The organism is Anabaena sp. CA = ATCC 33047 (assembly GCF_963870205.1).
In the GTDB taxonomy this organism is placed as follows: Bacteria; Cyanobacteriota; Cyanobacteriia; order Cyanobacteriales; family Nostocaceae; genus Trichormus.
This window is the reverse complement of record NZ_CAWMSA010000005.1, coordinates 85,744-143,414: the sequence shown is the minus strand read 5'-3', so window position 1 is coordinate 143,414 and position 57,671 is coordinate 85,744. Positions and strand designations below refer to the sequence as shown.

Here is a 57,671-nt window from a genome sequence, read left to right as displayed (position 1 = left end):
GTCCTCCCAATGTTAACCACATAGGCATCCCGGAAGGCATTTGTGCCGCATCGATATAACCGCCAGAGATACCATCAACGATACCGCGCCAGCTTGTTTCCCGGACTAGGTTAACTTCATCTAAACCGTGTTTGGTGAAGAAGCCTTTTTCTTTAGCGACGGCGAGGGGGGCGCAAGCGGTGAGGGGTAGGAAGCCAATGTCTAGGTTAACTTTTTCTAAGCCATGCCGAGACACAGCCGCCGTTTTTCTGGCGCGAATTTTCTTCACCCGTTTTTGTTGGTTGAGGAAGTAAATCATTTCACTCCGTAGGCTGTAATAGCTGGGGTGTTCGACTACTTCCATGCGTTTACGGGGTCGGGGGATATCAACTTCTAAGATGTCACCAATTTTAGATTCTGGGCCATTGGTGAGCATGACGATTCTATCAGATAACAGCACGGCTTCATCTACGTCATGAGTTACCATGACGGCGGTAACTTGATTTTCTTCGCAGATTTGCATTAACTGTTCTTGTAAGTTACCTCTGGTGAGGGCATCTAGTGCGCCGAAGGGTTCATCTAATAGTAGTAGTTTAGGACGAATTGCTAAGGCGCGGGCGATCGCTACCCGTTGTTTTTGTCCACCAGATAACATTCCCGGTTGTTTGTCAGCATGGGGACGCAACCCCACCATATCGATATGTTTTTCTACAACCGCCTTACGTTCACCTGCTGGCATTCCCTTCATCACGGAATCAACCGCCAGAGCAATATTTTCTCTAACTGTCCGCCAAGGTAACAAAGAATAATTTTGGAATACTACCATCCGGTCTGGGCCTGGTCTGGTAATTCTTTGTCCTTCCAGTGTCACCACACCTTCTGTTGGTAAATCCAAACCCGCAATCATATTTAATAATGTGGATTTACCACAACCAGAGTGACCAATTAAAGAAACAAATTCACCTTTTTTAATTTGCAGGTCAATTCCTTTTAAGGCAATATATTGACCGCCGCCAGTCAGATTAAATACTTTGTCAATTTGGTCAACCGCAACAAATACAGACATAGTTTTCAGGAAGTAGGGTGTAGGGTGTAGGGTGTAGGGGGGATGAGGGGGATGAGGAAGAATTTTTTCTTAATATCTAATCCTCATTCCTCAATACCCAGTCCCCAACAATTATTTCTTTTCAGTTGGTAAAATCAGGTTTTGAATCCAAGCCATGAGTTTGTCTAGTAACAAACCAACTGCACCGATGTAGACGAGTGCCAAGATAATTTCACTGATGTAGTTGTTTTGATAGGCATCCCAGATGAAAAAGCCGATACCTACGATACCTGACATAACAATTTCTGCGGCGATAATTGCCAACCAAGCTAAACCAATTGCAATTCTCAAACCTGTAAAAATGTAGGGCAAGGCAGCAGGAATGAGGATGTTCAAGAAATAGTCTTTTTTAGAAAGTTGTAGAACTTTGGCAACGTTGTTATAGTCTTGGGGAATTTCTTTCACACCGACCGCAGTGTTAATTAAAATCGGCCAAATTGCGGTGATAAAAATCACGAATAGGGCGGCGGGTTCGTTTTGGCGTAAAGCTGCCAAGGAAATAGGCACCCAAGCCAAAGGCGGTACAGTTCGCAATAACTGAAACAGAGGATCTAACGCTGTAGACATTGTTTTATTAACACCGATGACAATGCCTAAAGCAATACCAATCACAGCAGCAAAAGAGTAACCAATAGCTACCCGTTGGAGACTGGCAAAAATCTGCCAGAATAATCCTTTATCAATCCCTCCTTTATCATAAAAGGGATAAATAATCAACTCCCAAGTTTCTTGTACAACCTGAATTGGCCCTGGTAATGTTGCGCCGGGAGTCCAAGAGAATAATTGCCACAAAACTAAAAATGTAACAATAGCAATGGTGGGTGGTACAACGTTAGGTAATTGCTTTTGTAGTTGAGATACAAAGCTATTATCAAGCTTTTGGCTACCGGGTCTTTTTTGTGCTAGGGTCATGATTTGTTCCTCAGATGACTACTTTGAAAAAGGAATTGGGAGTAGATAAATAAAATCAAAATTCAAAATTACATCACTTTGATTCTGCATGATTTATTTTTGAGTTTTGATTTATTGAATATCCAATGCCCAATTCCTAATAACTAATGACCAATGACTAATGACTAATGACTAATGACCAATGACTAATGACTAATGACTAATAACTAAACACTCACTTTCTTGATTTGCAAACTCTTGAGGTATGCTTCTGGGTTTTCGGGGTCGAACTTAGCACCATCAAAAAATTCTTCTACACCACGAGATGTGCTAGTGGGAATATCAGCCGCCGCAATACCCGCTTCTTTTGCTGCTTCTTTCCAAATATCTTCGCGGTTGACTTTATCAATTAGTTGTTTAGCTTTGGCTGCATTATTTGCTATGTAATCTTTGGGTAAGAATCCCCAACGCACACTTTCGGTGATGAACCATAAATCATGACTCTTGTAAGGATAAGAAACGCTACCTTTTTCATCTTTCCAGTACAAAGCTGCCATTGATCTATCATCAATTTTGCGACCTTCACCCATGTCGTATTTACCCATAAATGGCTCGATTAAAACATCAACTGGCACGTTAAAATAAGCTCTTTGTGCCAAAATGTTAGCCATTTCTTGGCGATTATCAAAGTTATCGCACCATTGTTGAGCTTCCATGATGCCTTTTAATAAGGCTTTGGTAGCTTTGGGATTTTGGTCAACCCAATCAGCCCTCATGGCTAGATATTCTTCGGGGTGATTTTTCCAAATTTCTGCGGTTAATGCCGCCATGTAGCCTACTTTGTCTTTAACGATGCGGAAAGGCCAGGGATCGCCGGTGCTGAAAGCGTCCATTGTCCCTGTTTTCATGTTGGCGACGGTTTGCGCTGATGGGACTGTGAGCAATTTCACGTCTGCATCAGGGTCAATACCACCGGCTGCTAACCAATAGCGAATCCAGAAATCTTGGTTAACGGCGGGGAATGTTTGGGCGGCGGTGAAGGGGGTGGGTGAGGATTTGAGTTTGGAGAATACAGACTTAGCACCTGCTAGTTTTAAGCCGATGCCGCTACCTTGGTGTTTGTTGGCGATCGCAATCCCATTTCCATGTGTAATTAACTGACACAATACATACATGGGAATCTTTTGATTACCTTTGGTAATTAAACCTTCAGTAATTAAATGGGGCATAGGCATTTGCCATTGACCACCATCAATTCCACCACCAGCCGAACCAATTTCTACGTTATCTCTAGCCGCACCCCAAGAAGCTTGTTTAGAAAGTTCAACATTAGTCATCCCATACTTAGCAAAAAAGCCTTTTTCTTTGGCAATAATTAATGGCGCAGCTTCTACAATTGGGATATATCCTAACTTAACTGCGTTAGTTTCTGGGGCTTGTTCGGGACTAATATTAGCGGCTGGTTGGGCTGTTGGTGCAGATTGGCTATTCCCGCCAGTGTTAGCTTCTGGCGGATTTCCTAAACAACCTTTGAGAAACACAGCACCAGCCGATGCACCTGCTGTGATGATAAATTTCCGGCGAGAAATTTGGTTAAAAAAGTCTGACATAACATCTCCTCAACAATTGTTTTAATTTTTTTAGGCACAAAAATTTATGCAAGTAAACTTTGATGTTTCTTGCAACAGTTATAAAACTGGTCAATATATGCGGTTAGTTGCTAGCAAAGACTTTTTTACAGCAATGCTATTTATGACTAACTATTGGTAAATTGATGGCTTTATTTGGTGGTTGCTAACGTCTTTATTTCGTCAGTGAAATCAGTTTACAGGTAAAAATATCAATTTGGTTGACTCGGAACAGGCAATTATTAAATAAATATTAGATTAGAGATATAAGAAAAAATTTATCTTTGACTCTTTCAGCTCTTAGTAGCTGTCCATGTATCAAGAATTATCAATGATGACCATTGAAATCACATGACAAATTATTGTTTCAATAAACTTTATATATTGCAGATATTAGTCGCCAATTATATAAACGAGAAAACTAATGTTAACTATCAACTCAACTCTATAGGTTTAATTATTGTTTTTTTCTGATGTTTGTTTCTCTAGCCACTGTTCTCTAGCATATTAGTAGGGTGCGTCAGATATTAAAAATACGTTTATTGACAGTATTTAAACAGTCTGACGCAGCCTACAAGACACTTGTAATCTGACACTTGCGTAAGTCCTAACAGTTATCCTCAGCCTCAAAAATGTGATTTTTCCACTCACGCCGGAGTTGCTGCCAGATGTACCATTAAGGGAAGGCTCAATTACCCTTTGCTGATAATGACTTTGGCTGAAACTCCCAATACCGAAAATTCCCTCAATCCTTTTCTCACCCTGAACTATGAACCAGCATTAGCATCCTTGGGTGATGATTATTATGACGAAGTAAAAGCCGCAGAGTTTCCACAGCACATTCTGCGCTGGCGTAATGATGCACTATTACCTCAATTGCGACTCAACCCTCAAGCCGTTACCGACGAAGATTTTATCAACACCTTCGGCAAATTTCAGGGCAGTCAACCATGTCTAGCATTACGTTATCACGGTTATCAATTCGGTGAATATAATCCACAATTAGGTGATGGTAGAGGCTTTTTGTACGGACAAGTACGTGGAACTGACGGCGAACTTTACGACTTTGGTACTAAAGGTTCTGGTAGAACTCCTTATTCTCGTGGTGGCGATGGGATGCTAACACTTAAGGGTGGGGTGCGAGAAGTGTTAGCAGCAGAAGCATTACATCAGTTGGGGGTACGTACCTCTCGCTGTTTTAGCATGATTGAAACTGGTTTATCTCTGTGGCGTGGTGATGAACCTTCTCCTACCCGTTCATCTGTGATGGTGAGGATGAGTAATTCTCATATTCGGTTTGGCACTTTTGAGCGTTTACATTATTTACATCGTCCAGATTTAATTCAAAAGCTATTAGATCATGTAATTGAGCATTATTATCGAAACTTAATGAATGAAGCAGATAAATATGCGTTATTCTATGCTGAATTAGTGCAACGAGTCGCCAAACTGGTTGCACAGTGGATGGCTGCGGGTTTTTGTCATGCAGTCCTAAATACTGACAATATGTCAATTACAGGAGAAAGCTTTGACTATGGCCCTTACGCATTTATTCCTACTTACGACCCATATTTTACGGCTGCATATTTCGACTATTACAAACGTTACTGTTACGCTCATCAACCAGGTATTTGTCAATTAAATCTGGAAATGCTGCAACAACCCTTAAAGGCTATTATCCCTGAAGCTGACTTAGAAGCAGGACTTGCACAGTTTAGCGATTATTATCATGCTGAATACCAAACTTTAATGTTGAAAAAGTTGGGGTTTGAACAGTTAACCCATCCCGAAGCGCATGAGCTTTTAAGTTTAACAATTCAAGTTTTACAGCAGAGTCAAGTCGGTTATCATCAGTTTTTCTCGGAAATGGCTCGCACCTTTTCTATGAAGTGGAGAGATGAACCAGGCTGTATTCTCAACACTTCAGACTGTGTACCTGCATCTGGGGCATTACCAGTTTTTGATAATTGGTGCATACTCTACCATAAAATCTTAAATGATTTTGCTCCTGAGCAGATGGAGAGTATTGCCCAAACGCTGTCTGACTACAATCCTCAGACTGTGTTATTAAGACCTGTGATTGAATCGGTTTGGGAGCCAATTGTTGAGTCAGATAATTGGCAACCTTTTTATGAGTTAATCCAGAAAATTCAGTCTAGAAGTTAGTCAATGTCAGGGTTTTAGCATTGCTAAACCCCTACATTTGCACAGTCCGGTTTATTTCGTTCTAAATATACTACTTTTGGTAGTTGTGGAAAAAACAAAATTAAATATATATAAATAATTTTTATTCTCTAACTAAATAATAAACATACAAATATACTGCCACAGTGTATTAATTCAAATAAGCAAAATATCAAGCTATACCCTTATAATTAGTACAGTCAGCATACTAAAAAAGGGTAATTCATGCAGAAAGATAAGAATTATAGTTATCAAGAAAAAAACCAAAAAATAGAAAATAAATATAAAATTATTAGATTAACTAAAACAAGTTATATCCAAGGTGATGGAGAAAGAAAATTTACGTAATTGTCCCCTTGCTATCATTTTTTTTATTACTTTAAAACAATGATGTAAAAAAAGCTGAAGGTGCTGGAGGATGAATCAGTGTATAGGCAGCACAAATATAACATATATAAATATGTAAAATCTCTGAGAATACGGAGGTTGTTGCCGCTTCTGGTGGGTGTGAGTATCTTGGTGATAGTGGTAATAATATGGCAGAGGCTATTAGTTGCAGAGCAACTGAACATTCAAACGCTGATTCAACAACAGGCACTAGCTACCAAAACAGAATTAATTACTCAACTACAAACTCGCATTTTGGCTTTAGAGGGGATAGGGAAACATAGGCAGTATAGTGATATTCCCCAAGCAGAATGGGAATTAGAGACGGCAGCGTATGTGAAAGATTACGCCGGCTATGAGGCGATCGCCAGGGTTGATTCCTCTGGTCAGGTGCGTTGGATTATACCATCAAACAACAACCAAGCTCGCCAAAATTTTGACTTCAAGCAAGAATGGCGACGGCACACTGCTGTAGAAATTGCACGCAACAGCCGGCAAACTACTTTAACTACTGCAATTAACCTTGTACAAGGTGGGCAGGGATTTGTAGCTTGTGTACCTGTGTGGCAAGGAGATCAATTCAATGGGTTTATTTTAGGAGTGTTGCCGCCCAGGCGATTAAATTCGGTTTTACAGATACCACAAAGTTATCAAATCAGAATCTTTGCCGAACAACAGTTGATTTACGGCTCAGATTTACCAGCAAAAGAGCATTCATTATGGCAGCAGAATCTAGACATTAACTGGTATGGAGTCAACTGGAAATTAGAAGTTTATCCTACTGTTGAGTTACTCAGAGATTTGCAAACACCTCTACCGACATTTGTATTGTTGACAGGAATATTAGCGGCGGGAGCAATCACATTGTTAACTTATTTTACCCAAGCTAGCAAAATCAACAATACTAAACTAGCAGCCCTCAATCAAGAACTAACTCAAACAATAGAAACACAAAAACAAATAGAAATTGCTTTACGTGCCAGTGAAACGGGGTGGCGACAGTTAATAGAAACAGTCAAAGTTATCCCTTGGGAATTAGACTTGCAAACTTGGCGTTTTACCTATGTGGGGCCACAAGCCGAAACTGTATTAGAATATCCCGTGGCAAAATGGTATGAGGAAAATTTTTGGATTAATCATTTACATCCCCATGACAGAGAAAAGGCTTTGAGTATTTGCCAACAAGCAGTTCTCAGAGGCGAAAATCACGAAATGGAATATCGGATGTTAGCAGCTGACGGCAGAGTTGTCTGGTTGCGAGACATTGTGAGTATAGTGCAAACAGACAACACCCCGGTAAAACTTAGGGGTTTCATGTTTGATATTACTGACTTGAAACTTGTAGAAGAAAACTTGAGACTACGGGAGAGGGCATTGACGGCTACGATTAACGGCATTGTGATTGTCGATGCCAGACTCGCGAATAATCCCATCATTTATGTTAACTCTGCCTTTGAAAAAATCACTGGCTACTGCGCTCAGGATGTGATTGGGCGGAATTGTCGCTTTTTGCAAGGTACAGATAGAGGGCAATCAGCACTACCAGAACTACGTCAAGCTCTAAAATTAGGTAAGGATTGCAAAGTGATTTTGCGAAACTACCGCAAAGATGGCAGTTTATTTTGGAACGAATTAAGTATTTCTCCTATCTATGACGAACAAGGTAAGTTAACCCACTTTTTGGGTATTCAAACAGATATTAGCGATCGCCAAACAGCAGAAATGGCACTACGTCGGCAAGCCCTCACCTTTGCCAATATCTATGATGCCGTTATCATCACTGATTTGGATGGTAAAATTATAGACTGGAATCCTGCGGCTGAGAGAATTTTTGGCTATACCAAAGCCGAGATTTGTGAACAATCTATCAGCATTTTACATCAATCTGAAAAAGACACAGTTTTGAATGCTGCCATCCTGGAAGATATTAATCAACATGGACGCTGGAGAAGTGAGATTAACTTTATTCGCAAAGATGGTAGCACTGGAGTTTGTGAAACTACTATAGTAGCCTTGCAAGATGAACAGAGGCAGATTATTGCAACTATTAGTGTAAATCGTGACATTACTGAACGTAAACAAGCAGAAACATTACTACGTCAGAGTGAAGAACGCTTCCAAGCATTCATGAATCATAGCCCTACACCTGTTTGGATTACAGATACTAATGGCACAATTCTTTATTTAAGCGAAACGTATCGGCGCGCTTTTAAATTACCCCTATCAGAACTCATCGGTAAAAATATTGTGGACTTTTATCAACCACAATTTGCTCAACCCTGTCTTGATACCATCCGCAGGGTAGCGCGCACCCAGAAAGTGATTGAAGCTGTGGAGTCTGTACCAGCCTGTAACGGTAAGGTGCGAGATTTTTTAGTGTATAAATTTCCCATTGCCAATCCACCAGGGGAACAGTGTCTAGTGGGGGGAATTGCGATTGATATTACCGCACGTAAACGAGCCGAAGAAGCACTGCAAAGACAGTTAAACCGGACATTGTTGCTGGAAAAAATCACCCAGAAAATTCGCCAAAGTCTTGACACTCAAGAAATATTTGAGACTGCTGCCACTCAAATTGGGCAAGCTTTTGCAGTTGATCGCTGTCTGATTCATGCTTACATTAGTGAGCCAGTTCCCCAGATTCCCCTAGTCGCAGAATATAGCATTGTACCTCATCCTGGCTTAATGAAAAAATTGGAAGTGCCGATGGTGGGAAACCCTCATATTATCGAAATAATGTCCCATGATCGGGCGATCGCTTCTCCCAATGTCTACCAAGATCCCTTACTTGAGTCAGTCTACCAAATTTGTAGTCAATTGGGGCTAAAGTCCATGTTAGCCATCCGCACCTCTTATCAAGGAAAACCCAATGGTGCGATTGGTTTACACCAGTGTAGGCATTTCCGACAGTGGACTCCAGAAGAAATTGAACTGTTAGAAGCAGTCGCCGCACAGTTGGGCATAGCCTTAGCCCACGCTCATTTACTAGAGCAAGAAACCCGACAACGAGAAGAACTCACAGTCAAAAACTTTGCCTTAGAACAGGCTAAACGGGCAGCAGAAACCGCTAACCGCACCAAAAGCGAATTTTTAGCAATGATGAGCCATGAAATTCGCACCCCCATGAATGCGGTAATTGGGATGACGGAACTACTGCTAAATACTGAATTGACAAGCCAGCAACAAGATTTTGTCGAAACTATCCTCACTAGCAGCGAAGCTTTGCTCACCATCATCAATGACATTTTAGATTTGTCTAAAATTGAGTCGGGTAAGTTAGAACTAGAAGCCCAAGCTTTTGACTTCAGAAAGTGTGTAGAGCAAGTAATTGATTTATTAGCTCCCAAAGCTGCCCAAAAAGATATTGAACTGGCTTATCTAATTTATCCGCAAGTTCCCACCCAGATAGTCGGTGATTTAACTCGTCTGCGCCAAATCATCATGAACTTACTCAACAATGCGATTAAGTTTACTGAACAAGGCGAGGTTGTACTGTCTGTACGTGCTGCCCCACTGACAACTCACAAAGCCAAAAACTACTGTCAAATTCTCTTCACTATTAAAGATACAGGGATTGGCATCCCAAAAGATAAAATGGGGAGGTTATTTCAAGCTTTTGTACAAGCGGATGCTTCCATGACGCGCAAATATGGAGGTACAGGACTAGGGCTAGTAATTAGCAAACGTTTAGGCGAGATGATGGGTGGTTATCTTTGGGTAGAAAGTCAAGGCTGTGTTGGCGGTAATCCCCCTCCCCAATGGCAAGTTAAACAGCCAGTGTTATCTACCCTTGCTGAACCTGGTTCTATTTTTTACTTTGCGATGACTGCCCCAGTGGTGGCTGATGCAGATGCCAATGAATTGACAGCAACTGCCCCCAATCATCTGCGGGGTAAGCGGTTGTTAGTCGTTGATAATCATGCGACTAACCGCAAAATTCTGCAATTACAAACTCAGCTTTGGCAAATGCAAACCTATACAGCCGAATCCGGTGCAGCTGCTTTAGCTTTACTTGAGCAGGGGATACAGTTTGATATTGCTATTTTGGATCTGCAAATGCCAGAAATGGACGGACTCGCTTTGGCGCGGGAAATCCGCCAGCGTTCTGGTGATGAATATTTACCTTTAGTCATGCTCACATCTTGGGGTGAGCTAAATCCTGAAAGCGAGTGCAGTCAACTGGGTGTTGTTGCCTATCTGCATAAACCCATTAAACAGTCTCAACTGTATCATGTCCTGACCCGTGCTTTAGAAAATCAGCCGATGCGGGCTAGTGTTCCTGTTGCTCATCCTCCCCAAATTAATCAGCAAATATCATTGCGAATTTTGTTAGCAGAGGACATCGTTCTTAATCAAAAAGTGGCTTTACTGATGCTGAAAAAAATGGGTTATCGGGCAGATGTGGTAGCTAATGGCTTAGAAGTGCTAGCAGCTTTGCAACATCAACCTTACGATGTGGTGTTGATGGATGTGAATATGCCGGAAATGGATGGACTAGAAACCAGTCGCCGCATCCGCGAAATGGGGTATCGTCCATACATTATTGCCATGACTGCCAATGCGATGCACGGCGATCGCGAAGCTTGTCTAGCTGCTGGTATGAATGACTACATTACAAAACCCCTACAAATCGAGGAATTAACCAAAGTTCTCCGCAAATATCAGCCCGGTGACTATAATTTAGCACCTCAGAATCTCTCTGCGCCAACCGCTTCTGCTACCGATGAGTTGTTCTCTCAACAGCAACTCCCTGCACAGACCAGTGAGCAAAACCAGATGCTCTCCCAGACAAATCTTGTAAATCAGGAAACAATAGACACTGGTATACTCAAAGAATTACGTAAAATGCTGGGAGGTGAATCAAAAGTATTTGCTGAATTAATTAATTGTTACCTGACGGAAGCCCCCAGGTTAATCCAAGATATTAAAGTAGCGATAAATACGAATGATGCCGAAACCCTCTGGAAAACGGCTCATAAATTCAAATCTAGTAGTGGCTCAGTGGGTGCTGTATTATTGGCACAACTTTGCAAGCAGCTAGAAAATCAGGGACGGAGCAAAAATTTGACAGGAATGGCAGAAATCTACTCACAATTATCTCAAGAGTATGAGCAAGTTAAGGCGGTTTTGCAAAGAGAAATGAGCCAGGAGTGATATGAACAATGATTTTCAAGAAGATCAATCTTTAATTCTCATTGTTGATGATGAACCTTTCATTCGCGCACAACTGCGGCTGTCTCTACAATGTGAGGGCTATAGAACAGTTGAAGCTCAAGATGGCAATCAAGCTTTAACTGTTTTAAAGAAAGTGACTCCAGATTTAATTCTTCTAGATGCCATCATGCCAGATATGGATGGTTTTGAGTGCTGTACAAGTTTGCAAAATCTAGAGAGTAGCAAACATACACCAGTGTTAATGATTACAGGATTGGAGGATCAAGAATCTGTTGACCGTGCATTTGAAGTTGGTGCTATTGATTATGTCACTAAACCGATTCATTGGCCGGTGTTGCGTCAAAGGGTAAAACGCTTGATTCAACAATCTCATCTACAACACAAGTTAGAAGCAGCTAACCGGGAATTGCAACGATTGGTGACAATTGATGAGTTAACGCAAGTAGCTAACCGCCGCAGGTTTGAAGAGTATTGTTTACAAGAATGGCAGTGTATGCTGCGAGAGCAACTACCTTTGTCTCTTGTCCTTTGTGATGTGGATTTTTTCAAAGCATACAATGATACCTATGGTCATCGTGCAGGCGATCGCTGTTTACAATTAGTTGCTCAAGCCATTAAAAATAGTGTCAAGCGTTCTGTGGATTTAGTGGCGCGTTATGGTGGTGAAGAGTTCGCCGTGATTCTCCCTAGAACCGATGCCCAAGGTGCTGTTCATATTGCTATGACAATTTGTGAATCTGTGAGGGCGTTGTTAATTCCTCATAGCAGTTCTCAGATTAGTAATTATGTTACCTTGAGTGCGGGAGTAGCTACCGAAATCCCACAGCTAAATTCTGATTTTCAAGCAATTATTGATCAGGCGGATCGGGCATTATATCAAGCCAAAATTACCGGACGCGATCGCTGTCAACAATATACACAACTATCCAACTCTCAGGCTTTGTTATGGCAGTCGGAATGTTAGCGGCGATCGCTAGCTCGCGATCGCCGTTAATTTTATACTGTTATTCGGTCATCTTATTGGCGGCTCGATGCGCGCGTGCTTCTGCTGAAGCCATAACTTCCTCGAAATTTTCGAGGATTTCCCCAGGAAAATTTTCTAACACTCTGGTAGAGATAGCAACACGACCTTTACCTTCATCCAAATCAATAATTACAGCTTTAATTTCTTGACCTACTTGAAAAACTTTTTCCAACGAGTCAATAAATTTTTGACTTATTTGCTTGATGTGCAGCAAAGCACTGATACCATCTATATCAACAAACACACCAAAAGGTTTAATTGCTGTAACTTTACCTGCTACTAACTGACCAATTTCTAATAGGTTAAAGTTACTAGAACGAGCAGCTAAACGTTGGGAAAGAATCAGTTTTTTATTTTGACGGTTTACTTCTAAAAAAGCCACCGTGAGACTTTGACCTTTAAGTGCTTCTAGGTGATCACGTTCTGCCAAGTGCGATCGCGGAATAAATCCCCGCAATGATTGCAAATCGACAGTCACACCACCTTTATTTACACCTGTTACCCTCACTTGCACCGTTTGGGAATTTTCTTGCATCTGCGCCAGTTTATCCCAAATCTGCTGAAGTTCTAATTGCCGACGGGAAAGCGTGACTTGACCCTCTGCATCCTGTTCGCGGACAATTAAAAACTCTAACACCTCATTTAAGGGTAACACCTCCGACAAATCGGTAACAGTTCTCAAAGAAGCCTCATCACGGGGAATAAAAGCCGACGACTTGCCACCAATATCAACATAAGCCCCATCCGGGTCAAGTTGAAACACTTTGCCAGAAACAACTTGTCCCTTTTGAAACTGGTAGTCGTGTTTTTCTAATGCTTTAGCAAAATCGTCCATTGTAAAAGACGAATTGGCTTTTTGAGAAACTTTCGATTCGGAATTCATGACAATTGACAGGAAATTATGATTATTTGATTCGATACCACTGGAACTGTTGTATTGCCAGAAAGTCCCTATGCAGTTAGCATACTGCTAAATAGTTGCTGAACTTGCTGCCAAGCATCAGCCGCCGCTTGAGGATTATAGCTGGCACGACGGTCACAGAAAAATCCGTGGTCAGCTCCATCGTAGCGGAACACACGATGAGAAATGTTGTATTTTTCTAACTCTGTTGTAATCTGGGCTACATGGTCTGGGGGTATGCTGGCATCATTAGTACCAAAAAATACATAGATTGTACCGGCAATTTCTGAGGTATGGCTAATGGTAGGTGTGTCGCCTCCTGGACTGCGGGTGGGAATTCCAGCCCCGTAGAAGGAAGCTGTAGCTGTAATGTCTGAGAGAGTGGCAGCAAGATATGCTACATGACCACCAAAACAAAAGCCGATGCAGCCAAAACCATCTTGTTTAACTTGGGGTAGGGTTTTGAGATAGTCAATGGCTGCTTGAATATCACTTAATAATTCAGATGCTTGAGTTTGTCCCCAAGCGTATTTTCTGCCAATTTCAATATCTTCAGGGGTATAGCCGGTTTCAAAGCCAGGGGCGACACGTTGAAACAGTGCGGGTGCGATCGCCACATATCCTAATTTAGCAATTCGTTCTGTTACGTCGCGGATATGCTCATTCACGCCAAAAATTTCTTGCAATACTACCACACCAGGGTAAGTTCCTGGTGCTTGTGGCTGTGCTAAATAAGCTGCTATTTGCAGGTTATTGCTGGGGATTTTAACGGTTTTAGTTTCTAAGACTGGCTGATTCATCATCTTTAGCCTTGGTATGTGATCAAGCTCTGTGATTTGATATAACTATGCCAGTATCTCTAGTCCATTACCAAGCAAATATCAACTACCAATCATAGTAAATCCAGGGAATGGGGAGTGGGGAATGGGAAGACAAGGGAGACAAGGAAGCAGGGAAGAATGCCCAGTGCATCGATGCCCAATGCCCAATTTTAAATTTTTCAGGAGATTGGGGAATGATTCAATTCCGTATTCAGCCAGACAGTGAGATTCCCGCATCAACCCAGCTATTTAATCAACTTCGGTTTGCGATCGCATCTCGGCAATATCCACCCGGATACAAGTTACCCAGCACTAGGGCTTTAGCCATGCAAACCGGATTACACCGCAATACTATCAGTAAAGTTTATCGTCAACTCGAAGAAGATGGTTTTGTTGAAAGTTTGGCTGGTTCAGGAATTTATGTCCGCGCCCAAGGGCATGAAGGTGGTAGTAGATTACAATCACCAATATCTAAACAATATCCTGAAGCGTCCGAGGTTTTACAGCAAGCCCTTGATCAACTCCTCAGCCAAGGATGTACACTGCATCAAGCGCGAGAGATATTCTTAGCAGAAATTGACTGGCGGTTGCGGTGTAGTGCGCGGGTATTGGTGGCAGCACCCTCTCAAGATATGGGTGTGGGTGATTTAATGGTTTATGAATTAGAAGACACCTTACAAATCCCTGTACAATTGGTAGCGATTGAAGAATTAGCCGCCGTACTAGAAAAAACTACCTCAGCAACAGTAGTCACCAGTCGCTATTTTATCAATGATGTGGAGGCGATCGCCGCACCTAAATCTGTGCGGGTGATTCCTTTAGATATCTATGACTACACCAAAGAAATTAACCTCCTGAAAAACCTGCCACAAGATAACTGTGTTGGTATAGTTAGCCTCAGTTCTGGAATTAACCATCAAGCAGAAATCATCTTGCACGGTTTACGAGGTGATGATTTATTGGTGATGACGACTCAACCCACAAATACATATAAATTGCAAGCGATAGTCAAGCGATCTGAGGTGATAATTAGTGATCAAGCTAGTTTCCCGATGGTGCAAGCAGCCTTACAAGCTGCTGCTGAGGATATCATTCGTCCACCCAAGCTGATTAAAGTTGAGAATTACATCGGTACAAATTCGATTAATTTGCTGAAGCGAGAATTGGGATTAGGTTAAGGTAGAGAATGATTTAGTGGGAGCGATCGCACTCAGATATACTGATGATTCTGGAGGGCGATCGCTTACTTTTAAAAGCAAATCTATTACAGGTTTAGTATTAGTATAGTTTATTTCTAAAATCCACTAATAATACTGAACATTAGGAGAAGGGGTGACTTTATCTACAACTAAGTTGATTTTCATACCAGAAGTATAGGTTGTTCCAGAACGGGTAGTCTGTGCAATCTCAATTAGATACTCAACAGGTTCTCCTGGTTGTAGCCAAGAATCAAAGCGATCGCCTAAATTGACCTTATAAAGATTGCCCCAGACTGATAAACCTTCAGGATAGGGTGGTTTTGGTGTCAGTGGATAAGAAATTTCACTCTTCTTGGAGTCGTTTTGGTAGAGACTGATTGTGATTTTGAGTGCTTTTAACTCGCCCAGAAGTTTACCTTCATCTACAAGAGCAAAGTTACGGGCATCTCGGAAGCGATCAAAGCCTTTAAACTTAAAACGCTCCAACCGTTCAGGGTGAATACCTCCAGTAATCGCAACCACGGTTTGGTTTTGCTTGTTGGTGAGTTTGTATTCTAGTGTGCCGGGAATATCAAATTGCAGTTCTCCTGATGCTGTAATTGAGGCTCTCATCTCAGGATTTCCTAACTCTTGTGGGCGTTTAGCTGCTTGCCAAGCCACTTTAAATGAACCTTGGACGGTTTGTAACAAATTGAAAGTATCCCGAACATCATAACCAGTACCAAGTAAACTTTGTAGTCCCGCCTTTTGCAACCAATTATTTTTGAGCAGAGGAATATTTTTATCAACTAACAAGCTGATGCGATCGCTATAACTAATTTGCTCTTTGGGAATTGTTGTACCCTGTACTAACCATACCTGACCATAATTACCTGGTTGCCCATCTGCTCCTTTGCGTCCCCGTCTACCGCTTTGCCCATCCTCACAAGTATAAGTATTCCGCCGTGATAGACCAATATATTTCCAGCCGTAGCGGTAGTTTGCATCTGATTTTGGCGGTTGGGGTCGATTTTGTCTTTCATCGTAGAACGCATCACCAGAACAGCGAAATAATTTTCGTTGAACTTCTGTCCACGGGGGAGGCGTTACATTAGTTTGTTGTCTATTTCTGTTGGTTTGTGGGGGAGGCGTTACATTGATTGGTTGCGCCATCAATGCCCAGGTGCAATAGTTGATAATCCAACGGGATTGAGTGCAGTTACATCCATTACCAGCCTGACCGCCATTTCCCCCTGGGGCTGCTCTCCCGCCTCCATTACGTAACACTACATTTTTGAGTTGAGAAGGTGAGTCAAAATAAATCATGACATTTCCTCCATTACCACCATCTCCACCCTTACCGCCATTACCACCGTGACCGCCTTCAGCACCGCATACATTTACTGCTCTCTTTTTGGGTTGTTGGCATCCAGAAGCGTGTTCACCAGAGCTAGCAGATTCTCCAGCCTCGCCATCAGAGCCTGAGAGGTCAATTGTTTGTGGTTGTTGGCTAGCGCGGATTGTTTGATCAGATGCTGAGTTACCGTATAGGATTCTCGCGCAAGCACGCAATTACGGTTATCGAACAGTCCGTTTAAACCTACAGGATGTAGATGAAGTAAACTTTAGTAACTTAGATAGCTTTTTGCGTTGGTTTTGTGCTTATGTCAGCCTAGAGTTAAATATCCGCGATCGCATCCATGATTTTTGGAAACAGCCTATCGGTAGTAAAATCAGCTGTAAAACCTACTTGCAAGACTATGTATTTCAGCAAATAGACACCCCCTTAGTCTTGGCTTGTGATGAAGTAGATCGAGTTTTTCATTACCCTGAAGTTTCTCAAGGTTTTTTTGGACTACTGCGAAGCTGTCATGAAGAAGCGAATAACCGAGATATCTGGAAAAAACTGCGCCTAGTAGTAGTACATTCCACGGAAAATTATGGGCCATTAGATATTAATCATTCACCGTTTAATGTCGGAGAAGCCATTGAATTAACAGAGTTCACCCCTACCCAAGTCAAAGATTTAGCACAGCGACACCAACTTGATGGGAATGATAGTTTAGTGCAGCAACTCATGGCAATAGTAGGAGGACACCCTTATCTAGTGCGATTGGCATTTTATCATCTCGCTCAACCATCTCCAGGAAGATGGGGAAATCTACCACAATTGTTACAAGATGCACCCAGCGATGTAGGAATTTATAGTCAACATTTGCGGCGACACCTGGGAATTCTGCGGGAGAATGAAAAACTAGCAGCAGCATTCAAGCAAGTGATTAGCAACATTGACGCAGTGCCATTAGACTCAATATTAGGGTATCAACTATACAGCATGGGATTAATTAAATGGCAAAATAATCAAGTCATGCCACGCTGCGAATTGTACCGACAATATTTTACAGAACGTCTGGGAGATTAATCAATTCCAAATTACCAAAATTATATTTATATAAACTCCTAATTTATGAATTATGATACAACATTTAAGTCAGCTTTCAACTATTACAAAGTAGGCGGGAGTTTATCCCCAGAACACCCCAGCTATGTGAAGCGACAAGCAGACAAAGAATTATATGCCAGCTTAAAAAACGGAGACTTCTGTTGTGTGTTTAATTCCCGGCAAATGGGAAAATCTAGCTTGCGAGTCCAAATCAGAAAAAAGCTAGAAGCAGAAGGTATCAGGTGTACTTCAATTGATATGACAACAATAGGCAGTTCTGATCACACAGCCGAAAGTTTTTATGCAGGTATAACTTTTGAATTATGGTCTGGTTTCCTAGATGATATATCTAGCTTTTATTCCTGGTGGGAAAAACATCAAGTTTTACCACCATTGCAACGATTGAGTCAGTTTATTGATAAAGTATTGCTAACTAGATTACCCCAAAAAATTGTAATTTTTATCGACGAAATTGACAACTTAATTAATAGAGAACCTAAAGACGAATTTTTAGAATTTATTCGTGCTTGCTATAACCAACGTGCAGACAAGCCAAAATATAAAGGTTTGACATTTTGCCTTTTGGGGGTAGTCACACCATCAGATTTGAAAGATAAAAATGGCATACCTTTTAATATTGGTAGAACCATTGAGTTAGCTGGATTTAGTCTAGAAGAAGCCAAGCAATCCTTAACTAAAGGATTATTCCAAAAAGTGGATGCACCTGATCAGGTTTTACAACAGATATTATCTTGGACTGGTGGACAACCATTCCTTACACAGAAATTGTGCAAACTGATTGTAGAAAAAGAAGAAAGTAGCACGCCTAATATTGACATATTAGTTCAAAATTATATTATTAAAAATTGGGAATACTACGATGATCCAGAACATTTACGAACAATTAAAAATCGGTTACTTTTTGATAAAACACTAGCATATAAGCGGCTAAAACTGTATCATCAAATCTTACAGAATGCTCAAATTAATGCTGATGATGATTCAGAAGAAATAGCATTACGCCTATCAGGCTTAGTAGTCAAACACCAAGGCAAGCTAAAAGTTTGCAATCAAATATATAAAAATGTCTTTAACCTCGACTGGGTTGAAAAAAATTTAGCAGCACTACCACCACCATTAGATGAAAATCTTGAAACTAGAAAATCAAAAATTTTAAATTATAGCTTGCTAGTTCCTATAGCAATTATTCTGGCAGTTATCAGTTTAATTTCCCTAGGATTTTCATATATAGTTGTTGAAAGTAAACCTTGGAATCAAGCATATAATAGTAATAATTTAGGAGTTATACTTGAATGTATACGCGTCTGCTTTTTATTAACATTAGAAGTTTATGTGATATGTTCAGAATTTAGTGAAGAAACCATCCAATTTATTCAAGATAAAAAGTTTTATTTAAGGCGGAGAACCACCTGTATTGTAGGGTTTATATTTTTGCTCATGTTGCTCTTCCATCACTTATGGTATGGGCCACATCAACTACTGGGGAATAATCAAGTTGCCGCCAATGAATATTTTAATCAATATCTACTACCTTATCTATGGTATTTTCCTTACTCTTTTATTAACTTTATTATTATAGGTATTCCCTTATCTGGATTAAGTATACACGTCGTTATACAAGATTGCAATAAGCTCAGTATCAAAATCCAAAAATATAAAAGCTATCTCACTCAAATAACCAATAAAATTCAAAAGACATCTTTCCCAGCTTCTCTTCCTGACAAAAATGAGATTATCCAACAACTCAAACAAATATATTGGGATTTTAATGAAAAGATACAACGTCCCATCAACTTACTTTTAGGGATTTTAATTCTGATTTATTTTGATGCCACCTTTAGCAGAAGTACATTATCAAGTAGTGCTTACATCTGGACGCAATTGTTTTGCATATTCGGTTTTATGACACCGGGAATTGTGTTGATTTTATGGGGATTATTAGCATATCAAAAAACTTTAGCAGAGACTATTGGTGTTTTATTTAATCTAAATTTTGAATGTCCTGAAATTGAAAATAAGTATAATACATTGAATTTGTTCAGTAAAATATTGACATCAAATATTTTCTTCCGTACAATCTGCATAATTGTTGTTTTAAATATTATTTATACCCTATTAAAAAACTAATTTTTACAATTACTTTAACTTATGGTCAAAATTATTAAAAGGAAAGTTACCAAATCAGAAGCAGAGTTACTCGTCAAAGAAATCAAGTTAACACCTAACATTATGGGTTATTCCTTCAGAGAATGGATGGCAGCAGAACATATCATAGTCGCTGAAGATGAAGATGGTAAAATGTTAGGAGCCTGTTTAAATTACGACTTTGATCAACATTGGCATAAAATAGCTGCATTATTTGTCTTCGAGGAGTTTCGAGGCAGAGGTATTGGTAAACTTTTGTTTTATGAATCATATCAAGATGCTGTCAGCCGGAAAAAGAACGTATTGACAATCAGTGCGAATAAAATTGTGCTGAAAATGATGAAAGATTTAGACTTTATTATGTTGAAAAACCTATTAGATTTGCCACCAGGTGTTAATCAATATAAATTGAACTTTTATTGGCATTATATTGTCTGGCTAATGAATTTCTACAGAATTCAAGAAATAATTAGAAAAACAAAAGTTTACGGATATCTGACAAACTTTATTTACGGCATTAAGATTACTACTATTTAACCCATAGATAGAGGGTACAAGACAGAAGATAAGGGGAGAATATCAAAGAAATACACGAAGAAAAACCTATGTTTGTCGAAATGCACCCCTATATCGGTTTAATAGAAGCAATTAAACAACGTCGTGCTGCGAGAGCCTTTAAAAGCAATACCATTCCTGAAGCGATTTTACAAGAAATCCTAGAGCTAGCAGTACAAGCACCATCTGGTTTTAACCTGCAACCGTGGCGATTTATAGTAGTCAAAGAACAAAAAAATAAAGACAAACTGCAAGCTTGCGCCTTTAATCAACGCCAAGTAGGGGAAGCACCAGTTATGCTAATTTGCTGTGGTGACAGACGTGTAAAACAGAGAGAAAATATCACCTCTGTCATCCAACTAGGGGAAGCACAGGGAATTATGACACCCAGCTACGCCAACTATATGCGTGCCAACATCCCCGAATTCTTCACCAACCATCCCAGCTTTGAGACAATGGAAACTTGGACAAATCGCCACACCATGATAGCTGTAGCTTATATGATGATTGTGGCTAAAAGCTTTGGTGTTGATAGCTGCCCAATGGAAGGATTTAACACCCAACAAATCAAACAAGCATTTCAAATTCCCGAAGAAGTTGATATTTGCTGCCTATTAGCCCTTGGCTACGCTGCCGAACCCTTGAAACAATATGGCGGACGCTTTCCCATCAACCAAGTATGCTTCCAAGAAACCTATAACCAACCCCTCCAACCAAATACTTAACCCCCTCAAAAAAACTCCGCGCCCCTCCGCGCTAACTCCGCGCGACGGCAGTCGCTACAAGTCTGGCGACCGAACGCGCTGCCTCCCCTCCGCGTTTAAAAAAACCCACCATTCAACAGCGCACAGGAACCTGCAAAAACTCCCGTACCCGTTGCAAATAAGTCGCCCCATCCTCCAACATCGGAAAATGAGCCGTATCAGGAATTACCACAAACTCCACCGTATCATTTAAAGCTGCGGCTTGTCGCCCCATATCCGCCGGAATAATCTGGTCATATTCCCCAGCCACTATCAAAGTCGGTACTTGCAGTTTAGCAAACTCCTGGGGCATCAATTCCGCCTGAGCCTTACTCACCGAAGTAAAAATAGTACCCAACGCCGCATCATAATCAGCTTCCAAAAAATCTTGTAAAAAAGCTTGACGCTCAGATTTGGGGATAGGACGATGTAAAAACCTCGCCATAAACATTCTGTCAACCAATGGTATTTTCCCTAACCACTTGGGACGGAATTTCACTACATAACTACCAAATTTATAAAAGGATGTAAAAGCTTTTTCATCGTATTCAAAAATCCCGCTACAAGTCAAAATACCCTTTTCAACTCGTTGGGGATAGCGGTTAAAAAACAAAGCCGCAACAGAAGCACCCATTGAGTGGGCATTAATATAAACACGCTGAAGATGCAATTCATCGAGCAAAACTGCTAAATCTTCAGCGTATTCTTCTAATTCATAAGTTAACTTTTGAATTGTTTGAGTTGAGTGTGACTCAACTACCGACTCGCTAGCTTGGGCGATAGTCGGTTTACCTTGAGAACGCCCAAACCCTCGCAAATCGTAGAGTAGACAATCAAATTCATCTACTAAAGCATTAGCTGTACTTTTCCAGTACCTAGCTGAACCAGCCCAACCGTGAATGAACACCATCACAGGCTTGACAATTTCACTAGATGGCTGTTTCACCCACTCATAATAATGCTCAACACCACGAACAGTAATATAAGGCATTAGTCAAACGTTGCTGCGCTCCTAATTCAAAATTTAAAATAGCCTACGGCATCGCGTAGCGTCCCGTAGGGAAGGCTTACGCCTACAAAATTCAAAGTTCAAAATTCAAAATTAGTTATCTTTTGACGTTCTCACCGCCCTAAAAGTGCGGTGATTCTAAAAATCACTTTTTAGGTTTTCTCTTTCACCGACAAACCTTAAAATCAACTATCCATTGCTGGCAATGCTTAAACCAATTAACCGTTCAACAGAACTAATTAACGAGTCTAACTTAGTTGACCCCAGAGGGCTGTATCTCCTCCAGACTTACTAGGATACTAGACCTAGGGTTATCGTGCGCCCCACGATACGTTTACGGACAAAAATATTTTGTTTTCTGGTTGGTGCTACTTTGTTGATTTCGCTAGCTTTGATTAGACTCGTTTTCGCCACCGAGTTGTCTTTATTATTTCCCGACCTGTCGTGTTTCACTCAACAATTGAGTCGTCCTGTATCGGCGGATATTCTACCTGAGACAATTCAATTATACCAAAAAGCCGTCCTAGAAGGACGGGGAACCTCAAACCCAAATTTTCGGTAAAGACGCGATCAATCGCGTCTCTACAGATGATTGACTAAGCTGATTCGGGTTTGCGTAGTGAAGATGGGTGTACTAGCAGTTCGGCGGTGGAACGCTTTTCAACCATTTCCTTAGTAACGGTGCAGAGTGTGACATCTTTACGGGATGGCAACTCGTACATGACATCTAACATGAGTTCTTCGACAATTCCCCGTAATGCTCTCGCGCCAGTTTTGCGGCGGTAGGCTTCTTGCGCGATCGCTCGCAACGCTTCTGGTTTAAAGTCTAATTGGACGTTATCCATCTTCAGCAGTTTTTGGTACTGCTTGACTAACGCGCTGCGTGGCTGGGTGAGAATCGCCATTAAAGCTTCTTCATCCAGAGGATCTACCACTGCTACCATTGGCACACGCCCAATAAATTCGGGAATCATGCCAAATTTAACTAAATCATCTGGTTCTAGATGACGTAGTACATCTGCTGCCCGTTTTTCTTTTGATTGTCCGTCCCCAGGTTGCACAAAACCTATTGACTTTTTACCTCCTCTCTGCTCTACCACCTTCTCTAAACCAACGAAGGCTCCACCACAAATAAACAGAATGTTGCTCGTATCAATTTGGATACAATCTTGGTAAGGGTGCTTGCGTCCGCCTTGGGGGGGAACGTTGGCAACGGTGCCTTCTAGCATTTTCAGCAAGGCTTGCTGTACACCTTCCCCGGAAACATCTCTGGTAATTGAGGGGTTTTCGCTCTTGCGGGCGATTTTGTCAATTTCGTCGATGTAGATAATGCCTCTTTGTGCTTCTTCTACATCCAAATCAGCCACTTGCAGCAATCGCAATAAGATGTTTTCCACATCTTCCCCTACATACCCGGCTTCTGTTAATGTTGTGGCATCAGCAACCGCAAAGGGAACATCGAGAATTTTGGCTAGGGTTTGGGCGAGGAGAGTTTTACCGCAACCAGTCGGGCCAATTAACAAGATATTTGATTTTTGCAGTTCTACGGCATCATCAGCACCATTTTTCCCACTGCCTTTAGACTGCAAGAGTGCTAGCCGCTTGTAGTGGTTATAAACCGCCACTGACAGCACTTTTTTGGCTTCATCTTGACCGATAACGTGTTCGTCTAGGTATTTTTTAATTTCTCTAGGTTTGGGTATCTGACTGAGGGAGAGACTGGAAGAACGGGCGCGGCGTTTTTGTGGGGGTTCTGACTTGGGTGCTGGTTGTGCCGCCGCACCGTTGGTATCTAGTAACTCCTCATCTAGTATTTCATTACACAAGTCTACGCATTCATCGCAGATGTAGACTCCCGGCCCTGCGATTAACTTACGCACCTGCTCTTGAGACTTGCCACAAAACGAACATTTTAAATGGGAGTCGTACTTAGACATACCAGCCTCTTATTTCACAACGGTGACATTTTCCCCAGCAGTGGGAAGATTTTGTCTAGAGATGACTTGATCGATCAACCCGTAACTTTTTGCTTCTTCTGCCGACATAAAGAAGTCGCGGTCTGTATCTGTTTCAATCCTTTCTAGAGGTTGACCAGTGTGTTTAGCCAATAACTGATTCAACTGACCTTTAATGTACAGAATTTCCCTGGCTTGGATTTCTATGTCAATTGCTTGACCTTGTGCGCCGCCTAGGGGTTGGTGAATCATAATCCGGGAATCGGGTAGAGACATACGCTTACCTGCTGCTCCGGCTGCTAATAAAAACGCCCCCATGCTGGCAGCTAATCCAAAACATATAGTAACAACATCGGGACGGATTTGTTGTATTGTATCATAGATTGCCATACCTGCGTAGACCGAGCCGCCAGGGGAGTTAATATACAATTGAATGTCTTTTTCCGCGTCTTCGGCATCCAGGAATAACAACTGGGCGACAATCGTATTGGCTACAGCATCGTCTATGGGAGTCCCCAAAAATATAATCCGCTCTCGCAGTAGGCGGGAGTAGATGTCAAAAGCCCTTTCACCCATACCGGATTGTTCTACCACCATCGGCACAATATTGCTAATGCCGTTGAGATGGGAGTAGATGCCGATGGAACTGGAATTGCTAATGGTGTAGTTTGCCGACTGCGATACAAGCATAGGAACAGTTAGAAGATAGTTGGTACAGATATTTTGGCAGCTGTGGCTGCACTAAATTCATAGATGGAATTTTGAATTTACCTATGTGTTAACCATTATGCCTCATATCTATTCTTGTCATGTCACACCAAATCAGGCAAGGCAGATGATGAATGTGGCAAATTTTTGGCAACTTTCTCAGGATATTTACCATATCCTTTGGTATGTAGCTCTGGCAGCTAGCTGACGCACCCAAGACTCGCAAAATATATGAGTATTCATGATGGCTGAGTGTTGAGTCAAAATTTTTGAGCCTCATCACTCAGCACTGATGACTACCTGATCAGATTTTGGAGAATTTTATTCCCCTGCTGTTGATTCTGTGGCAACTTCTGGTGTTTGTGCCTCAGTCTCAGGTGCAGTTGTGTCTGCTTCTGCTGGGGGCTGTAATGAACCTTCGGGAACCAGTTCGACGCTAGAATGCTCTATGAGCCAATCGATGATTTTTTCGGTCAATAGTTCTTGTTCGACGACTGCTTGTAGTCTGTCTTCGTCAATATCTTCGTCTGGATACTGTGCTAACAGTTCTGTGACTCTGGCTTGAATTTCTGCGGGGGTGACTTCTATTGATTCGCGTTTAGCCACTTCTTGTAAAGCCAAAGACCGCTTCAGGCGTTCCAGGGCTTCATCGCGCGATCGCTCCCGTAATTGGGGAATAATTTCTGGAGTAAATAACTTTTTCACATCCAGCCCTTGTTGTGACAGCTTAATTGCTGTTTGTGTCAGCATCGCGTCGATTTCTTGATCAATCAGGGTGGCTGGTAACTCGACTTCTACGTGTTTGAGCATTTCTGCTACCAAAGCCTCTTGTTTGTTAGCTTTGGTTTTATCCTCAGCTTCTTTTTGATAGCGTTCTTCTAAAGATGCACGTAGAGCTTCTAAGGTTTCAAAGTCGCTGACTTCTTGGGCGAAATCATCATCTAATTCCGGTAGTTCTTTTTCTTTGATTTCTTTGAGTGTCACCGTGAACAGTGCCGGTTTCCCTGCTAACTCTTGATTAGCGTAGGGATCTGGAAACTGGGCGGAAACTTCTCTGGTTTCGCCTGGGTTCATCCCCACCATACCAGAGACAAATCCCGGAATAAATTTATCTTCCTGCAATTCCACTTGAAAATCGCTAGCCTCGCCACCGGGAATTGGTTCTGGTTCAGTTGTTGGATCATCCCCTTCGGCTTTGGCTATCACACCTGTAAAATCAACTACGGCAACATCACCAATTTGGGCGGCTCTGCCTTCTACTGGAATCAATGTTGCCATTTGCTGACGTTCTTGTTCCAGCACTTGATCAACCCGACTGGGATCGTATTTAATTTCTTCGGCTTTGACTTGTAACTCTGTGTACTTGACTAAGTTCACTTCTGGTGGTATGTCAACCGCTACTGCAAAAGTTAGGGGTTTTCCTGGTTCGTAATTATTAATTAAATCATCAAACTCAGAGCGCAAGCGTGGTTGACCAATTGCCTCGATGGATTCTTGCTTGATGGCTTGCTCAATGCCATTTTGAATCAGTTCTTCTAGTGCTGCGGCTTTGATGCGAGTAGTACCTAAACGCTGTAACAATACCTGCCTAGGTACTTTGCCTTTACGAAACCCAGGAATATTGACAGTACCTGTTAAATTTTTAATAACCTGTTCGTAAGTTTTCTGAGTAGCTTCTGGTGTAATTTCTATTTCCAGCCCAATTTGGCTGGCGGGAAGTTTTTCCTGGGTAACTTTCATGCTTCGTCTCTAATTTTCTGGTGTTTGTGACTCCAAGTACATACAAGACGCGATTTATCGCTTCTCTGGGGTTGATGTTGCTTGGTGGAATATGGGATGTCTCTACAAGGCTATATCTTGCCTATGGTAGAGATCCAGTTTACTGCTAATGGCAAATGACTTGACACTATTACTGCTACAACTTTACTGATTCATCCTCCAATTTGCCCGTAGATTTGCAGTATTTCTAAGTTTGGGTGAGAAAAAACCACCTAAGTAGTTAGTTTTCGCCCATAAACCACTGCTAAATTAGCATTGTTAACTTTTGTGCTTTCAGGGCTAAGACCGTGATATCTTAGTTGTCTATCGGCAGTAGGACTGACTATTTTTTTGTGCTGCTTGGTTGGTTTGTACTATCAGCCGTGATGGAACTGTTGCCTGAATTTATGGCTTGGTTCTGGGCTGGATTAGTATGATTACACTCGGATCATAGTACATCCATTGTGTTGGGAAACCCAGCTACTAGGCAGACTTTTTGCCATCAAGTTGCAGAACTCTGAAGGCTGGAGGCTGGAGTGTTCACCAACTATCAATGGTAGCGTCTTCAGCCAGGACAAATTTACTCACAGACTGTTGTATAATATATTTAATTTTTATATTTTTGTGATATATTTAGTTAAAAATTGTTGTAAAATTCAGCATTGATTCATTTTATGTGGAAAAGCAGCCGAATTACAAAAAGCAGGCTGAGAAAGAACCACAAAATTTATTGAAAATTTAGCTATTGCTATTTAATGGATATATTGTAAATTTTTCCCAAAAATTAATGACCCGTAACCTCTTAAAGGAGGAAGTTAGTTTGTCGAAGTTGTATAAAGTAGCGATTTTAGGAGCAACTGGTGCTGTAGGTACGGAGTTGCTGGAATTACTAGAAAGCCGGAATTTTCCGGTGGGAGATTTAAAATTATTGGCATCAGCCAAAAGTGTGGGGCGATCGCTGCCCTTTAAAGGAGAAAATCTACCAGTAGAAGCAGTGAGCGATCGCGCGTTGGAAGTGGATATCGTGTTGGCTAGTGCTGGCGGTTCCACATCCAAAGCTTGGGCTGCCGTCGCCGTAGAAAAAGGTGCTGTAGTCATCGACAACTCCAGCGCGTTTCGCATGAACCCAGAAGTTCCCCTAGTAGTACCAGAGGTAAATCCCCAAGCCGCCGCCAACCACAAAGGCATTATCGCCAATCCCAACTGCACCACAATTTTAATGACATTGGCAGTTTGGCCTTTACATCAAGTCAAACCAGTACAAAGAATTGTAGCCGCCACCTATCAATCTGCTAGCGGTGCAGGTGCGAAAGCTATGGAGGAAGTCAAAACCCAAAGTAGCGCGATTTTACAGGGAGACTCACCAGTAGCCGAAGTCTTACCTTATCCGTTGGCTTTTAATTTATTCCCCCACAATTCCCCGATGACCGATTCCGGGTATTGTGAGGAAGAAATGAAAATGGTCAACGAAACCCGGAAAATTTTCGGTACACAAGAAATGAGAATTACTGCAACTTGTGTACGGGTTCCCGTACTCCGCGCCCACTCAGAAGCCATTAATCTAGAGTTTGCAGAACCCTTTTCTCCAGAAGCAGCCAGAGAAATTCTAAGTCGCGCCCCTGGAGTAAAATTAGTAGAAGATTGGGGCAGAAATTACTTCCCCATGCCTATAGAAGCCAGTGGACGGGATGAAGTTTTAGTAGGTAGAATTCGCCAAGACATTTCTCATGCTTGTGGCTTAGAACTTTGGTTGTGCGGCGATCAAATCCGTAAAGGTGCAGCGTTGAATGCCGTACAAATTGCTGAGTTGTTAGTAGAAAAAAATTTACTCCAACCCGCAAAGGCTTATGTTTCTTAGTGGGAAATAGCGAATAGAAGGCGCATGAGGCAAAATTTATTCAACTTTGAATTTTGAATGAGAAAATTTTGCATTAATTTATGCCCAGTCTCCAAATTTTTAGCAATTGGCGCATAAGTGATTAAAATAAAAACCACCAAGACAAAAAAACAAACAGGTAATCAGGAGTGAAAATAGGGTGGGAGATTTCGGCAGAGTTTTAACAGCTATGATTACACCGTTTAAAGCAGACGGGAGTGTAGATTATGCTGTAGCGGCAGAACTAGCAGCACATCTAGCTGATAATGGTACAGACACCTTGGTGGTGTGCGGTACAACTGGTGAGTCTCCTACCTTAAGTTGGGACGAAGAATACCAGTTGTTTGTGGAAGTATTGCAAGCAGTAGCCGGCAAAGCTAAGGTAATAGCAGGGTGTGGTTCAAATTCCACCAAAGAGGCGATCGCCGCCACCCAAAAGGCAGCTAAAATAGGAGTACATGGTACACTACAAGTTGTCCCCTACTACAACAAACCGCCACAAGCTGGACTTTACCAACACTTTCAGGCCATAGCCGAATCCTGTCCTGAAATACCACTATTGTTGTACAATGTCCCCGGCCGCACTGGTCAAAATCTCACTCCAGAGACAGTTGCGCGATTAGCAACAATAGACAATATAGTTGGCATTAAAGAAGCTAGTGGTAATCTTGATCAAGCTAGTGAAATTCGTAGGTTGACACCAAAAGAGTTTGAGATTTACTCTGGAGATGATTCGTTGACCCTGCCTTTGTTAGCAATCGGAGCAAAGGGTGTAGTCAGCGTAGCCTCTCATCTGGTTGGCAACCAACTACAGCAAATGATTCAAGCTTTTCATGCTGGTAAAGTGGAAGTTGCCAATGAAATCCATCTCCAACTATTTCCATTGTTCAAAACTTTATTTGTCACTACAAACCCTATTCCCATTAAACAAGCATTAAAACTTCAAGGTTGGGAGGTTGGTTCAACTCGTCCGCCATTATGTGAAGCTGACCCAGAAGTTAGCGAAAAATTACAGGCGGTACTGCAAAAACTCGGTTTAATTTAAACATAATTGCCATTATTGAAGCACTCGCTAATTTACTGTTTGCCAAAAATGTATATCAATTCATGTAATAGGCAGAGAACGCCTGTTATAAAAGTTTATAGATATACAATGAATTACTTTATGTAAAGTTCTTGTTATTGCCCCAAAAACTGCACATTTAACCAAAATTTGGCTGCTTGATGACAGCAGTCCTGTGTTCTCATTCCTACAAAAAAACTCAAATTTCCAGTTAATTAAGTTTCAAAAAATTTAAGTCTCAACCAAAAAACAACACATCTCAGGAGAAAATGGCTAAAAACGAAACGAACTCCGCCCTAAAAATTATTCCTTTAGGCGGATTGCATGAAATTGGTAAAAACACCTGCGTTTTTGAATACGATGATGAAATTATCTTATTAGATGCAGGGTTGGCATTTCCCACAGAAGCAATGCACGGGGTAAATATCGTCCTCCCAGATATGACCTATGTGCGGGAAAATCGCCACAAAATTAAAGGGATGGTTGTCACCCACGGTCATGAAGACCATATTGGCGGGATAGCTTTCCACCTCAAACAATTTGATATTCCTGTGATTTACGGCCCTAGATTAGCAATGGCAATGCTAGAAGGGAAATTGGAAGAAGCCGGAGTACGCGATCGCACCGAGTTAAGATCAGTTCTACCCCGTGATATTGTCCGCATCGGCAAATCATTTTTTGTGGAATATATCCGCAACACCCACTCAATAGCTGATAGCTTCACCGTTGCCATCCACACGCCTTTGGGTGTCGTCATCCACACCGGAGATTTTAAATTTGACCACACCCCAGTCGATGGCGAAAGATTTGACATCCAACGCCTAGCAGAACACGGCGAAAAAGGTGTACTTTGCTTGTTAAGTGATTCTACTAACTCAGAGGTACCAGGTTTTACACCTTCCGAATCCGCCGTTTATCCCAACCTTGACCGAGTATTTAGTCAAACCCAAGGACGACTGTTTGTCACAACCTTTGCTTCTAGCGTCCATCGCATCAACATGATTTTGCAATTGGCGCAAAAGCATAACCGTGTGGTGACAGTGGTGGGGCGTTCCATGCTGAATTTAATTGCCCATGCCCGTAATTTAGGTTACATCAAGTGTGCAGACAATCTGTTCCAACCTTTACATACGGTTCGTAATCTTCCTGATGAAAACGTGTTAATTCTGACTACGGGTTCCCAGGGTGAACCGATGGCAGCTATGACCCGGATTGCCAACCAAGAACACCCCCATATCAAAATTCGTGAAGGCGATACCGTTGTTTTCTCTGCCAACCCGATTCCAGGTAACACAATTGCGGTGGTTAACACCATCGATAAATTGATGATTCAAGGGGCAAAAGTGGTCTATGGACGGGATCAAGGCGTTCACGTTTCTGGTCACGGCTGTCAGGAAGACCAAAAGCTGATGCTGGCTTTAACTAGACCGAAGTTCTTTGTACCAGTCCACGGTGAACATCGGATGTTGGTGAAACATTCGGAAACAGCGCGCAAGATGGGCGTTCCCGCCGAGAATATGGTGATTATTCAAAACGGCGATATGATTGAACTCACCGAAGACTCGATTGGCGTGATTGGGAAAGTACCATCTGGTATCGAGTTGGTAGATACTACGAGTTCTGGTATGGTGAGTGCGAAAGTGTTGCATGAACGGCAACGCATGGCGGAGGAAGGAATTGTCACAATTGCCGCCGCTATCGATTGGCAGGGTAAACTGATGGCCAAGCCAGACATTCACCTGCGGGGTGTTGTTACCAGTGTCGAGCGATCGCTCTTGCAAAAATGGGTACAACAGCGTCTTGAAGAAATTCTCAGCGTGCGTTGGTCAGAGTTTGCGAATGGTGAAGGTTTGCAACCGGAAGTAGATTGGGGTGGCTTGCATGGCACTTTGGAGCGCGAATTGCACCGTTCGATTCGTCGAGAATTGCAATGTCAGCCTTCTGTGACTTTGTTGATGCAAACTCCCGATGAGCCGCCTGTGAAGGTTGCTGATGGTAGAAGACGACGGACGCGCACGGCTGCCCAGGTGGCTTCGTAGGGCATTTAGACTTTTTTTAAAGCTCACGCATACCGCTAAAACGAAATCGCTTGCGGTAGGCGCAAAGACGCAAAGGTGTTTGATAGCCTTTGCGTTTTTTTGTGAGATTGAGCTTAATGCTCACTCTAGGTGGAGCAGCCAAATTGCACCATAAAGTCTAAATTGCTTGATATTCAGTTTTTCGATAGCACTATTCCTATGTTTGCGACTTCAAGATAGGATTTTGTGCGTCTATCTCTGATATTCTTTGCTGAGAAAAATTTCTATATTAAGTTTTGTAACTATTTCCGTAAAACCCGTCCAAAGGTAGATGGCTTTATTAAAATTTAAACTGTGTCAAGTTATCAATAAGATTGGATGGCTACACTACCCATTCCGCGAAAATTGCGATTAACTTGACGTAGTAATAAATTGTGTCCTGACTTCAGTGGGTAGTGATCAAGTCAATTATATCTTGTTCAGGACAAGTTTTTCCCGATTAGGGAAGTTTCAAGCTGTATATATTCACCGATAGGGTGAATAACCTCATTAACACAGAGGCATAATCATGAAGGTATTTGATAATACCACAAAAAATATTTTTTTGGCAAGCTGGGTTTGGGTAAATCAACCAGAAATAAATAAAACTGATTCCCAACCGTTGCCAAGTTCTACTTCTCCAGCTAGAAGGGATCTCCTCAAACCTCTACGCCGATGGGTAGATAGTATTGAACTGCGCGATCGCCAATTTGCTCACCGTTTGTGTCAACTGATTCCCTCTCAATGTCCTTTTGAACGAGACATCAAAGCATTTGGCAAGACATGGCTTCACATTCCGCCATTATGCAAGCTCAATCCTTTATATGAAGAAGTTGTGAGCTTGCGCTTTCGCGCCCTGTGCTACCTGGCTGATGAATGCGGCGAGGATGTATCCCAGTATTGTTAGTCATTGAGCAATAGTCAACGGTCAATAGTCAACATTCCGGAGACTATTGACTATTTTGCCATTTTTGGATGGCTTCTTGAGCATCTTCATAAACAGCTGTGACGGCGGGAACTAAGGTGGCTGTTTCAATAGCCAACTGGTATTGTCCTTGCTCGGCGCGTCTTTTGGCTAAATTTAAAATTTCGTTGCTCCATTTAGTAATTGATGTTTGTGCCAAATCGTAACCCGGTTGTGATGGTGGTACTTTTTTGGCGACTTCAATGGCGCGATTATAACTAGATGCTTGTCCTGGTTGGATTAAACCCTTGGCGGCATTTAAAAGGGTGATGTTGGCAAGATACTGTTTAGCCTCTAAACGCCAGTGTGTAATTGCTGCTTGCGCTTGGGAATAAATGGCTGTGTCGTTGGGGATTAATTGAGCAGCTGCGATCGCATCATTATATTGTCTTTGTTTTGCCCTACCTTCTGCTAAATCTAAAATCATGCGGCTCCAATGCTGAATTTTCTCCTGCGCTTGCTCATATAGTGGTTCACCGGGTTTGATGTTCTGCGCCTTAGTGATGGCCAATTTTAGATCACTAGCTTGAGTTTGTCTCAGAGACTTTTGTGCTGAGTCTAATAACGCTTGGTTGCGTTTTTGAGCTTCAGACATCTTAACAATTTGGGCTGTTGATTGGTTTGTTGAAGATACTTTAGTGACTGCGTTAGGATTTGAGGGCGTTTTCAACTCTTGAACATCACCGGCATCAGGCAATGTAGAAGATGGCCTTTGAGCTTGTTGCAACATTCTGGCGTGATTGCGTAGTAGCAGTACACTAATTAAAGCTACTACCAGCATCGTACCTCCACCCCAAACGAGAAATTGTTTCCAGATTGAGGTGTCTGTTTGATTTTCCGGTAGGCGTGATATGTAAGGTGGGGGAGCATTAGGAATGAACCTGCTACTCGTCTCTGGTTCAGGTGGAATTGGTAGAGAAGGCTGGGTGACTTCTGATGCTGGGGTGATGGTGTCAGAATTGCTATTTAATGGAAAATCTGGTAATGATAACGACTGGGATTTATCTTTAATTGTTGTCTCTACACTTTGAGCAGCTTCCCAACTGCTGATCAGCTGCGAATTGTGAACAGATATAGGCGCAGATGTCAGTGCTACAGCAAAGTTTTCATCGGGAAAAATAATTGCTTCTGCGGCTGAAGGTACTAATGTGGTGGGAATTGTGGCTTGAGGTGCGGCTGTACTGGGGATAGTTTCAGTGTTGGTTGTGGTGACAACTGGCGGTAACATTGCTGGTGGCGTAGCGGGGAGAACTACTACTGGGTTTTGTGTAGGTCGCCAGTAATGTTGAGATAATTCTGGGGTGATAATGCTGAGGTGTTTTTGTAAATCCTCTAAGTTACTGCCATAACCAGAACGTAAAGCTGCTAACAATGCGGCTGTGAATAAACCATGACCTAATTCGCGACTTTCTTGGGAAAATTGTGCTGGTTCACAGGACAAAATTGTAGCTAGTTGTAGTTCTTTGGCTAATTCTAAGGTTTCTTTGCCAAGGGGAATATCATCAATTGTGCCAACAGCGCGGTTGATATCAAGTAGCAACAATACATTCAGGTTAGCTAGTTGCAGACTTTGCATGAGCGAGCGCAATTCTATACCAGTCTGTGCTACTTGTTTGGGATCAGCATCAACGGGCATTAAATAATCTCTGCCCTCGTAATTCACCCCATAACCGCTAAAAAATAACCATAGGTAATCTTGTGGTTGCCAACAGGCGGCGGCTAAATCTTCCACCAACAGCAAAATATTATCTTTAGTAGGATATGTTGATCTATCGCCAATTGGTGGCGAAGTATCAGTCATCAGTAGGGAACGTTGCGGCACAAAACCTGCTTGTTCCACTAAAAATTCCTTTAACGCTTCCGCATCTGCCTTAGCGCACAGTAAAGGTTGGAATAACTGATATTGATTGATGCCGATCGCGATCGCCCAGTAATTTGCCATCCCGCTCTTTGTAGGTTGTTGTGTGCTTGCCTAAAATTGCGGTTGGCTTTGCTGAAAAAACAAAGCTAACCTATGTCTGATAGTCTAAATAGTTCTGATTGAACCAATAAATTTGTGTATGTTTTATGGCTTTTTTCCTAATAAAAACACTTAGACTATTGACAATACAGAACCACTCCAGGGAGCTAAAAAGTTATGAACAAAAATAGTATTCACCACCTATCATCGATCATTCCCTTTCCAGTTATTAGCCAATTTGACAAAAAAATCCGGACATTTCCATTAATATTTTTCCTTTTCTCTCCTGTGGCTGTATGGATGGTGACAGAGGCGATTTCACCCCAGATTGTGCGAGCTTATACAGCTAGAGTTAATTTGAGTATTGACAGATTACCAGATGAAGGCTACGAAGCCGTATTACGCAGAGCAGAAACAACAGCCAGAGCCGCAGCTCAACGGAGTTTTGACCAAGATATTTTAGTAACAGAGGTGTCTGTGATTGTATCCGTACAAAGTTATGGAGCGATCGCGCCTATTTTATCATTAGAAGTCAGTCGCCAGCAATGGCGCACCCGTCCCGATCCTCGCAGATGGGCGACTTATTTTAAAACTGCGCGATCGCTACTATTTTTTGAACAACCACAAACCACTCTCAATCCCACAACAGACGTTACCACCAGCCCCACCACAACACCACCAACTCAACCTCCTGAACCTCAAGCCACTCCTACTGAGTAGGGAGTAGGGAATCGGGAGTGGGGGAGAAGAACTTTTACCTAGTCAACAGTCAACCATCAACAGACTTGTAGAGACGTTGCATGCAACGTCTCTACATATATGTCTCATGCCATCAGCCTCATTCCCAAACCCTTCAACTTTTTATTTTTGACTTAGGCATTTGATCGCTTAGAATAGAAAGGTTGTCAAGAATTACGATATCGGCTATCATGGCTGTTCCTAAGAAGAAAACCTCTAAATCTAAACGCGATAAACGTCGAGCTACCTGGAGACGCAAAGCTGCTGTTGAAGCTCAAAAAGCTCTGTCCTTGGGCAAATCAATTTTGACTGGACGCTCTACATTTGTCTATCCTTCTGCTGAAGAAGAGGACGAAGAAGAATAATCATTTCCCAGAGGGATAAACATAAATGGGAAGTTTTGAGCGGCGATAACCACCGCATTATGTGGTTAGCCGCAACAGGATTAACAAACTTCTCCCTATTATGTCATCACCTATTCCCCAGCTTCTTTAAAGGATTATGAATTACAGATAGTTCACCAAAGCTAATCGGGATGAGAAAAAATTGGTAATGAGTAATTGGCTCAACCTATTACCCATTACCACTTACCCGTAACTGAGGATAAAATAATTTATCAAACTTAATATTTTGCTGATTTCTGGGTGGAGTGTGGACGCTCAGAGTTGGTGATTAGGCAACAAAACTGTTGAAAAGAGAGATTTTTTAGCGGATATGCTAGGAAAATTTTTTCAAAAACCAAGTCAGGAAAATCGCGATCGCGTTCCCCCAGGGCAGCACTTAGCTAACGGGTTCCCCGTTTTAACTTACGGTACTGCTCCCCAAGTCAGTATAGAAGAATGGGAGTTTCGGGTTTGGGGTTTGGCAAAACCTGCTGTGTTTACATGGTCTGATTTTATGTCACTACCTCAACACGAATTTACAGCAGATTTTCACTGTGTCACCCGTTGGTCTAAACTCGATGTCAAATGGACTGGAATTAAAGTCACAGATTTGATGAATCTGATTGAGGTAGAACCCAAAGCAGCCCATGTTATGGAACATTGCTATGGGGGTTACACTACTAATATTGCCATGAAGGATTTTGTTAGGGAAGACAATTTTTTCGCTTTTCAATTATATGGTGAACCCCTACCCACGGAACACGGGGGGCCGATGCGGTTAGTTGTTCCTCATCTCTACGCTTGGAAAAGTGCTAAGTGGATTAATGGTTTAGAGTTTCTGGAACGGGAAGAGTTGGGTTTTTGGGAACGCAATGGTTATCATCGTCGTGGTGAACCTTGGGCGGAACAACGATATAGTTGGTGATTGAGAGTAGTGGTGTGTTACGGTGATGTCAGAATTAGCCGTAATGCACTATCAAGTTGGGGTTGAGTTTTGTGAACGCGGAGGTACGCGGAGGTTTACGCGGAGGTACGCGGAGTTTTGTTATTTGATAATGCGTTTGAGTAAGGATAATTTGTCTTTGTAAGGAGCGTAACGCCAATTTAAGTCTAGCCAGAAGGTGTTTTTTAAGACGCTTTTGTAATGTGAAAAGGTGTCAAAACTGGCTTTACCATGATAGCTACCAATACCGCTATTACCTACGCCACCAAATGGTAGAGATGAAATGCCTACTTGCATGATTGTGTCGTTGAGACATACGCCACCTGATGAGGTTTCTTTTAAGATGCTCTGTTGCAAGTTTTTGTTGTGGGAAAATAGGTATAAGGCTAGGGGTTTTGGTTGAGAATTGATTAAGGCGATCGCTTCTTGAATATCTGTGTATTCAATTATAGGTAAAATCGGCCCGAAAATCTCTTCTTGCATGATGGGATCTGTTAAGGAGACACGATCAATTATTGTCGGTGCTATATAACGTTCTTCGGGGTTGATGTCTCCACCTATGATAATTTCGCCATGTTTGATTAGTTGAGATAGGCGTGTAAAGTGTTTTTGATTGATAATTCTGGCAAAATCTGGACTGTTCGCTGGGTTATCACCATAAAATTCTTTGATGGTTTTTCGCAATGCTGTTATTAAATCTGGTTTGATTTTTCGATTCACTAACAGATAGTCAGGTGCAACACAAGTTTGTCCAGCATTAATGAATTTTCCCCAAGTAATACGTCTGGCTGTATGTTCGAGGTTAATCTCAGTATCTACTATACAGGGGCTTTTACCACCTAACTCTAGGGTAACTGGTGTCAAATGTTTTGCCGCCGCTTCCATGACTATTTTACCGATGGCTGTACCACCAGTAAAGAAGATATGATCAAATTTTTCTTGTAGTAGTTGTTGGCTAGTTTCTACCCCTCCCTCTACTACGGCAATATATTCACTGGGGAAATATTTACTAATAAGCTCGGCTAATAATTTAGACGTATGAGGGGCTAGTTCTGAGGGTTTTATTATAGCACAATTTCCGGCGGCTATTGCTCCTACTAATGGTGAGATAATTAAGTTAAATGGATAATTCCAAGGGCCAATAATTAAAATAATTCCGAGTGGTTCTGGATAAATTCGGGCTGAGTAAGTGAAAAAATCGGCGGGAACTGGGGCTTTTTTGGGTTGAGTCCAAGATTTAAGATTTTTTATCGCATAATTAATTTCTTTTATTCCCCCAATTTCTGTAGCATAAGTTTCAAATTCAGGTTTATGTAAATCTTGATTTAGTGCTTGTATGATTGCTGATTCATTCTCAAGCACTAATTGCTTGAGCATCTTTAACTGTTCTAGACGAAAAGCAATTTCTTTGGTTTTACCTGTCTGAAAAAATTTGCGCTGTTTGGCAATGATATCCTGAATTTTGGACAATTCTCCTGTCAACATATTTATCCTCATGCAGAATTTGTTTTAAGCTGAGAAAAAGTTAAAAATAATATTTATAATCTACACTAAAAGATGAGGTTTAGATAAATCATCAGTAAATCATCTCATTTACTTTTGGAGAGGTAAGCTAACAGTAAATACACTACCTTTACCTAATTCAGAATTTACTTGAATATTTCCTTGATGGGCTTCGACTATGCGACGTGATAGGTAAAGCCCTAAACCACTGCCAGAAATTTTATGATTACCTTGACGGAATCTTTCAAATAAAGTTGCTTGTTCTTCTGGGGGAATACCTGCGCCTGTATCTGCTATTTCCACAGTGATGTATTCGCCAATATTGTCAGGGAAATTAGACTCAGGATTGTGTTTCTGTTGATTCAAAATCAGATTTTGGCAACGGATATTAACTGAGCCGGATTCAGTAAATTTGATGGCGTTACTGATCAGATTAGTAAACAGACGATGTAATTCTAAGCGATCGCCTGTTACAATGCTGGTGTTTGATGGTTCGCCACAATCTAGATGAATCGGTAGGCTTTTTGCTTGGGCTAGGGGTGAGAGTTCCCCAACTACTTCATGTAATAATTGGTTTATATTCACAGGTTGAAACGCTAAGGTTTTCCGCCCGGCTTCAAAGCGATAAACTTCTAATAAGGTATTCACCATAGTTAGCAGGTTGATATTGCTGCGTGCCATGATAGTGATGACTTCCTGCATTTGGGGTGATAAATCTCCCAAAGCACCTTGCTGAAGTAGTGACAGCATCCTATCAGCCGCTACCAGGGGAGTACGTAAGTCATGGGTGAGACGCGAGACAAAATCTTCACGCTGACGGGCTATTTCATCACGTTCATCCATAATGAACTTTAAACGTAAAAGCGATCGCACCCGCGCCAGTAATTCATCCATTGTCACAGGTTTGCGGATAAAATCATCAGCACCTAAGTCTAACCCCTGTGCTACATTTGGAGCATCATGGGCAGTAATTAGCAGAATCGGGATATATTGCTGTAGTTGCATCTCCCCACGAATGCGCCGAGTTACTTCATAACCATCCATTCCTGGCATCATTAAATCTAGTAACACTAAATCGCAGGGATATGCTTGTAGTTGCTCTAGTGCTAAAAAGCCATTCTCTGCGGTGTAAACCGTGTAACCTTCTCCTTCCAAAATGGTTTGAATGAGGAAAACATTATCTGGAGAGTCGTCAACCACGAGAATGTTGCCAGAGTGAGAAGTTTGTAAACTCATGTGATACGGAGGTATATTTTATAACTAAGCTTTTCCGGGAGCGTGTGAGTGCAACAGTATCTCCCGTAGAGTAGGATATCCCTCTATACACAATCTGGCAATTGAATTTTTAATTAATCTTGAGATGTCAAGCCATATTATCTAAATATTTGTAAAGTTTTACGGTGGAGATCATAGCGATCGCTTATTCTCCAGACGTGAGATTATCTAATAGGTGTTGAAATTCTGTAGTTGAGGGAATAGCGATCGCACTTTTAAGTAGTGTCTTCAGCAAGGATGGCTCATTAATGCCATTGATCGCTTCAACAATAGAAGTTGGTACTTATCCAAATCTTGTTTCTAACACCTCAAGGACACTTTCTCTAGAATTTTGAACAATTCCTTCTTCTATTCCTTCTTCTTTTGCTAGGCGTTCAATACTGGTGACGTACCGCATTCTCTGTACCTCCTCGTAACTCCTGACTTCCGTTTTAAAACTCAGTGCTAAAGTAGGGGCGGGTTCACTCATATCCTTGTTGATCATTAATCATATCTATCAACCCACCCCTACTACAAACCAGACTAAAATAAAAAGTATCTTTGCGCCATTGGTAAAACTGTAGCGGGTTCACAAGTCAACAATTCCCCATCGGCTTTGACTTGATAAGTTTCAGGATCTACTTCTATATGCGGTAAAGCATCATTTAACTTCATATCTCGTTTAGTTAATTGACGTATACCGGAAACTGCAACGGCTGATTTTTTCAAACCCAACTGGCTAGAAATTTCTCTTTCTATTGCAGCTTGAGACAAAAACGTTAAAGATGTGGCGTGTTTCGCACCGGCAAAACTGCCAAACATCGGACGCATATACACAGGTTGGGGTGTGGGAATACTGGCGTTAGCGTCTCCCATTTGTGACCATGCTATCATTCCACCTTTAATCACTATCTCTGGTTTCACACCAAAAAATGCTGGTCGCCACAAGCATAAATCTGCAAGTTTACCTTCCTCGACAGAACCCACATACTCAGCAATACCATGTGTAATTGCTGGGTTAATTGTGTATTTAGACACATATCTTTTAGCTCGCAAATTATCCGCCAGACCATCTCCAGCAAGACTTCCCCGTTGTACTTTCATTTTATGGGCTGTCTGCCAAGTACGAATTATTACTTCTCCTACTCGCCCCATTGCTTGGGAATCGGAGGAAATTATACTAAACGCGCCTAAGTCGTGGAGAATATCTTCGGCGGCGATAGTTTCCCGGCGGATGCGAGATTCAGCAAAGGCGACATCTTCGGGGATGCTGGGGTCGAGGTGATGACATACCATCAACATATCTAGGTGTTCGTCTAGGGTGTTGACGGTGTAAGGACGGGTGGGATTAGTAGAAGATGGGAGAACATTAACTTCACCGCAGACTTTGATAATGTCTGGTGCGTGTCCCCCACCTGCGCCTTCGGTGTGGTAGGTGTGGATGACGCGATTTTTAAAGGCGGCGATGGTATCTTCGACAAAACCGGCTTCGTTGAGGGTGTCGGTATGAATCGCTACTTGAATATCATAGTCATCAGCAACAGTCAGACAGGTATCAATGGCGGCGGGAGTAGTCCCCCAGTCTTCATGTAGCTTCAACCCAATTACACCAGCTAACACTTGTTCTACTAAGCCTTGGGGTTGGCTGGCGTTTCCTTTGCCCAAAAAGCCTAAATTCATCGGGAAAGCATCAGCCGCTTGTAACATTCGGTAGATATTCCAGGGGCCAGGGGTGCAGGTAGTAGCATTTGTACCTGTGGCTGGCCCTGTACCACCGCCAATCATGGTAGTAATTCCAGAGGCGATCGCAACTTCAATCTGTTGAGGACAGATAAAATGAATATGGCTATCAATACCACCAGCCGTCAGAATCATTCCTTCCCCGGCTAAGGCTTCTGTTCCAGGGCCGATAATAATATCGATATTGTCTTGAATATAAGGATTACCAGCTTTCCCGATTTTGAAGATTTTACCGTCTTTAATGCCGATATCTGCTTTGACAATTCCCCACCAATCGAGAATTAAAGCATTAGTAATCACTAAATCTACTGCACCATCAGCGTTAGATATGGGGGATTGTCCCATGCCATCACGGATGACTTTACCACCACCAAATTTTACTTCGTCGCCGTAGGTGGTGAAGTCTTGTTCTACTTCTATGAATAGTTCTGTGTCGGCTAGTCGGATGCGATCGCCTACTGTGGGGCCATAGGTTTCCGCGTAGGCGCGTCTTGACATTTCGTAGGGCATATTATAGTTTTGGGAGTGAGGATAGAATTGTGTTTAAACGCAAAGGGGCGCGGAGGGAAACGCAAAGGGGCGCAAAGTATGGATGAGAATGATTTGAGTAGGATGATTATTGGGTGTGGGATGAGGGTGCATACGGCTTTAGGGCCTGGGTTGTTGGAGTCGGCTTATGAGGAGTGTTTAGATTATGAGTTGCGGCAGCAGGGGTTTCAGGTTGGGAGACAAGTTTCTTTACCTCTGGTGTATCAGCAGGTACAATTGGATTGTGTTTATCGCTTGGATTTAATTGTCGAAAATAAAGTAATTATTGAAGTCAAATCTGTGGAATCTCTCCAACCCATTCACTCAGTACAACTTCTCACTTACCTCAAACTCACCCACTGTAAACTCGGACTCCTCCTCAACTTTAACGTCCTCCACCTCAAAGAAGGTATCAAACGCGTAGCCAACAACCTCTAACTCCGCGTACCTCTGCGTTTACCTCCGCGCCCCTTTGCGTTAAAATAATACTCCATTAACCTTGCCATTAAATCCATAAACCTGCCGACTACCAACTAAAGGTACTAAAGTAACCTCCTTTTCATCCCCCGGTTCAAACCTAACTGCTGTCCCGGCTGGAATATCTAACCGCATTCCTAACGCTTGTTCTCTATCAAAATTCAGGGCGTTATTCACTTCATAAAAATGAAAATGTGAACCGACTTGAATCGGTCTATCTCCTGTATTTGCTACTATTAATTTCACAGTTGGACGACCTGCGTTTAATTCTATTTCACCGTCTGGTGTAATTATTTCCCCTGGAATCATAATTTTAAATTTAACGAATTGGATTATGTACTGTGACTAATTTTGTTCCATCAGGAAATGTTGCTTCAATCTGGACTTCATGCACCATTTCCGCTACGCCTTCCATGACATCATCTTTGGTTAATAAGGTTGTGCCATAACTCATCAAATCTGCTACGGTGCGTCCATCTCTCGCACCTTCTAAAATTGCAGCAGAAATATAGGCCACTGCTTCGGGATAATTTAGTTTTAAGCCTCTATCTTTCCGCCTTTCTGCTAATAAGGCGGCTGTAAAAATTAATAGTTTATCTTTTTCTTGTGGCGTGAGTTGCATTCTGTTTTCCTCCTTTGCGGTTGCTTACACTTGCCACACTCTGGGTATGCAATGACTACGACGGAAATTATCAACTCGTAGCATTTGCCACACAGCTGTAAACCAGTTTCTCACCTCTGATGTGGAATTACCACGATATCGACATAAAAATCCATTTTCTAAGCGGGTAACTCCAGTTTCTCCTATACCCAGCCATAGGTTACGTGACTTTTCGATGGTTTCTGTGGAAACTGGACTACCTAAGTATAGGAAGCTACCCGCTATTGGTTGAGATGATAAGCCGTGAGGACTATGAAAAACGGTTTCGTTACCGGGTAGGTATTGGCGATCTATCCATAGGGGTGCGTCTTGTTGCCATATTTCGGTGTGCGATCGCCATTCTCCTTGTAAAAATTTCTCTCCTCTCGCACTGCGTCCAAATCTCGTAATTTCCCAGCCTATAAAATTCGCTCCGGTTGCTAATTTTACCCGTAAATCTTGCCGATAATTTGCACCGTTAAATAATATTGTTTCTTGCGGTAGCCATTCTAAACAAGCACCCGCATCTATTTGTATATCTACGGTTTGTTTCGCCTGGAAGCCATTACTACGGTAGATTTTCCCGGCGGCGGCTGTGGTGATTAAGGCGTGGGTATGGGGTTGGAGGTGGATGTTAGTAGACAGGCGATCGCCTCCCACTACTCCCCCAGCCGTGTGTAAAATCACACTATGACAAACTTTCTCACCTTCTGGATAAAACGGACGTTGCACTTTTAGCGGTGCTTGCTGGTGATTGTAAATTAACTCGGTTGCATCCTGGCGATTAGCATACACTAAATTTAGTTTGCCATGCCAGGCTTTTTCCGTATGTAAATTAGCGGTCATTATCTAAAGTAAATAAGAGTAAATATTTATGATGATTGTTTTTTAATTATTACCAACTTCGCAATTTTTTATGTACTTGCGCCAAATACCACATATAATCATCAAGTTTATAATTATCTGCCGCCTTGACTAGATAATCTTTGGCTAACTCTTGGTTATTCTCGGCTTCGTAATATAATCCTAGATAAAGATGGGCGTAAAAATTGCTGCGTTCCCCTCCTGATTTTCCCACTTTTAAAACATCATCTGTGGTACAATCTCCGGCATACAAATGATATACACACCGCATTATCTCACGCGGATCATTCTTCACTGTTAATAGAGAATTTCGCGCCTCTTCTACACCCACCAACCGCGCCATACACAGATAACGCCAGACTGTTTCTTCTACATCTTGAGAGTTGACTGTTAAATCTATCTCAAATTGTTGTGCGCCTTCTGCAAATCTTTCGGCATAATAGTATGATAACCCTCGTTGCCAAAGATAAGGTTTAATCCGATTATCTAACTGTTCGGCTTTGTCAAAATCTTGAATAGATTCATCAATTTGAGCTAGCTGAAATTTCACCATCCCTCGTCTAACGTAAGCGTTAGGGTTGTCTGGTTGTTGGTTGATAACTTTGTTCCAATGGTTGAGTTGATTTTCTAAAGAATTGCTAAACCACATCATAATTTGTTAATTAGAATTGAACGCAGATGGACGCAGATGTACGCAGATAAATTTTTACATTATTATATTAGAAAATGCTATATAGTAAAATATTACTTGATATTATAGTGAATCTTATATGAATAATTTGATGGAATTTCCTTGGCAGCAACCAGCAATTATTCTCCACAGTCAACGCTTGATGAAAAGTTTTCAGCATTGGTTGGGGAAGTCATTACTAGATGTGAATGGTTCACTAGAGGAAGTGGCGCAGCAATTATTTACAGCCCCATTTGTATTAGTTTCTCATGGGATTGAACCAGATCCAATTTTTAATTACGGAAATCTGAAAGCTTTGGAATTATGGGGGTTATCTTGGGAAGAGTTTACTAAAATGGCTTCGCGTAAAACTGCTGAAGAGATAGTACAACAAGAACGCGATCGCTTACTAGCAGAAGCCGCAACTCAAGGTTTTAGTTATTTCTCTGGTGTGCGAATCACTAGCACTGGTAAGCGTTTTCATATCCAAGACGGTATTCTGTGGAGTCTTTTGGATGAGCAACATCAATATTGCGGACAAGCCGCAGTCTACACTAAATGTACATTTCTTTGATGACCATTGTTTCACAAAGTTTCTGACTGTTCACGTTATGTGGAAAACCCAACTTGAAACCTAACTCCCTAACCCCCTTCCCTACTAGGGAAGGGCGAAAAATCAAAGCCTCTCTCCTTGCAGGGGAGAGGTTTGGAGAGGGGTTTTCCAGATCCCGTGAAAAATCAGCACAAACTTTCTGAAACAATTCATACTTTTAGTGTAGACGGAAGTTTTGCTGACTATGACATTAATTTTGGCTTTCGCAACTCGTTAAAGTGGTTTTAACGAAATTCTGAAAGTATGTTTTTCTCCAATCAGCAATTCTAAATTCTCAATTTGCTTGTCTATTTCTTGACGTTGACGCTGTAACTCCTGTATTTGCTGATCTATTTCTTGTTGCTGCTTCTGTAAAATATCAATTTGAGATTTGATGTTTTCAGTTTCTTGATTTTGTAGTTTCCATTGTTGGAATAGAAAAACACCTAAAACTAAAGACAGGATAAATGCTATCAAGAAGGAAATTTTCAAGGACAGCACTATTTTAGAATTTTTGAAAAAATTACCAAAAGGAAATTTTTGGTTTGATTTCTCAGTTTCCCTCAGTTGTTTAGTTTCTGAAGTTCCATGTTTGTCAATTAAGCTAGATAAACCACGCCATACTCCAGCAGCTTCCAAATAGCTGTTTTTTCTAATTCCTGTAACAACTACCAAAAGTTTCTGTTTTGGTAACGCTGTAATTTGTTCCAGTTCTTTGGCTAATTTTTCTTGATTTTCTGGTGATAATTCCTCAAATTTAGCTGTGGAGTCAGCAGGTGATTTACCCTGATTAATAGCATTTGGCTTGAGTTTTTCTCGCTCGTTTGGCAAAACTATAAAACCATTCTCTCCTCCAGATTTTACAGCCTTGTCTATTATTTGTTGTAACTCATCTCTCAATGCTTGCACCGTGAGAGATTTGATAATTGCTTCATCTGAAGCATCACCTACCCAGGCTACAGAATTACGAATGGGGCGGTTACGGTTGTCTGCACGTTCACTGGTTTTCAACCCAGTTACAAGTAAGATTAGTTTACCTTGAAAACGACCTAAAACAATTGAATGATCATTAGTATATATTAAATCAGTGAATTGAGTAGGAATAGGCGGATCTTCTCGGTTATCATCATTTTCATGAACACCGATTTTTAACCAGGAGTAATCTTTAGAGATACCACTACTTTGAATGTAAATATCCATAATTATTTACCATCAATTCTCAGTAAATTTGCACCTTGTATAACTGCGAAGCCACCAGTAGACTTACAGTTACCAGTAAAATCAAGTACAGCTTCTTTAAATGCGACATCTTTACCGAAAATATTCAGTATAGAGTTAATAATTGGTACACGTCGTTTTTCAAGATGTAATCTTAGGATAAAACGCAAAAGATAGCAGAGTGGTTGTTCACTATCTTTTGGTTGGTAGAAAGAGTCAGGATCACGCTTTACGAAATAAAAACAAGGTTCATCATCTTGCATTTCTACTCTGGAGAAAAAGACACTGCCTACTGTCTGAATCGGTGTTACTACTACAGCGACTTTAGGAAGCAGTTCATCACTACCAAAGTAATCCAACAATGTGGCATATTTTTCTCTAATATTTGCTAGTAATTCATTAGCATCCTTGTCATTTTGAACGTATTTTTCACACTTGACGGGAGCAAGTATCACCAGTCGTGGTGTATCTAAATTCTCGTATGCTTGTTTAAATAAATTTCTGATTCTTGTCGGCTGATTAAACCTATCATGCCATTTACCTTTCATTTCCATCATCATAGGCGTATCAATTGCAATCAAAACTGCTGCTGATTCCCTGATGAAATTTTCTACAGTTTTTATCTGCTCAGAAGTCGCCTGTGAATCAATATATCCACCTGGATAGTCTTGGAAATGCAGTCTTAGAGAAGGTGATCTAGCTATTTTACCTAAATCAAACAAGAAGGAACAAGATTTAGTATCTCTTGGAACTCCGCCTGTTACTTTTATAGTATTACCCACAAGACTTTTTAACTCTTGCAGACGTTGATCAATAATGACTCTAGTAGGATCATCATTAGGCTTTATTTGCAGATTCGTCTTACCAATTACTTGGTCAAATTGGTCATACATTGCTGATAACAAACTGGTTTTACCAACACCGCTACTACCCAACATGGTAATTTTTAGAGTTTGTATTGGTTCACTTTTCCCTTGAAATATTCTGCTCAACATTCTTTTAATCCACTGAAAAATTTGCATCATGGAATTTTGTGATTTTAATTCAATGTGATTTTATTTCAAAAAGTTCTGGGCTGGTGAATCATTAATATTAGTTGCTTGCTCTACCACATTAAACCACTCGCGGAGAAGGCGATTTTTATCAGCTAAAGGTTGAAAATGTTCCGCCCAAACTTGTTTACGAACTTTGCGTAAAAACTTCCGCCAATCTTTCTCAATGTTTTCTGCACGCAGTACACGATCAACAAATTCTTCTAATATTGCAAAAGCGGCTTGATTAGGCTCAGTAAGGAAATCTTGTAAGGCATTTCCACATTGATAAATTACTTCTGGGTAAATCTCTTGAAAAGTATCAAGAACATTTTGCTCGTCAGGTGTTTGAGGAAGGCGGACGGCTAAATTAGGTGTTAGTTTATCTAGATGCTTGCGAATGCGATGCTGAATTAATCCTCTATATGATAGTTGAAAATCAGATAGGATTTGAAATCCATGTTTGAGGCTAGATAAAGTATCAGGTATTTCTTCAGCAATCACTTTGATAAATTCAGAACCTCGTGCTGCTGTTAAACCTCCCAGATGTCCTTTTTCTACTAAAACATCTGCCACTAAAGATTTTATTTCCTCGATTGAATATTTTAAGCTATCATCCAAAGACAGAAATTTGTTTGAGAGATTAGTTCTGATTTCATGCAGATATTTACTGTAGGCTGTTAGATAAGAGCCTTCACGATTAGCTCTCTTTTTTATGTCCTCCACGGTGGGAATGCCAGTGTCTTGACGGCAAAGTTGAAAAACTTCTTCTATCTGCTGTTTCAAGTAATCATTTTGGGAATCACGCTTGACAATTAGCTCTTTAAGCAGTTCTTCTAGACTATTTGTCACTTCCTCGAAAAATTCCTCAAATAAATCATCAAACATTGAATCTTCTTCATCGTTGAATTCTTCACTCAAGGCATCATTCGCTTTCTTTAACTCAGCTTGCACTTGTTGATGAAGTTTAATCAATCTCTCTTGACAAGCAGTTGCATACTGCTTATCTAAATCAGTAATTTTCAAGGCAAAATATTCAAGAACTCTATCTAGAAGTTTGTTGGTTTCGTCTACCTCAGCACAATTAGCTATAATACATTCACGAACATTAATATGTTTGTTGCTAATGTCTGCGGCTAAGTCTTGACAATTGGGAAAGTTATTGTGGTTTTTTGAGTTGGAAGAGGTTTGATTGAGTACCATGAAAGACCACAAGTCAAGAGGCAAATCAAGCAGTGCTTGGCGAGCAGTATCATATAGTTTTACATCTACTTCTGCCCAATAGTCACCAGATGATTTTGGCATCCGCACAAACAGCACAGCATCAACATCTTGTCCTAGAGTTCTCATTAATCTGTCTTCATCACCTACGCCTGTATCACCCAACCCAGGCATATCTACTAAAGCAATTTGTCCTACATCAGTATTAGGAAAGTTACAAAAAATCTTTACTTCCCGCACTGCTAAATAGTTAAAAAATATTCTTTCACCTTCAGGAGTATCTTGAGCTACATATTCCCTAATTTCATCTCTAGAAATCCGCCGAGGTGAGGGTTTTTGTAACAAGTGCTGATACTTTTCTAAATTAGTGTGATATTTTTTTAGGTGTTCATACATTGCTGCCGGTTCAGCATATCCGGGGATATTTTTAGGCAAGTTAGGTAGAGGATTTTTCCCAAATTCTTCAATTGTGTTGGGTGTGTTGCCTAAACCGAGTTTTTGATAATAAGGTCTAATTACCTCATCTAAAAATGATTGCTCTGAGTAAAACCAAACTTCTCCGTAAGTATTGACGTTGGGGTGGTGGTAAATGGTACTACGAACCCCGGTGCAATGTTGCCTATCTCCGTCTGGTATCTCGGCAGTAGTGAGTCCTGTGAGACTCTGTAGTAAACGACTTTTACCTTGTCGTGCGCGTCCAACTACCCCAATGTTGAGGGTATCACGACAAAAACGCATTTTTAGCTGACTCAAAGCAGTCAATTCATGACGAATACTTTTTTGAATGGCTGTACAATCGATTTCCTGCAACCGTTGACAGGCGTTTTGATCTTCGAGTTTTGCTAGTAAATGATTGCGGCTGTCTTCCAGATGGCGTAGTGTGGAAGAAAGCGATCGCAGATTAGTCTCTACATTTTGAATCTTCTCAGCTAGAGGACGGCGTTTTTGCAGAATACTAGCAATTTTCTCAGTCCTGTTGGTAGTTGCGTACATAAAACAGCTTGTTCGGTAGATAATTTAGGCTTGAGTTACAGCTTCAGGAACAGTTAAATTCGCTTAACTGTACTGATGACGGATATTGAGAACACAGTGACGTTTTAAATCACTTTTGCTAGTGTTCCCAAACTCAGTGAGCTAATTAACAACCTAGAACCAAAAAAAGCGTAATTTAGTCAAATAAGTTAGTAAGGTGTGTCCTTCCGAATCCTTTCTTGTCAGAACGGGACATAACTCACGCATTCTAGATATGGTAGGGGCGGGTTCACAAATACCCTAGTTGAATAATCCCAGATATTGATCAACCCGCCCCTAGGAGGGTTTCTCGTACTGACGCACCCTACATTTTGGAGATTTTTTGATTTTCACCCACTGGCTAGAAGCAACCACAAGCAAAAATTATTACCTTGGGGTTAGCTGCTGCAATATGAGGAAATAAACCAGTGGTTCCTATTCGAGATAATAATCCTACACAAATTACGCCTTATGTCACCTTTGGATTAATTGCGGTGAATGTGCTGGCGTTTCTTTATGAAGCTAGTCTTCCTCCGCAAGCATTAAACGGGTTCTTACATTTAGCAGCTGTAGTTCCCCAGGAATTGAGTTTAAGTTTTGCTGGGGTTGATGTGCATCAACCTGTACCAGAATGGGCAACATTAATTAGTTCGCAATTTTTGCATGGTGGTTTACTGCACCTAGCTGGTAATATGTTGTTTCTCTGGATTTTTGGGAATAATGTTGAGGAAAAATTAGGTCATGCCAAGTATTTGCTGTTTTATCTTTCTTGTGGTGTTTTAGCGTCTTTGGCTCAATGGTTCTTCGCTCAAGATTCTAACATTCCTTCTTTGGGTGCTAGTGGTGCGATCGCTGGTGTGATGGGTGCATATATTCTCCGCTTCCCCCAAGCTGAAATTCTCGGTGTTATCCCTCTCGGCTTTTTCTTCCCCACTTTCCGTGTTCCTGCATATTTCTTTTTAGGTTTTTGGTTTCTACAACAGTCTTTCTACGGACTCGCTAGCTTAGAAGCACGTACTAATATCGGCATGGAAAGCGGCGGTATTGCTTATTGGGCGCACGCTGGCGGTTTTATCTTTGGCGCAATTCTTGCTCCTTTGTTGGGTTTATTTAGTGATAAACCAAAAGAAGAATCTTGGTATGGATAAGAATCATCATGTCATAGATACCCGACTTCTTTGAGAAGTCGGGTATCTGGGTTTAGAACTTTTTCGGCCAGGGTGCGGTGGGTGAGTCAGAATCATCTGAAGATTTGAATGTCTTCATTGCTGGGTAAGTTGGGGGGATGGAATTCTGCATGGGCGTATGTTCTAATTCATCAATTGCTGTTAATACTTCTAACGCTGACTGATATCGCTGTTTGTAATCATCCCGCACCATTTTACTGAGAATCTGCGCGAAACCTTGACTTACTATAGCTTTATCTATCCATTTCAATTCATCAAAAGAGTCTCTTGGTATATCGTGGGGTGCGATACCTGTTAAGGCTTTAATCCCTATCATCCCCACTGCATAGATATCACTGTTATATTGCGGACGACCAAAACATTGTTCGTTAGGTGCATATCCTCTCGTCCCAATCCCAATAGTAAAGGGAATTTGCTCTTGATTTTCTAGTTGTGGTAAGGAAATTTCTTTGACTGCACCAAAGTCAATCAATACTAATTTATTATCTGAGTGTCGCCGGATGATGTTGCTGGGTTTAATATCCCGGTGAATTACACTATTTTCATGGACGAAGATTAATATTTGTAATAATTGCTTGACAAGTTTAATAACTTTTATCTCTGATGTGGTTTCACCTGATGGTAATTCCTGGTTGAGAGGATGCCCAATAATATATTCTTGTACTAAATAAAATTCTGCGTTTTGTTCAAAATAAGCCAATAACTGGGGAATTTGCGGATGTATTCCCAATTTCTCTAAGGTTTGGGCTTCTGTGGCAAATAAACGTCTAGCTAGTTCTAATCCCTTGGCTTCGCTGTTGGCTGGTTTGAGTTGCTTGACGACACATTGGGGATTACCAGGGCGTTGTATGTCTTCGGCAATGTAGGTTTCGCTAAATCCACCACAACTGAGAACTTTGACTATTTTATAGCGTCCGCCCAGAATGTTCCCGGCTACGGCTAAATCTCGTTGTTGTAGTAGGTCTTGCAAGTCCTGTTGTTGGCTGATAATCTCTTGGACAACGGGGGAAGTTTTATATTTCTGAAAAATCTCGACTATTTGGCGTGTTCTGATTTTTTCCCTGGCTACTTCCGTTGCTAGATAAGATGTGCCAGTAAATGCGATCGCTAGTATTGGTACTGCTGTCGGTAAAACTAACTGTCTCTCAGTCAAAATTATATAGCTAATCACTCCCCAAACCCCAGCCACAGCCATACACAAGATAAATCTTTTAATTCCGCTTTTGCTGTTGCTAATAATTAATGATGTACCGCCAACCAATCCCAGCACAAATAAACCTTGCAGTAAAGGACTGTTAATTGCTGGCGCGATCGCTTTTCCGGTTAACAAAGTGGCGATCGCATTGGCGTGAATTTCTACCCCTGACATCCGTTCAAGAGACAACCAATTTCTCCCCACGGGAACAGGATGATAATCATTGGCTAACTGGGCTGTAGCTCCCACCAAGACAATTTTATCCCGAAATACCCGACCCTGCTGTAAATAATAGTTCCAGTTTTGCGGGTCGAGGACATACCATAAAGGAATCGTTTCAAATGTGCCAGCTGCCCCCCAGAAGTGGATGCGATCGCCTTGCGGTTGGGGATAATTAACTTGGGCTGCACCTAACACCGCTTGCTCAAACGCAGGGATTTTATCTGTGAGAACATCATCTATGGCTAACTGCTTGGTGAACTCATTAGCTAACCGATGCACCTTACCATCTACTTCTATAGGAAAATTTACAGTCCCGATAGACACTGGAGGGGCTTGAAATTTTTCTAATGGTAATCTCAACTGTGTGAATACGCCTTGGTGAGATGCAAAGATGTCATACTGCGCGGCGAGGGTGACTTTACTACCATATTTTTGCAAAGCCGCTTGCAGTTGGCGATCGTCCTCTGCACCATAACTACCAGGAGTATCAAACACCACATCCAAAGCCACAGCCCGCGCCCCAGCTTGCATCAGTTTGTCAATTACCTGGGCATAAGCCGCCCTTTTAAACGGGAATGCTCTCAGTGGTTCCAGGTAGGCATACTTTTGCGGATTTGTTTTATAGTATTGTTCGGGTACTGATATGGATTGATCATCAATTGCTAAAATGACAATATCTTCTGGAGGCACCAGCGCACCCCGCAGGTGAAAAAATGCAGACAGGGCTTGATTTTCTAGCCATTTAGTCTCAGTTATGCTAGAAGTGGTCAGTAATGCTGCCCCAATTGCAAACGCAAAGGCGAGTACATTACCAAAGCCAAGCACACGCTGCGGCTGGCGGGATGAGGCTGTCAGTGTTGGTTTTGTTGGTTTATTTGACGCTATATTGGCAGTAGATACATATTTTTTATCGGAGGTTGATCTAGGTTCTTCTGCCATATCGTGTTAATAATTAATTAGTTTACGTACAATTGTTTGATTTATTCACTTCCATTTATACTACAACCATATTGAAATCAGACTTAAATGAGCAACTTATACATTCGGAATAAAACAGTTATTATTCATCAACGCTTGAGTAAATCTCGACTGAGGCAGCTTTTACCCCAAACACTGTCTAACTTCCTCTCTCTGTGAGATGCCAGTAGTGATTATGCCTGATGAACTAGAGGCGGAATTCACCGACTCTGTGTTTGATGCTGGCTAGATTACACTCTCTGCAACTCACAGATCCTGTTTGTGCTTGACGAGTGGTTGATAGATTGACAGTTATGCAAATCTTGTTAAATGCACAATTTATATAGTCCCTATCCTATCCTAAGACCTATGCCTTACCTCTTTAGAAGTAAACTTGATGCCTCAAGCGTAAATCATCCTGTTAAGGAGTCAATTTTATTGGTAGATTTTGATTACAGGGTGTCTTGGATAGTGTGGGTGGTGAAAATGTTTAACACCCCACAGATAAATTCATATCTGGCAGCTAATTTTTACCTGTGAAAGAGGTAAGATAAAAGCTATACATGACAACCTAAGCTTGAGATATTAGCCAATTTGTCAATTGATAATTGCTATAATCTATTGTTCACTCTAATTTCTTTACTATTTTTAGGTGTATTTTTCTATGGGTTCTCCAATGAATCGTCTGTCTATTTTTGTAGACGGAAATAATATGTTCTATGCTCAACAAAAAAATGGGTGGTTTTTTGATCCCAGAAGAGTTTTAGAATACTTCAAACATGAACAATGCGACACAACATTAATTAATGCCTTTTGGTATACAGGCTTAAAAGACCCACAGGATCAACGAGGATTTAGAGATGCGCTAATTAGCTTAGGATATACAGTCAGAACGAAAATCCTCAAAGAATATTATGATGATTCGTCAGGGCGTTATTCACAGAAAGCTAATTTAGATATTGAAATCGTTGTAGATATGTTTAACACGGTTGATCAGTATGACCGAGTAGTTTTATTTAGTGGTGATGGAGATTTTGAACGGGCAATTGAACTATTACGTTCCAAAAATACACATATTACCGTAGTTTCAACGGAAGGAATGATTGCCAGAGAATTACGCAATGCCACAGATAGATATATAGACTTAAATGATATTAGAGACCAAATAGAGAAAACAGAAGCTTAATGTCCTTTGCAAATATTTACAAAATTAAACCTAAAACCACTAATGTAAGCGATATTAAAAGTAAAACTAAAGCCAAGAGTCGCAATGACAAATAAACCAGAGAGAATCATCATATTTGATACGACACTTCGCGATGGCGAACAGTGTCCAGGCGCAACGTTAAATATAGACGAAAAGTTAGCGATCGCCAAACAATTGGCACGGTTGGGAGTTGATATCATCGAAGCCGGGTTTGCCTTTGCTAGTCCCGGCGACTTTGAAGCAGTCAGCAAAATTGCTCAAACTGTCGGCACAGAAAACGGCCCGGTAATTTGTAGTTTGGCTAGGGCGAGACACGATGATATTAAAGCCGCCGCCACCGCCATTAAACCCGCCGCTAAAGGCAGAATTCATACCTTTATTGCCACTTCTGACATTCACCTGCAATATAAACTTAAAAAAACTAGAGCAGAAGTGTTGGCGATCGCCGAAGAAATGGTAGCCTATGCCAAGAGTTTCACCAACGATGTCGAATTTTCCCCAGAAGATGCCGGACGTTCTGATCCAGAATTCTTATACCAAGTTTTAGAACGGGCGATCGCCGCCGGCGCAACAACAGTTAACATTCCCGATACAGTTGGTTACACCACACCCAACGAATTCGGGGCATTAATTCAGGGGATTAAAGAAAATGTCCCCAACATCGACCAAGCCATTATTTCTGTTCACGGACATAATGATTTAGGCTTGGCAGTTGCTAACTTCCTAGAAGCCGTCAAAAATGGTGCTAGACAATTAGAATGCACCATCAACGGCATCGGTGAACGGGCAGGAAACGCCGCCCTAGAAGAATTAGTCATGGCGTTACACGTCCGGCGACAATATTTTAACCCCTTCTTGGGTAGACCCGAAAATTCCGAAGAACCACTCACCAATATTGACACCAAACAAATTTACAAAACATCCCGCCTCGTTTCCAACTTAACGGGAATGTTAGTCCAGCCTAACAAAGCAATTGTCGGTGCAAACGCCTTTGCCCACGAGTCAGGAATTCACCAAGATGGAGTTTTGAAAAATAAACTCACCTATGAAATTATGGATGCCCAATTGATTGGCTTAACAGACAATCAAATAGTATTGGGTAAACATTCTGGGCGTAATGCCTTCCGCACCCGGCTAAAAGAATTAGGCTTTGAACTCTCAGAAACCGAACTCAATAAAGCCTTTGTCAGATTTAAAGAAGTAGCCGACAAAAAGAAAGAAATTTCTGACTGGGACTTAGAAGCCATTGTTAACGACGAAATCCAACAAGCACCCGACTTATTCCGGGTAGAATTGGTACAGATTTCCTGCGGTAGTAATGCCCGCCCTACAGCTACAGTTACCCTCCGCACCCCCACAGGCGAAGAACTCACCGACGCAGCCATCGGAACAGGGCCAGTAGACGCAGTTTACAAAGCAATTAACCGTGTCGTAAACGTGCCTAACCAGTTGATTGAGTTTTCTGTGCAGTCAGTAACCGCCGGAATAGATGCCATTGGTGAAGTGACTATCCGCCTAAGACATGAATCGAGAGTATTTTCCGGTCGTGCAGCCAACACAGATATCATTGTAGCTTCCGCGCAAGCTTACGTTAACGCCCTCAATCGTTTATATGCAGCTTTGCAAACACAAGAGAAACCTCAAGAAGTTGCTGTAGAGACAGTGTAGAAGTTTTAGGCCAAGGTTGTTGTAAGTATTTTTTCTACTTCAGCCTTGCCCTAAGATATGAGAATAGACAGCAGGTAGGTTGATCGAAGTGGCTACTGAGGCTCAATTACAGAGTTTATATCGTGTTTGCTATCAATTGACGTATATTATGCTCCAGCCAATACATCTGATATGCTTAGATAACCGAACTCTGAACATTTATATCCTAGCTGGACAAAACGAAGAGCTTGAGTTTCAAATATTACCTAATGGAGAGGTATTTTGATGAGTCAAGTTAATTACAGTGCAATGTCAGATGCAGAATTGAAGCAATACTTTCTCAGAAACCGTCAAGATAAAGCTGCTTTTCAGGCATATCTAGATAGACTTAATCAGCAACCCCACAAAATCATTGCTAGACCAGATGATCCTAATTTTGATGAAAAAATTCAAGCAGCAATTCGCCAACGGCTAGAAGCAGCAAAAGGTAGCAATAGAGAACAGGATTGATGTTTATGCACACGGTCAAAATCAAGGCATCTACTACCATTCATGAATTATCATCATCAAAAATCTTGGCAAGAAGTCCGCGCGGCTTTTCAAAAAATCTGGGGTTATGAAGATTTCCGTCCGCCACAAGGGGAAATCGTCAACAGTTTATTATCACAACAAGATGCACTGATAATTATGCCCACAGGGGGCGGTAAATCAATTTGTTTTCAACTTCCAGCACTCCTACAAACCGGGTTGACTTTGGTAATATCCCCATTAGTAGCATTGATGGAAAATCAAGTGCAGGAACTACTGCAACGTCAGCAAAAAGCCGCACTCTTGCATAGTGAATTACCATCATTTCAACGCCGTGCAACTTTGCAAGCTTTAGAAAAACAACAGCTAAGATTACTCTATTTATCACCAGAAACTTTATTAAGTCCACCAGTTTGGGAAAGATTAACTCAGCCGCAATTGCAAATTAATGGCTTGATTTTGGATGAAGCCCATTGTCTAGTACAGTGGGGAGAAACATTTCGTCCAACTTACCGCAGACTAGGCGCAGTTAGACCGGCATTACTCAAACATAAACCACCGGGGACTAAAATTAGTATTGCAGCCTTTACTGCTACGGCTGACCCCCTAGCGCAGAAAACTATTCAAACTGTTTTACAATTACAACAAACAGAGATTTTTCGCCTGAATCCTTACCGTCCTAATTTGCATCCTACCGTCCGCATCGCATGGACACCAAGGGGTAGGAAACAGCAATTAATCAAATTTATTCAAAATCGACCACAACAAGCCGGATTGATTTATGTTCGTACCAGGCGAGATAGTGAAAGTTTAGCCGCTTGGTTAACACAGATGGGTTACAAAACCGCCAGCTATCACGCCGGTTTAGGTGCAACAGAACGCCGGGCTGTGGAAGCCAGTTGGTTGGGTGGTAAAATTCCCTTTGTGGTGTGTACCTGTGCCTTTGGGATGGGAATTAACAAGCCTAATGTGAGATGGGTTATACATTATCACGCACCGCACCTGTTATCTGAATATGTGCAGGAAATTGGGCGCGCTGGTAGGGATGGTAAACCAGCCGAGGCTTTAACATTGGTGAGTGAGCCTACCGGGTGGTTAGATCCAGATGATAAACAAAGACAGCAATTTTTTCAAGACCAAATGCGATCGCAGCAACAAAAAGCCCAGCAGTTAATCAAAAAACTACCACAGCAGGGAGAAGTTAACGCCATTACCAAACAATTTCCTGATAGTGCAGTAGCTTTAGCTTTACTTCATAGTACCGGACAATTAACTTGGCTTGACCCTTTCCATTACAAAATAGAACACAAAGCCAAACATCAACCGCCAACGCAATTACAAGCTGCTCAACAAATGACGCAATATTTAACTACTAAACAATGTCG

The 57,671-nt window shown here is 41.5% G+C and carries 48 protein-coding genes (2 of these 48 only partly in view); 25 read left to right on the top strand and 23 right to left on the bottom strand.

From position 1 onward, the window contains the following. The 3 genes from AACS98_RS02195 to AACS98_RS02185 form a co-directional block, all read right to left on the bottom strand. On the bottom strand, positions 1-1,045 hold the 5' portion of the coding sequence (locus AACS98_RS02195; RefSeq protein WP_066375787.1) for an ABC transporter ATP-binding/substrate-binding protein. The gene continues 959 nt to the left of window position 1, outside the view; the window shows 1,045 of its 2,004 coding nt (coding positions 1-1,045); it begins with the start codon at positions 1,043-1,045; its stop codon lies off the left edge, out of view. A 111-nt stretch (positions 1,046-1,156) separates the two neighbouring features. Beyond that, entirely contained in the window at positions 1,157-1,996 is an 840-nt protein-coding gene (gene ntrB / locus AACS98_RS02190; RefSeq protein WP_066375784.1) for a nitrate ABC transporter permease, read from the bottom strand. Between the two features lie 206 nt (positions 1,997-2,202). Continuing rightward, positions 2,203-3,585 carry a CmpA/NrtA family ABC transporter substrate-binding protein gene (locus tag AACS98_RS02185; RefSeq protein ID WP_066375777.1) on the bottom strand — a complete coding sequence of 461 codons (1,383 nt, stop codon included), beginning with the start codon at positions 3,583-3,585 and terminating at the stop codon, positions 2,203-2,205. 726 nt (positions 3,586-4,311) lie between these two features. Between AACS98_RS02185 and AACS98_RS02180 the strand changes: the two genes are divergently transcribed. The 3 genes from AACS98_RS02180 (at position 4,312) to AACS98_RS02170 (ending at position 12,313) form a co-directional block, all read left to right on the top strand. Continuing rightward, positions 4,312-5,769 (top strand): protein adenylyltransferase SelO, encoded by a 1,458-nt coding sequence (locus AACS98_RS02180; RefSeq protein ID WP_066375775.1) that lies wholly within the window; start codon positions 4,312-4,314, stop codon positions 5,767-5,769. A 444-nt stretch (positions 5,770-6,213) separates the two neighbouring features. After that, on the top strand, positions 6,214-11,328 hold the full coding sequence (locus AACS98_RS02175) for a PAS domain S-box protein (RefSeq protein WP_066375901.1): 5,115 nt from the start codon (positions 6,214-6,216) through the stop codon (positions 11,326-11,328). Position 11,329: 1 nt separating this feature from the next. Further along, entirely contained in the window at positions 11,330-12,313 is a 984-nt protein-coding gene (locus AACS98_RS02170; protein ID WP_066375774.1) for a response regulator, read from the top strand. A gap of 40 nt (positions 12,314-12,353) precedes the next feature. Here the strand turns inward: AACS98_RS02170 and AACS98_RS02165 are convergent, their stop codons facing one another. Both AACS98_RS02165 and AACS98_RS02160 read right to left on the bottom strand, forming a co-directional pair. Beyond that, positions 12,354-13,256: a S1 RNA-binding domain-containing protein gene (locus AACS98_RS02165; RefSeq protein WP_066375772.1), complete on the bottom strand. Its 903-nt coding sequence runs from the start codon at positions 13,254-13,256 to the stop codon at positions 12,354-12,356. Positions 13,257-13,324: 68 nt separating this feature from the next. After that, positions 13,325-14,074 (bottom strand): dienelactone hydrolase family protein, encoded by a 750-nt coding sequence (locus AACS98_RS02160; RefSeq protein ID WP_066375770.1) that lies wholly within the window; start codon positions 14,072-14,074, stop codon positions 13,325-13,327. Between the two features lie 215 nt (positions 14,075-14,289). Here AACS98_RS02160 and AACS98_RS02155 point away from each other — a divergent pair, with 215 nt between their 5' ends. After that, entirely contained in the window at positions 14,290-15,273 is a 984-nt protein-coding gene (locus AACS98_RS02155) for a GntR family transcriptional regulator (RefSeq protein ID WP_066375895.1), read from the top strand. A 126-nt stretch (positions 15,274-15,399) separates the two neighbouring features. Here the strand turns inward: AACS98_RS02155 and AACS98_RS02150 are convergent, their stop codons facing one another. Further along, a complete protein-coding gene (locus AACS98_RS02150) occupies positions 15,400-16,845 on the bottom strand; it encodes a hypothetical protein (protein WP_066375765.1) in 1,446 nt (481 codons plus the stop codon). Between AACS98_RS02150 and AACS98_RS02145 the strand changes: the two genes are divergently transcribed. From AACS98_RS02145 to AACS98_RS02130, 4 genes are all read left to right on the top strand, one after another. Continuing rightward, complete coding sequence (locus tag AACS98_RS02145) at positions 16,826-17,695, top strand: AAA-like domain-containing protein (protein WP_232317100.1); 870 nt, start codon at positions 16,826-16,828, stop codon at positions 17,693-17,695. The two genes, AACS98_RS02150 and AACS98_RS02145, sit on opposite strands and share 20 nt — an antisense overlap. A gap of 45 nt (positions 17,696-17,740) precedes the next feature. Further along, positions 17,741-19,864 (top strand): AAA-like domain-containing protein, encoded by a 2,124-nt coding sequence (locus AACS98_RS02140; RefSeq protein ID WP_066375763.1) that lies wholly within the window; start codon positions 17,741-17,743, stop codon positions 19,862-19,864. 21 nt (positions 19,865-19,885) lie between these two features. Continuing rightward, positions 19,886-20,419, top strand: coding sequence for a GNAT family N-acetyltransferase (locus AACS98_RS02135; protein ID WP_066375762.1), 534 nt, complete (start codon positions 19,886-19,888; stop codon positions 20,417-20,419). 68 nt (positions 20,420-20,487) lie between these two features. Continuing rightward, positions 20,488-21,162 carry a nitroreductase family protein gene (locus AACS98_RS02130; RefSeq protein WP_066375760.1) on the top strand — a complete coding sequence of 225 codons (675 nt, stop codon included), beginning with the start codon at positions 20,488-20,490 and terminating at the stop codon, positions 21,160-21,162. A gap of 112 nt (positions 21,163-21,274) precedes the next feature. Here the strand turns inward: AACS98_RS02130 and AACS98_RS02125 are convergent, their stop codons facing one another. Continuing rightward, on the bottom strand, positions 21,275-22,171 hold the full coding sequence (locus AACS98_RS02125) for an alpha/beta fold hydrolase (RefSeq protein ID WP_066375757.1): 897 nt from the start codon (positions 22,169-22,171) through the stop codon (positions 21,275-21,277). A gap of 334 nt (positions 22,172-22,505) precedes the next feature. On the opposite strand from AACS98_RS02125, the gene AACS98_RS02120 reads away from it, so the two are divergent. Next, entirely contained in the window at positions 22,506-22,751 is a 246-nt protein-coding gene (locus AACS98_RS02120) for a hypothetical protein (protein ID WP_156481677.1), read from the top strand. A gap of 34 nt (positions 22,752-22,785) precedes the next feature. Here the strand turns inward: AACS98_RS02120 and clpX are convergent, their stop codons facing one another. After that, complete coding sequence (gene clpX / locus AACS98_RS02115) at positions 22,786-24,126, bottom strand: ATP-dependent protease ATP-binding subunit ClpX (RefSeq protein WP_066375755.1); 1,341 nt, start codon at positions 24,124-24,126, stop codon at positions 22,786-22,788. A 9-nt stretch (positions 24,127-24,135) separates the two neighbouring features. Further along, entirely contained in the window at positions 24,136-24,834 is a 699-nt protein-coding gene (gene clpP, locus AACS98_RS02110; RefSeq protein WP_066375754.1) for an ATP-dependent Clp endopeptidase proteolytic subunit ClpP, read from the bottom strand. 97 nt (positions 24,835-24,931) lie between these two features. Here clpP and AACS98_RS02105 point away from each other — a divergent pair, with 97 nt between their 5' ends. Next, positions 24,932-25,060 carry a hypothetical protein gene (locus tag AACS98_RS02105; protein WP_255362684.1) on the top strand — a complete coding sequence of 43 codons (129 nt, stop codon included), beginning with the start codon at positions 24,932-24,934 and terminating at the stop codon, positions 25,058-25,060. A gap of 113 nt (positions 25,061-25,173) precedes the next feature. Here the strand turns inward: AACS98_RS02105 and tig are convergent, their stop codons facing one another. Next, on the bottom strand, positions 25,174-26,592 hold the full coding sequence (tig, locus tag AACS98_RS02100) for a trigger factor (protein WP_066375753.1): 1,419 nt from the start codon (positions 26,590-26,592) through the stop codon (positions 25,174-25,176). An 838-nt stretch (positions 26,593-27,430) separates the two neighbouring features. On the opposite strand from tig, the gene AACS98_RS02095 reads away from it, so the two are divergent. The 4 genes from AACS98_RS02095 (at position 27,431) to AACS98_RS02080 (ending at position 32,513) form a co-directional block, all read left to right on the top strand. Continuing rightward, a complete protein-coding gene (locus AACS98_RS02095) occupies positions 27,431-28,468 on the top strand; it encodes an aspartate-semialdehyde dehydrogenase (protein ID WP_066375892.1) in 1,038 nt (345 codons plus the stop codon). A gap of 178 nt (positions 28,469-28,646) precedes the next feature. Next, positions 28,647-29,531, top strand: a complete 885-nt coding sequence (gene dapA, locus AACS98_RS02090; protein WP_066375752.1) for a 4-hydroxy-tetrahydrodipicolinate synthase — start codon at positions 28,647-28,649, stop codon at positions 29,529-29,531. Between the two features lie 287 nt (positions 29,532-29,818). After that, on the top strand, positions 29,819-31,588 hold the full coding sequence (locus AACS98_RS02085) for a ribonuclease J (RefSeq protein ID WP_066375750.1): 1,770 nt from the start codon (positions 29,819-29,821) through the stop codon (positions 31,586-31,588). Positions 31,589-32,135: 547 nt separating this feature from the next. Next, the gene (locus AACS98_RS02080; RefSeq protein WP_066375747.1) at positions 32,136-32,513 is read left to right on the top strand and encodes a Mo-dependent nitrogenase C-terminal domain-containing protein; all 378 of its coding nucleotides are present in this window, start codon (positions 32,136-32,138) and stop codon (positions 32,511-32,513) included. Positions 32,514-32,556: 43 nt separating this feature from the next. Here the strand turns inward: AACS98_RS02080 and AACS98_RS02075 are convergent, their stop codons facing one another. After that, positions 32,557-34,512: a caspase family protein gene (locus AACS98_RS02075; RefSeq protein WP_066375746.1), complete on the bottom strand. Its 1,956-nt coding sequence runs from the start codon at positions 34,510-34,512 to the stop codon at positions 32,557-32,559. A gap of 195 nt (positions 34,513-34,707) precedes the next feature. On the opposite strand from AACS98_RS02075, the gene AACS98_RS02070 reads away from it, so the two are divergent. The 3 genes from AACS98_RS02070 to AACS98_RS02060 all read left to right on the top strand — a co-directional run bounded on the left by AACS98_RS02070 (position 34,708) and on the right by AACS98_RS02060 (position 36,576). After that, a complete protein-coding gene (locus tag AACS98_RS02070; RefSeq protein ID WP_066375745.1) occupies positions 34,708-35,250 on the top strand; it encodes a hypothetical protein in 543 nt (180 codons plus the stop codon). A 209-nt stretch (positions 35,251-35,459) separates the two neighbouring features. After that, a complete protein-coding gene (rpmF, locus tag AACS98_RS02065; RefSeq protein WP_066375742.1) occupies positions 35,460-35,633 on the top strand; it encodes a 50S ribosomal protein L32 in 174 nt (57 codons plus the stop codon). Positions 35,634-35,982: 349 nt separating this feature from the next. Continuing rightward, complete coding sequence (locus AACS98_RS02060) at positions 35,983-36,576, top strand: sulfite oxidase-like oxidoreductase (protein WP_066375740.1); 594 nt, start codon at positions 35,983-35,985, stop codon at positions 36,574-36,576. 120 nt (positions 36,577-36,696) lie between these two features. On the opposite strand, the gene AACS98_RS02055 is transcribed toward AACS98_RS02060, so the two are convergent. From AACS98_RS02055 to ureC, 4 genes are all read right to left on the bottom strand, one after another. Next, on the bottom strand, positions 36,697-38,079 hold the full coding sequence (locus AACS98_RS02055; protein ID WP_066375738.1) for an aldehyde dehydrogenase: 1,383 nt from the start codon (positions 38,077-38,079) through the stop codon (positions 36,697-36,699). A 108-nt stretch (positions 38,080-38,187) separates the two neighbouring features. After that, a complete protein-coding gene (locus AACS98_RS02050; protein WP_066375736.1) occupies positions 38,188-39,333 on the bottom strand; it encodes a hybrid sensor histidine kinase/response regulator in 1,146 nt (381 codons plus the stop codon). 322 nt (positions 39,334-39,655) lie between these two features. Beyond that, the gene (locus tag AACS98_RS02045) at positions 39,656-39,841 is read right to left on the bottom strand and encodes a hypothetical protein (protein WP_198161109.1); all 186 of its coding nucleotides are present in this window, start codon (positions 39,839-39,841) and stop codon (positions 39,656-39,658) included. Positions 39,842-39,894: 53 nt separating this feature from the next. After that, positions 39,895-41,601 carry an urease subunit alpha gene (ureC, locus tag AACS98_RS02040; protein ID WP_066375729.1) on the bottom strand — a complete coding sequence of 569 codons (1,707 nt, stop codon included), beginning with the start codon at positions 41,599-41,601 and terminating at the stop codon, positions 39,895-39,897. Between the two features lie 78 nt (positions 41,602-41,679). Here ureC and AACS98_RS02035 point away from each other — a divergent pair, with 78 nt between their 5' ends. Further along, complete coding sequence (locus AACS98_RS02035; RefSeq protein ID WP_066375728.1) at positions 41,680-42,057, top strand: GxxExxY protein; 378 nt, start codon at positions 41,680-41,682, stop codon at positions 42,055-42,057. A 39-nt stretch (positions 42,058-42,096) separates the two neighbouring features. On the opposite strand, the gene AACS98_RS02030 is transcribed toward AACS98_RS02035, so the two are convergent. Genes AACS98_RS02030 through AACS98_RS02015 form a run of 4 tightly spaced genes read right to left on the bottom strand, consistent with a single transcriptional unit; the run spans position 42,097 to position 44,249 of the window. Next, positions 42,097-42,405: an urease subunit beta gene (locus AACS98_RS02030; protein WP_066375727.1), complete on the bottom strand. Its 309-nt coding sequence runs from the start codon at positions 42,403-42,405 to the stop codon at positions 42,097-42,099. Positions 42,406-42,415: 10 nt separating this feature from the next. Continuing rightward, complete coding sequence (gene ureA, locus AACS98_RS02025; protein WP_066375725.1) at positions 42,416-42,718, bottom strand: urease subunit gamma; 303 nt, start codon at positions 42,716-42,718, stop codon at positions 42,416-42,418. 24 nt (positions 42,719-42,742) lie between these two features. Next, a complete protein-coding gene (locus AACS98_RS02020) occupies positions 42,743-43,582 on the bottom strand; it encodes an urease accessory protein UreD (protein WP_066375722.1) in 840 nt (279 codons plus the stop codon). Between the two features lie 49 nt (positions 43,583-43,631). Then, the gene (locus AACS98_RS02015) at positions 43,632-44,249 is read right to left on the bottom strand and encodes a tetratricopeptide repeat protein (protein WP_066375720.1); all 618 of its coding nucleotides are present in this window, start codon (positions 44,247-44,249) and stop codon (positions 43,632-43,634) included. Between the two features lie 121 nt (positions 44,250-44,370). Between AACS98_RS02015 and AACS98_RS02010 the strand changes: the two genes are divergently transcribed. Then, positions 44,371-44,844: an MEKHLA domain-containing protein gene (locus tag AACS98_RS02010; protein ID WP_066375717.1), complete on the top strand. Its 474-nt coding sequence runs from the start codon at positions 44,371-44,373 to the stop codon at positions 44,842-44,844. 252 nt (positions 44,845-45,096) lie between these two features. Here AACS98_RS02010 and AACS98_RS02005 read toward each other — a convergent pair whose 3' ends face one another. Genes AACS98_RS02005 through AACS98_RS01995 form a run of 3 tightly spaced genes read right to left on the bottom strand, consistent with a single transcriptional unit; the run spans position 45,097 to position 49,325 of the window. Further along, positions 45,097-46,062 carry a hypothetical protein gene (locus AACS98_RS02005; RefSeq protein ID WP_066375715.1) on the bottom strand — a complete coding sequence of 322 codons (966 nt, stop codon included), beginning with the start codon at positions 46,060-46,062 and terminating at the stop codon, positions 45,097-45,099. A 2-nt stretch (positions 46,063-46,064) separates the two neighbouring features. Continuing rightward, positions 46,065-47,105, bottom strand: a complete 1,041-nt coding sequence (locus AACS98_RS02000; RefSeq protein ID WP_232317099.1) for a hypothetical protein — start codon at positions 47,103-47,105, stop codon at positions 46,065-46,067. Positions 47,106-47,135: 30 nt separating this feature from the next. Next, a complete protein-coding gene (locus tag AACS98_RS01995) occupies positions 47,136-49,325 on the bottom strand; it encodes a hypothetical protein (protein ID WP_066375713.1) in 2,190 nt (729 codons plus the stop codon). A gap of 446 nt (positions 49,326-49,771) precedes the next feature. On the opposite strand from AACS98_RS01995, the gene AACS98_RS01990 reads away from it, so the two are divergent. Next, positions 49,772-50,491 carry a rhomboid family intramembrane serine protease gene (locus tag AACS98_RS01990; protein ID WP_066375711.1) on the top strand — a complete coding sequence of 240 codons (720 nt, stop codon included), beginning with the start codon at positions 49,772-49,774 and terminating at the stop codon, positions 50,489-50,491. A gap of 52 nt (positions 50,492-50,543) precedes the next feature. On the opposite strand, the gene AACS98_RS01985 is transcribed toward AACS98_RS01990, so the two are convergent. Continuing rightward, positions 50,544-52,886, bottom strand: a complete 2,343-nt coding sequence (locus tag AACS98_RS01985) for a CHASE2 domain-containing serine/threonine-protein kinase (RefSeq protein ID WP_066375708.1) — start codon at positions 52,884-52,886, stop codon at positions 50,544-50,546. Positions 52,887-53,568: 682 nt separating this feature from the next. On the opposite strand from AACS98_RS01985, the gene AACS98_RS01980 reads away from it, so the two are divergent. The 5 genes from AACS98_RS01980 to AACS98_RS01965 form a co-directional block, all read left to right on the top strand. Further along, on the top strand, positions 53,569-54,090 hold the full coding sequence (locus tag AACS98_RS01980) for a LabA-like NYN domain-containing protein (RefSeq protein WP_066375705.1): 522 nt from the start codon (positions 53,569-53,571) through the stop codon (positions 54,088-54,090). An 84-nt stretch (positions 54,091-54,174) separates the two neighbouring features. Beyond that, entirely contained in the window at positions 54,175-55,779 is a 1,605-nt protein-coding gene (locus AACS98_RS01975) for a 2-isopropylmalate synthase (RefSeq protein WP_066375702.1), read from the top strand. A gap of 88 nt (positions 55,780-55,867) precedes the next feature. Then, complete coding sequence (locus AACS98_RS23560) at positions 55,868-56,044, top strand: DUF6888 family protein (RefSeq protein ID WP_445206780.1); 177 nt, start codon at positions 55,868-55,870, stop codon at positions 56,042-56,044. Beyond that, complete coding sequence (locus tag AACS98_RS01970) at positions 56,044-56,268, top strand: DUF6887 family protein (RefSeq protein ID WP_066375699.1); 225 nt, start codon at positions 56,044-56,046, stop codon at positions 56,266-56,268. Before AACS98_RS23560 ends, AACS98_RS01970 begins: the two co-directional genes overlap by 1 nt. Positions 56,269-56,310: 42 nt before the next feature. Next, a protein-coding gene (locus AACS98_RS01965; protein ID WP_066375697.1) for a RecQ family ATP-dependent DNA helicase crosses the window boundary here: on the top strand, positions 56,311-57,671 show its 5' portion. It continues 85 nt past the right edge of the window; the window shows 1,361 of its 1,446 coding nt (coding positions 1-1,361); the start codon lies at positions 56,311-56,313; its stop codon lies beyond the right edge, outside the window.

Excerpts from the sequence above, each read along its gene's own strand:
- ntrB (WP_066375784.1), bottom strand. The coding sequence starts at position 1,996 with ATGACCCTAGCACAAAAAAGACCCGGTAGCCAAAAGCTTGATAATAGC.
- AACS98_RS02185 (WP_066375777.1), bottom strand. The coding sequence starts at position 3,585 with ATGTCAGACTTTTTTAACCAAATTTCTCGCCGGAAATTTATCATCACA.
- AACS98_RS02180 (WP_066375775.1), top strand. The coding sequence starts at position 4,312 with ATGACTTTGGCTGAAACTCCCAATACCGAAAATTCCCTCAATCCTTTT.
- AACS98_RS02170 (WP_066375774.1), top strand. The coding sequence starts at position 11,330 with ATGAACAATGATTTTCAAGAAGATCAATCTTTAATTCTCATTGTTGAT.
- AACS98_RS02165 (WP_066375772.1), bottom strand. The coding sequence starts at position 13,256 with ATGAATTCCGAATCGAAAGTTTCTCAAAAAGCCAATTCGTCTTTTACA.
- AACS98_RS02160 (WP_066375770.1), bottom strand. The coding sequence starts at position 14,074 with ATGAATCAGCCAGTCTTAGAAACTAAAACCGTTAAAATCCCCAGCAAT.
- AACS98_RS02155 (WP_066375895.1), top strand. The coding sequence starts at position 14,290 with ATGATTCAATTCCGTATTCAGCCAGACAGTGAGATTCCCGCATCAACC.
- AACS98_RS02140 (WP_066375763.1), top strand. The coding sequence starts at position 17,741 with ATGAATTATGATACAACATTTAAGTCAGCTTTCAACTATTACAAAGTA.
- AACS98_RS02135 (WP_066375762.1), top strand. The coding sequence starts at position 19,886 with ATGGTCAAAATTATTAAAAGGAAAGTTACCAAATCAGAAGCAGAGTTA.
- AACS98_RS02130 (WP_066375760.1), top strand. The coding sequence starts at position 20,488 with ATGTTTGTCGAAATGCACCCCTATATCGGTTTAATAGAAGCAATTAAA.
- AACS98_RS02125 (WP_066375757.1), bottom strand. The coding sequence starts at position 22,171 with ATGCCTTATATTACTGTTCGTGGTGTTGAGCATTATTATGAGTGGGTG.
- clpX (WP_066375755.1), bottom strand. The coding sequence starts at position 24,126 with ATGTCTAAGTACGACTCCCATTTAAAATGTTCGTTTTGTGGCAAGTCT.
- clpP (WP_066375754.1), bottom strand. The coding sequence starts at position 24,834 with ATGCTTGTATCGCAGTCGGCAAACTACACCATTAGCAATTCCAGTTCC.
- AACS98_RS02105 (WP_255362684.1), top strand. The coding sequence starts at position 24,932 with ATGCCTCATATCTATTCTTGTCATGTCACACCAAATCAGGCAAGGCAG.
- tig (WP_066375753.1), bottom strand. The coding sequence starts at position 26,592 with ATGAAAGTTACCCAGGAAAAACTTCCCGCCAGCCAAATTGGGCTGGAA.
- AACS98_RS02085 (WP_066375750.1), top strand. The coding sequence starts at position 29,819 with ATGGCTAAAAACGAAACGAACTCCGCCCTAAAAATTATTCCTTTAGGC.
- AACS98_RS02080 (WP_066375747.1), top strand. The coding sequence starts at position 32,136 with ATGAAGGTATTTGATAATACCACAAAAAATATTTTTTTGGCAAGCTGG.
- AACS98_RS02075 (WP_066375746.1), bottom strand. The coding sequence starts at position 34,512 with ATGGCAAATTACTGGGCGATCGCGATCGGCATCAATCAATATCAGTTA.
- AACS98_RS02070 (WP_066375745.1), top strand. The coding sequence starts at position 34,708 with ATGAACAAAAATAGTATTCACCACCTATCATCGATCATTCCCTTTCCA.
- rpmF (WP_066375742.1), top strand. The coding sequence starts at position 35,460 with ATGGCTGTTCCTAAGAAGAAAACCTCTAAATCTAAACGCGATAAACGT.
- AACS98_RS02060 (WP_066375740.1), top strand. The coding sequence starts at position 35,983 with ATGCTAGGAAAATTTTTTCAAAAACCAAGTCAGGAAAATCGCGATCGC.
- AACS98_RS02055 (WP_066375738.1), bottom strand. The coding sequence starts at position 38,079 with ATGTTGACAGGAGAATTGTCCAAAATTCAGGATATCATTGCCAAACAG.
- AACS98_RS02050 (WP_066375736.1), bottom strand. The coding sequence starts at position 39,333 with ATGAGTTTACAAACTTCTCACTCTGGCAACATTCTCGTGGTTGACGAC.
- AACS98_RS02045 (WP_198161109.1), bottom strand. The coding sequence starts at position 39,841 with ATGAGTGAACCCGCCCCTACTTTAGCACTGAGTTTTAAAACGGAAGTC.
- ureC (WP_066375729.1), bottom strand. The coding sequence starts at position 41,601 with ATGCCCTACGAAATGTCAAGACGCGCCTACGCGGAAACCTATGGCCCC.
- AACS98_RS02035 (WP_066375728.1), top strand. The coding sequence starts at position 41,680 with ATGGATGAGAATGATTTGAGTAGGATGATTATTGGGTGTGGGATGAGG.
- AACS98_RS02030 (WP_066375727.1), bottom strand. The coding sequence starts at position 42,405 with ATGATTCCAGGGGAAATAATTACACCAGACGGTGAAATAGAATTAAAC.
- ureA (WP_066375725.1), bottom strand. The coding sequence starts at position 42,718 with ATGCAACTCACGCCACAAGAAAAAGATAAACTATTAATTTTTACAGCC.
- AACS98_RS02020 (WP_066375722.1), bottom strand. The coding sequence starts at position 43,582 with ATGACCGCTAATTTACATACGGAAAAAGCCTGGCATGGCAAACTAAAT.
- AACS98_RS02015 (WP_066375720.1), bottom strand. The coding sequence starts at position 44,249 with ATGTGGTTTAGCAATTCTTTAGAAAATCAACTCAACCATTGGAACAAA.
- AACS98_RS02010 (WP_066375717.1), top strand. The coding sequence starts at position 44,371 with ATGAATAATTTGATGGAATTTCCTTGGCAGCAACCAGCAATTATTCTC.
- AACS98_RS02005 (WP_066375715.1), bottom strand. The coding sequence starts at position 46,062 with ATGGATATTTACATTCAAAGTAGTGGTATCTCTAAAGATTACTCCTGG.
- AACS98_RS02000 (WP_232317099.1), bottom strand. The coding sequence starts at position 47,105 with ATGATGCAAATTTTTCAGTGGATTAAAAGAATGTTGAGCAGAATATTT.
- AACS98_RS01995 (WP_066375713.1), bottom strand. The coding sequence starts at position 49,325 with ATGTACGCAACTACCAACAGGACTGAGAAAATTGCTAGTATTCTGCAA.
- AACS98_RS01985 (WP_066375708.1), bottom strand. The coding sequence starts at position 52,886 with ATGGCAGAAGAACCTAGATCAACCTCCGATAAAAAATATGTATCTACT.
- AACS98_RS01980 (WP_066375705.1), top strand. The coding sequence starts at position 53,569 with ATGGGTTCTCCAATGAATCGTCTGTCTATTTTTGTAGACGGAAATAAT.
- AACS98_RS01975 (WP_066375702.1), top strand. The coding sequence starts at position 54,175 with ATGACAAATAAACCAGAGAGAATCATCATATTTGATACGACACTTCGC.
- AACS98_RS01970 (WP_066375699.1), top strand. The coding sequence starts at position 56,044 with ATGAGTCAAGTTAATTACAGTGCAATGTCAGATGCAGAATTGAAGCAA.